The organism is Methanothermobacter sp. KEPCO 2 (assembly GCF_041228365.1).
GTDB lineage: Archaea > Methanobacteriota > Methanobacteria > Methanobacteriales > Methanothermobacteraceae > Methanothermobacter > Methanothermobacter marburgensis.
In genome coordinates this window covers 1,564,726-1,621,214 of the sequence record NZ_CP166185.1, presented here as the reverse complement: position 1 = coordinate 1,621,214, position 56,489 = coordinate 1,564,726, and the positions used below count along the sequence as shown (strand labels likewise).

The 56,489-nt window shown below is 49.1% G+C and carries 63 protein-coding genes, 1 tRNA gene and 1 pseudogene (1 of these 65 running past the window's edge); 41 read left to right on the top strand and 24 right to left on the bottom strand.

The features are described from left to right. Positions 1-1,104: the end of a dolichyl-diphosphooligosaccharide--protein glycosyltransferase subunit STT3 gene (locus tag AB9H23_RS08620; protein WP_370004842.1), read on the top strand. The gene continues 1,440 nt to the left of window position 1, outside the view; 1,104 of the gene's 2,544 nt are visible here — the last part of the coding sequence; the start codon falls outside the window, past its left edge; its stop codon occupies positions 1,102-1,104. A gap of 109 nt (positions 1,105-1,213) precedes the next feature. Here AB9H23_RS08620 and AB9H23_RS08615 read toward each other — a convergent pair whose 3' ends face one another. Further along, positions 1,214-1,591 carry a CBS domain-containing protein gene (locus tag AB9H23_RS08615; protein WP_013295044.1) on the bottom strand — a complete coding sequence of 126 codons (378 nt, stop codon included), beginning with the start codon at positions 1,589-1,591 and terminating at the stop codon, positions 1,214-1,216. A gap of 130 nt (positions 1,592-1,721) precedes the next feature. On the opposite strand from AB9H23_RS08615, the gene AB9H23_RS08610 reads away from it, so the two are divergent. The 15 genes from AB9H23_RS08610 to AB9H23_RS08540 all read left to right on the top strand — a co-directional run bounded on the left by AB9H23_RS08610 (position 1,722) and on the right by AB9H23_RS08540 (position 10,543). Continuing rightward, on the top strand, positions 1,722-2,816 hold the full coding sequence (locus tag AB9H23_RS08610; RefSeq protein ID WP_370004841.1) for an OBG GTPase family GTP-binding protein: 1,095 nt from the start codon (positions 1,722-1,724) through the stop codon (positions 2,814-2,816). A 61-nt stretch (positions 2,817-2,877) separates the two neighbouring features. Then, positions 2,878-3,654: a sulfide-dependent adenosine diphosphate thiazole synthase gene (locus tag AB9H23_RS08605; RefSeq protein ID WP_370004840.1), complete on the top strand. Its 777-nt coding sequence runs from the start codon at positions 2,878-2,880 to the stop codon at positions 3,652-3,654. After that, positions 3,654-4,178 carry an adenylate kinase family protein gene (locus tag AB9H23_RS08600; RefSeq protein WP_370004839.1) on the top strand — a complete coding sequence of 175 codons (525 nt, stop codon included), beginning with the start codon at positions 3,654-3,656 and terminating at the stop codon, positions 4,176-4,178. Before AB9H23_RS08605 ends, AB9H23_RS08600 begins: the two co-directional genes overlap by 1 nt. 122 nt (positions 4,179-4,300) lie before the next feature. Beyond that, on the top strand, positions 4,301-4,720 hold the full coding sequence (gene rnp4 / locus AB9H23_RS08595) for a ribonuclease P protein component 4 (RefSeq protein WP_370004838.1): 420 nt from the start codon (positions 4,301-4,303) through the stop codon (positions 4,718-4,720). Continuing rightward, positions 4,665-4,898 carry a YhbY family RNA-binding protein gene (locus AB9H23_RS08590; RefSeq protein WP_300477545.1) on the top strand — a complete coding sequence of 78 codons (234 nt, stop codon included), beginning with the start codon at positions 4,665-4,667 and terminating at the stop codon, positions 4,896-4,898. Before rnp4 ends, AB9H23_RS08590 begins: the two co-directional genes overlap by 56 nt. A gap of 10 nt (positions 4,899-4,908) precedes the next feature. After that, positions 4,909-5,346 carry a 30S ribosomal protein S19e gene (locus AB9H23_RS08585; protein ID WP_300477543.1) on the top strand — a complete coding sequence of 146 codons (438 nt, stop codon included), beginning with the start codon at positions 4,909-4,911 and terminating at the stop codon, positions 5,344-5,346. Positions 5,347-5,377: 31 nt separating this feature from the next. Next, positions 5,378-5,713, top strand: coding sequence for a DNA-binding protein (locus tag AB9H23_RS08580; RefSeq protein WP_321211464.1), 336 nt, complete (start codon positions 5,378-5,380; stop codon positions 5,711-5,713). Further along, positions 5,710-6,312, top strand: a complete 603-nt coding sequence (locus AB9H23_RS08575; protein WP_370004837.1) for an asparagine synthase-related protein — start codon at positions 5,710-5,712, stop codon at positions 6,310-6,312. The genes AB9H23_RS08580 and AB9H23_RS08575 overlap by 4 nt, the downstream gene beginning before the upstream one ends. After that, entirely contained in the window at positions 6,313-6,468 is a 156-nt protein-coding gene (locus AB9H23_RS08570; protein WP_010877221.1) for a 50S ribosomal protein L39e, read from the top strand. Positions 6,469-6,481: 13 nt separating this feature from the next. Continuing rightward, on the top strand, positions 6,482-6,727 hold the full coding sequence (locus tag AB9H23_RS08565; protein WP_013295035.1) for a 50S ribosomal protein L31e: 246 nt from the start codon (positions 6,482-6,484) through the stop codon (positions 6,725-6,727). 14 nt (positions 6,728-6,741) lie between these two features. Then, entirely contained in the window at positions 6,742-7,410 is a 669-nt protein-coding gene (locus tag AB9H23_RS08560; protein WP_321211462.1) for a translation initiation factor IF-6, read from the top strand. Positions 7,411-7,413: 3 nt separating this feature from the next. Next, positions 7,414-7,644, top strand: coding sequence for a 50S ribosomal protein L18Ae (gene rpl18a / locus AB9H23_RS08555; RefSeq protein WP_013295033.1), 231 nt, complete (start codon positions 7,414-7,416; stop codon positions 7,642-7,644). A 4-nt stretch (positions 7,645-7,648) separates the two neighbouring features. Next, positions 7,649-8,074, top strand: a complete 426-nt coding sequence (gene pfdA / locus AB9H23_RS08550; RefSeq protein ID WP_370004836.1) for a prefoldin subunit alpha — start codon at positions 7,649-7,651, stop codon at positions 8,072-8,074. Beyond that, the gene (ftsY, locus tag AB9H23_RS08545) at positions 8,075-9,157 is read left to right on the top strand and encodes a signal recognition particle-docking protein FtsY (RefSeq protein WP_370004835.1); all 1,083 of its coding nucleotides are present in this window, start codon (positions 8,075-8,077) and stop codon (positions 9,155-9,157) included. Positions 9,158-9,268: 111 nt separating this feature from the next. Beyond that, positions 9,269-10,543, top strand: a complete 1,275-nt coding sequence (locus AB9H23_RS08540; protein ID WP_370004834.1) for a GAF domain-containing protein — start codon at positions 9,269-9,271, stop codon at positions 10,541-10,543. A 48-nt stretch (positions 10,544-10,591) separates the two neighbouring features. Here AB9H23_RS08540 and dmpI read toward each other — a convergent pair whose 3' ends face one another. Beyond that, a complete protein-coding gene (dmpI, locus tag AB9H23_RS08535; RefSeq protein WP_237778936.1) occupies positions 10,592-10,777 on the bottom strand; it encodes a 4-oxalocrotonate tautomerase DmpI in 186 nt (61 codons plus the stop codon). 90 nt (positions 10,778-10,867) lie between these two features. Here dmpI and AB9H23_RS08530 point away from each other — a divergent pair, with 90 nt between their 5' ends. Next, entirely contained in the window at positions 10,868-11,320 is a 453-nt protein-coding gene (locus AB9H23_RS08530; protein WP_370004833.1) for a deoxyuridine 5'-triphosphate nucleotidohydrolase, read from the top strand. Positions 11,321-11,325: 5 nt separating this feature from the next. Here the strand turns inward: AB9H23_RS08530 and acs are convergent, their stop codons facing one another. Then, positions 11,326-13,287 (bottom strand): acetate--CoA ligase, encoded by a 1,962-nt coding sequence (gene acs / locus AB9H23_RS08525; protein WP_370004832.1) that lies wholly within the window; start codon positions 13,285-13,287, stop codon positions 11,326-11,328. Positions 13,288-13,355: 68 nt separating this feature from the next. Between acs and AB9H23_RS08520 the strand changes: the two genes are divergently transcribed. Beyond that, complete coding sequence (locus AB9H23_RS08520; protein ID WP_370004830.1) at positions 13,356-14,924, top strand: thiamine pyrophosphate-binding protein; 1,569 nt, start codon at positions 13,356-13,358, stop codon at positions 14,922-14,924. A gap of 65 nt (positions 14,925-14,989) precedes the next feature. Here AB9H23_RS08520 and AB9H23_RS08515 read toward each other — a convergent pair whose 3' ends face one another. Continuing rightward, a complete protein-coding gene (locus AB9H23_RS08515; protein WP_370004828.1) occupies positions 14,990-16,147 on the bottom strand; it encodes an alanine--glyoxylate aminotransferase family protein in 1,158 nt (385 codons plus the stop codon). Between the two features lie 189 nt (positions 16,148-16,336). Here AB9H23_RS08515 and AB9H23_RS08510 point away from each other — a divergent pair, with 189 nt between their 5' ends. Continuing rightward, the gene (locus AB9H23_RS08510) at positions 16,337-17,035 is read left to right on the top strand and encodes a 6-hydroxymethylpterin diphosphokinase MptE-like protein (RefSeq protein WP_370004826.1); all 699 of its coding nucleotides are present in this window, start codon (positions 16,337-16,339) and stop codon (positions 17,033-17,035) included. A 328-nt stretch (positions 17,036-17,363) separates the two neighbouring features. After that, a complete protein-coding gene (locus AB9H23_RS08505; RefSeq protein ID WP_370004825.1) occupies positions 17,364-18,488 on the top strand; it encodes an ORC1-type DNA replication protein in 1,125 nt (374 codons plus the stop codon). On the opposite strand, the gene AB9H23_RS08500 is transcribed toward AB9H23_RS08505, so the two are convergent. Next, positions 18,489-18,659: a hypothetical protein gene (locus AB9H23_RS08500; RefSeq protein ID WP_321211452.1), complete on the bottom strand. Its 171-nt coding sequence runs from the start codon at positions 18,657-18,659 to the stop codon at positions 18,489-18,491. Positions 18,660-18,782: 123 nt separating this feature from the next. On the opposite strand from AB9H23_RS08500, the gene AB9H23_RS08495 reads away from it, so the two are divergent. The 14 genes from AB9H23_RS08495 to AB9H23_RS08430 all read left to right on the top strand — a co-directional run bounded on the left by AB9H23_RS08495 (position 18,783) and on the right by AB9H23_RS08430 (position 31,259). Further along, positions 18,783-19,205 carry an archease gene (locus AB9H23_RS08495; RefSeq protein WP_370004824.1) on the top strand — a complete coding sequence of 141 codons (423 nt, stop codon included), beginning with the start codon at positions 18,783-18,785 and terminating at the stop codon, positions 19,203-19,205. 25 nt (positions 19,206-19,230) lie between these two features. Further along, the gene (locus AB9H23_RS08490) at positions 19,231-20,679 is read left to right on the top strand and encodes an RtcB family protein (protein WP_370004823.1); all 1,449 of its coding nucleotides are present in this window, start codon (positions 19,231-19,233) and stop codon (positions 20,677-20,679) included. A 15-nt stretch (positions 20,680-20,694) separates the two neighbouring features. Continuing rightward, positions 20,695-21,480 (top strand): S-methyl-5'-thioadenosine phosphorylase, encoded by a 786-nt coding sequence (gene mtnP, locus AB9H23_RS08485; RefSeq protein ID WP_370004821.1) that lies wholly within the window; start codon positions 20,695-20,697, stop codon positions 21,478-21,480. Between the two features lie 8 nt (positions 21,481-21,488). Beyond that, on the top strand, positions 21,489-22,049 hold the full coding sequence (locus tag AB9H23_RS08480; RefSeq protein ID WP_370005992.1) for a flavodoxin family protein: 561 nt from the start codon (positions 21,489-21,491) through the stop codon (positions 22,047-22,049). A gap of 1 nt (position 22,050) precedes the next feature. Then, on the top strand, positions 22,051-22,380 hold the full coding sequence (locus AB9H23_RS08475; RefSeq protein ID WP_370004820.1) for a NifB/NifX family molybdenum-iron cluster-binding protein: 330 nt from the start codon (positions 22,051-22,053) through the stop codon (positions 22,378-22,380). Positions 22,381-22,613: 233 nt separating this feature from the next. Further along, positions 22,614-23,201, top strand: coding sequence for a 30S ribosomal protein S3ae (locus AB9H23_RS08470; RefSeq protein WP_370004819.1), 588 nt, complete (start codon positions 22,614-22,616; stop codon positions 23,199-23,201). A gap of 19 nt (positions 23,202-23,220) precedes the next feature. Continuing rightward, complete coding sequence (locus AB9H23_RS08465) at positions 23,221-23,904, top strand: TIGR00297 family protein (protein WP_370004818.1); 684 nt, start codon at positions 23,221-23,223, stop codon at positions 23,902-23,904. Positions 23,905-23,935: 31 nt separating this feature from the next. Beyond that, positions 23,936-25,165 carry a 2,3-bisphosphoglycerate-independent phosphoglycerate mutase gene (locus AB9H23_RS08460; protein ID WP_370004817.1) on the top strand — a complete coding sequence of 410 codons (1,230 nt, stop codon included), beginning with the start codon at positions 23,936-23,938 and terminating at the stop codon, positions 25,163-25,165. Position 25,166: 1 nt separating this feature from the next. Further along, complete coding sequence (gene glmM / locus AB9H23_RS08455; protein WP_370004816.1) at positions 25,167-26,510, top strand: phosphoglucosamine mutase; 1,344 nt, start codon at positions 25,167-25,169, stop codon at positions 26,508-26,510. 4 nt (positions 26,511-26,514) lie between these two features. Further along, complete coding sequence (gene glmU, locus AB9H23_RS08450) at positions 26,515-27,780, top strand: bifunctional sugar-1-phosphate nucleotidylyltransferase/acetyltransferase (protein WP_370004815.1); 1,266 nt, start codon at positions 26,515-26,517, stop codon at positions 27,778-27,780. Positions 27,781-27,793: 13 nt separating this feature from the next. Continuing rightward, a complete protein-coding gene (locus AB9H23_RS08445; protein WP_370004814.1) occupies positions 27,794-28,258 on the top strand; it encodes a gamma carbonic anhydrase family protein in 465 nt (154 codons plus the stop codon). Between the two features lie 48 nt (positions 28,259-28,306). Next, complete coding sequence (gene hisC, locus AB9H23_RS08440; RefSeq protein WP_370004813.1) at positions 28,307-29,407, top strand: histidinol-phosphate transaminase; 1,101 nt, start codon at positions 28,307-28,309, stop codon at positions 29,405-29,407. Positions 29,408-29,412: 5 nt separating this feature from the next. Next, positions 29,413-30,108, top strand: coding sequence for an anaerobic ribonucleoside-triphosphate reductase activating protein (locus AB9H23_RS08435; protein WP_370005990.1), 696 nt, complete (start codon positions 29,413-29,415; stop codon positions 30,106-30,108). A gap of 17 nt (positions 30,109-30,125) precedes the next feature. Beyond that, on the top strand, positions 30,126-31,259 hold the full coding sequence (locus tag AB9H23_RS08430) for a tetratricopeptide repeat protein (protein WP_370004812.1): 1,134 nt from the start codon (positions 30,126-30,128) through the stop codon (positions 31,257-31,259). Here the strand turns inward: AB9H23_RS08430 and glmM (AB9H23_RS08425) are convergent. Together glmM (AB9H23_RS08425) and AB9H23_RS08420 are read right to left on the bottom strand one after the other, a co-directional pair. Next, a pseudogene (gene glmM, locus AB9H23_RS08425) lies at positions 31,256-32,628 on the bottom strand (phosphoglucosamine mutase). The gene AB9H23_RS08430 and the pseudogene glmM (AB9H23_RS08425) overlap by 4 nt on opposite strands. A gap of 71 nt (positions 32,629-32,699) precedes the next feature. Further along, positions 32,700-33,956: a hypothetical protein gene (locus AB9H23_RS08420; protein WP_370004811.1), complete on the bottom strand. Its 1,257-nt coding sequence runs from the start codon at positions 33,954-33,956 to the stop codon at positions 32,700-32,702. A 195-nt stretch (positions 33,957-34,151) separates the two neighbouring features. Between AB9H23_RS08420 and AB9H23_RS08415 the strand changes: the two genes are divergently transcribed. Next, positions 34,152-34,670: a beta-class carbonic anhydrase gene (locus tag AB9H23_RS08415; RefSeq protein WP_370004809.1), complete on the top strand. Its 519-nt coding sequence runs from the start codon at positions 34,152-34,154 to the stop codon at positions 34,668-34,670. A gap of 1 nt (position 34,671) precedes the next feature. On the opposite strand, the gene AB9H23_RS08410 is transcribed toward AB9H23_RS08415, so the two are convergent. The 6 genes from AB9H23_RS08410 to thiC form a co-directional block, all read right to left on the bottom strand. Continuing rightward, positions 34,672-35,073: an exodeoxyribonuclease VII large subunit gene (locus AB9H23_RS08410; RefSeq protein WP_370004807.1), complete on the bottom strand. Its 402-nt coding sequence runs from the start codon at positions 35,071-35,073 to the stop codon at positions 34,672-34,674. Between the two features lie 48 nt (positions 35,074-35,121). Next, positions 35,122-36,777, bottom strand: coding sequence for an ATP-dependent DNA ligase (locus AB9H23_RS08405; protein ID WP_370004805.1), 1,656 nt, complete (start codon positions 36,775-36,777; stop codon positions 35,122-35,124). Between the two features lies 1 nt (position 36,778). After that, positions 36,779-37,531 (bottom strand): helix-turn-helix transcriptional regulator, encoded by a 753-nt coding sequence (locus AB9H23_RS08400; RefSeq protein WP_370004804.1) that lies wholly within the window; start codon positions 37,529-37,531, stop codon positions 36,779-36,781. A 19-nt stretch (positions 37,532-37,550) separates the two neighbouring features. Beyond that, positions 37,551-38,003 carry a ferredoxin-thioredoxin reductase catalytic domain-containing protein gene (locus AB9H23_RS08395; RefSeq protein ID WP_321211440.1) on the bottom strand — a complete coding sequence of 151 codons (453 nt, stop codon included), beginning with the start codon at positions 38,001-38,003 and terminating at the stop codon, positions 37,551-37,553. Between the two features lie 9 nt (positions 38,004-38,012). Further along, on the bottom strand, positions 38,013-38,291 hold the full coding sequence (locus tag AB9H23_RS08390; protein ID WP_321211439.1) for a glutaredoxin family protein: 279 nt from the start codon (positions 38,289-38,291) through the stop codon (positions 38,013-38,015). A gap of 139 nt (positions 38,292-38,430) precedes the next feature. Further along, the gene (thiC, locus tag AB9H23_RS08385; RefSeq protein WP_321211438.1) at positions 38,431-39,702 is read right to left on the bottom strand and encodes a phosphomethylpyrimidine synthase; all 1,272 of its coding nucleotides are present in this window, start codon (positions 39,700-39,702) and stop codon (positions 38,431-38,433) included. A gap of 46 nt (positions 39,703-39,748) precedes the next feature. On the opposite strand from thiC, the gene AB9H23_RS08380 reads away from it, so the two are divergent. After that, positions 39,749-40,126 (top strand): CBS domain-containing protein, encoded by a 378-nt coding sequence (locus AB9H23_RS08380; RefSeq protein WP_321211437.1) that lies wholly within the window; start codon positions 39,749-39,751, stop codon positions 40,124-40,126. Between the two features lie 2 nt (positions 40,127-40,128). Here AB9H23_RS08380 and AB9H23_RS08375 read toward each other — a convergent pair whose 3' ends face one another. Both AB9H23_RS08375 and AB9H23_RS08370 read right to left on the bottom strand, forming a co-directional pair. Next, positions 40,129-40,956 (bottom strand): methanogenesis marker 8 protein, encoded by an 828-nt coding sequence (locus AB9H23_RS08375; RefSeq protein WP_321211436.1) that lies wholly within the window; start codon positions 40,954-40,956, stop codon positions 40,129-40,131. 10 nt (positions 40,957-40,966) lie between these two features. Beyond that, positions 40,967-41,965 (bottom strand): hypothetical protein, encoded by a 999-nt coding sequence (locus tag AB9H23_RS08370; RefSeq protein WP_370004802.1) that lies wholly within the window; start codon positions 41,963-41,965, stop codon positions 40,967-40,969. 138 nt (positions 41,966-42,103) lie between these two features. On the opposite strand from AB9H23_RS08370, the gene AB9H23_RS08365 reads away from it, so the two are divergent. From AB9H23_RS08365 to AB9H23_RS08345, 5 genes are all read left to right on the top strand, one after another. Next, positions 42,104-42,212 (top strand) — tRNA-Met (locus AB9H23_RS08365). 288 nt (positions 42,213-42,500) lie between these two features. Continuing rightward, positions 42,501-43,253: a HesA/MoeB/ThiF family protein gene (locus AB9H23_RS08360; RefSeq protein ID WP_370004800.1), complete on the top strand. Its 753-nt coding sequence runs from the start codon at positions 42,501-42,503 to the stop codon at positions 43,251-43,253. A 78-nt stretch (positions 43,254-43,331) separates the two neighbouring features. After that, a complete protein-coding gene (gene glnA / locus AB9H23_RS08355) occupies positions 43,332-44,660 on the top strand; it encodes a type I glutamate--ammonia ligase (protein WP_321211433.1) in 1,329 nt (442 codons plus the stop codon). Between the two features lie 62 nt (positions 44,661-44,722). Beyond that, complete coding sequence (locus AB9H23_RS08350; RefSeq protein ID WP_370004799.1) at positions 44,723-46,405, top strand: NrpR regulatory domain-containing protein; 1,683 nt, start codon at positions 44,723-44,725, stop codon at positions 46,403-46,405. 102 nt (positions 46,406-46,507) lie between these two features. Then, entirely contained in the window at positions 46,508-46,792 is a 285-nt protein-coding gene (locus AB9H23_RS08345) for a DUF2097 domain-containing protein (RefSeq protein WP_370004797.1), read from the top strand. Between the two features lie 160 nt (positions 46,793-46,952). Here the strand turns inward: AB9H23_RS08345 and AB9H23_RS08340 are convergent, their stop codons facing one another. The 9 genes from AB9H23_RS08340 to nifH form a co-directional block, all read right to left on the bottom strand. Further along, positions 46,953-48,869 (bottom strand): molybdopterin-dependent oxidoreductase, encoded by a 1,917-nt coding sequence (locus AB9H23_RS08340; protein ID WP_370004796.1) that lies wholly within the window; start codon positions 48,867-48,869, stop codon positions 46,953-46,955. A gap of 10 nt (positions 48,870-48,879) precedes the next feature. Then, entirely contained in the window at positions 48,880-49,215 is a 336-nt protein-coding gene (locus AB9H23_RS08335; RefSeq protein WP_370004794.1) for a NifB/NifX family molybdenum-iron cluster-binding protein, read from the bottom strand. Beyond that, positions 49,187-50,530, bottom strand: coding sequence for a nitrogenase component 1 (locus tag AB9H23_RS08330; RefSeq protein ID WP_370004793.1), 1,344 nt, complete (start codon positions 50,528-50,530; stop codon positions 49,187-49,189). The genes AB9H23_RS08335 and AB9H23_RS08330 overlap by 29 nt, the downstream gene beginning before the upstream one ends. Beyond that, entirely contained in the window at positions 50,520-51,962 is a 1,443-nt protein-coding gene (gene nifE / locus AB9H23_RS08325; RefSeq protein WP_370004792.1) for a nitrogenase iron-molybdenum cofactor biosynthesis protein NifE, read from the bottom strand. Before nifE ends, AB9H23_RS08330 begins: the two co-directional genes overlap by 11 nt. Further along, entirely contained in the window at positions 51,931-53,310 is a 1,380-nt protein-coding gene (locus AB9H23_RS08320; RefSeq protein WP_370004791.1) for a nitrogenase component 1, read from the bottom strand. The genes nifE and AB9H23_RS08320 overlap by 32 nt, the downstream gene beginning before the upstream one ends. Next, complete coding sequence (locus tag AB9H23_RS08315; RefSeq protein ID WP_370004790.1) at positions 53,310-54,722, bottom strand: nitrogenase subunit alpha; 1,413 nt, start codon at positions 54,720-54,722, stop codon at positions 53,310-53,312. Before AB9H23_RS08315 ends, AB9H23_RS08320 begins: the two co-directional genes overlap by 1 nt. Before the next feature lie 70 nt (positions 54,723-54,792). Beyond that, positions 54,793-55,158, bottom strand: a complete 366-nt coding sequence (locus tag AB9H23_RS08310) for a P-II family nitrogen regulator (RefSeq protein ID WP_370004789.1) — start codon at positions 55,156-55,158, stop codon at positions 54,793-54,795. 8 nt (positions 55,159-55,166) lie between these two features. Next, positions 55,167-55,484 carry a P-II family nitrogen regulator gene (locus tag AB9H23_RS08305; RefSeq protein WP_370004788.1) on the bottom strand — a complete coding sequence of 106 codons (318 nt, stop codon included), beginning with the start codon at positions 55,482-55,484 and terminating at the stop codon, positions 55,167-55,169. Between the two features lie 9 nt (positions 55,485-55,493). Further along, positions 55,494-56,321, bottom strand: coding sequence for a nitrogenase iron protein (gene nifH, locus AB9H23_RS08300; RefSeq protein WP_370004787.1), 828 nt, complete (start codon positions 56,319-56,321; stop codon positions 55,494-55,496). Positions 56,322-56,489: the final 168 nt, after the last annotated feature.

The following is a 56,489-nucleotide window of genomic DNA, read 5'->3' as shown; positions in this document are numbered from 1 at the left end:
CCCTTCGGTGTCTCAGTTGCTGTTAAACTCCTTGCAGGGGTGATTGCAGCTGGATTCATATACCTGGTCAGAAAGCCAGAGGTTAGGGCCCCTGTCATGATGGCCCTTGTTGTCCTGGCAGTGGTGGCCCCATCTGTAAGCGGAGCACATTCACTGACATCAGCTGTTGCCCCGGGCACAGATGATGGGATGTGGAAATCAATGGAGTGGATCAAGAAGAACACCAGCAAGGACACCGTGGTCATGTCCTGGTGGGACTTCGGCCACCTCTTTGCTGTTGCAGCCGACAGGCCCGTGACATTCGACGGTGGTTCACAGAACACCCCCAGGGCTTACTGGATCGGTAAGGCCCTGACAACCAGTAACGAGACACTCTCAAGGGGCATACTCACAATGCTATCATCCAGCGGGGACCTTGCCTATGAAACCCTCGACAACTACACAAACGACAGTGGTAAAACCGCCGAGATACTCACATCCACCCTGGGACTTTCAAGGGATGATGCCAGGGCAGTTATGACGGGACGCTACGGCCTCACAGAGAAGGAGGCTGACAGTGTACTCAGATACTCACACCCATCAAAACCAAAGCCCTTCGTGCTTGTACTCAGCTCTGACATGCTCGGAAAGGCACCATGGTGGACATACTTCGGAACCTGGGACTTCAAGAAGAAAACAGGGTCAAGGTACGGCTACTATCCATCAATGGGAAGCTCAAAACCGCAAATTGTGAACAACACAACCGTGATCCAGACCGTCAACACAATGGTGGAGGACAACCTGGTTGGAACCATCATAGAGAAGAAAGGCAATACAACAAATGCAACGATAGCCATCGGTAACAACAGGACCGTTCAGAGGATAAACCCCCACAAACTCATAATAATAGAGGGTAACCTCCTTGTCAGAAATGAGATTGTGGACAGCAACGCCCAGCTCAGCCTCATTGTCATCGGAAGCGGAAACCAGTACACAACTGTGATAATGAACAGGGAACTGGAAGACGCGGTGTTCACGAAACTGTTCCTGCTGGGCGGATTCAACCAGACATCCTTTAAGTTCCTTCATCAGGAACCAGGTGTGCTGCTGTGGACAGCAGCATAACTTATTTTTTTATCTATAAAATCAGCAAATAGAAAAAATCAATTCAAACAGCAGCATAGCCCTAGTTCTTATGCATAAAATCAATTTAATCATGCAAAAAATTAATTTTTCAGTAGCGTTTGGCCATCTTGGCCCTGAGTATGTCTGTTGCACTGACCACGCCAATTATCTCGTCATCATCCTCAACCAGGAGGCGCCAGACAACGTTCTTGACCATCCTCTCAGCGGCCTCCTTCAGGGTTGCCCCTGGCGGGACTGTCACAAGGTCCCTCTCCATGACCTCCCATACCTTGACCTCTCCAAGATCATCCCCCTCGGCAATTGCCTCAAGCACGTCCCAGGTGGTTACAATTCCAACCTTGACACCATCCTTGACAACAACCGAGCTCCCCTTGCCGTTCTCAACATAGTTTCTGAGAACATCCTCAAGGCTGGCCGATATGTCAATGGTGTCAACGTCTGTAACCATAACGTCCTCAACCCTCATAAAATCACCGTGGTATATTATGAATCTTATGATATAAAATTATAAGGGAAAATATTTAATAATGTGGATTAGAGAACATTGAATGATTACACTGATTTTGCCCCGCTTCAACAATGTTCATGTGAGTATTATGGATATCGAGGAGAAGATCAAAAAGATAGAAGAGGAGATACAGAGGACCCCATACAACAAGGCCACAGCACACCATATAGGGAAACTGAAGGCAAAGATCTCCCGCCTGAAGGAGGAGGCCCTCCAGAGAAGGTCGTCCTCAGGGAAGGGGAAGGGTTTCCATATAAAAAAGTCAGGGGACTCCACCGTTGTCCTCATAGGTTTTCCCTCTGTAGGTAAATCCACCCTCCTCAACGAACTCACCAATGCGGAGTCAAAGGTTGGGGAGTACCAGTTCACAACCCTTGAGATAGTGCCTGGTGTGATGGAGTACCGGGGGGCCCAGATACAGATCTTCGACATACCCGGGATAATCACAGGTGCCTCCCGAGGTAAGGGCCGTGGAAGGGAGATACTTTCGGTTGCAAGGAGCGCTGACCTCATAGTCATAGTCCTTGATGTCTTCAACACGGACCACATGGACGTGATTCTACGTGAACTTCGTGATGTTGGCATAAGGCCCAACGAGACGCCCCCTGATGTGACCGTGAAGAGGAGAAAGCTGGGTGGGGTGAAGCTATCATCAACAGTTGAACTGACCCACCTGGATGAGAGGATCATACGCTCTGTGCTCAATGAGTATGGCATCCACAATGCCGATGTGCTCATAAGGGAGGACATAACCGTTGACCAGTTCATAGATGTTATGGAGGCAAACCGCGCCTACATACCGGCCATCACCGTTATAAACAAGATAGACCTTGTGGATGAATCCTATCTGAACCATATAAAGCAGAAATTCCCTGAAGCCCTGCTGATATCTGCAGACAGGAACCTGAACATTGATGAGCTCAGGGAGGAAATATTTAACCGCCTTGGGCTTATAAGGATATACATGAAGCCACAGGGACAGAAGGCAGACTACAGTGAGCCTCTAATAATTAAAGAGGGTTCAACCGTTGGTGACGTGTGTCAGAAACTCCACAGAGACTTTGTTCGTAAATTCAGACACGCCAGGGTCTGGGGCAGCTCGGTTAAATTTGACGGCCAGAAGGTCGGGATCGACCATGTCCTCAACGATGAGGATGTGCTGAGGATCATCATAAAGAAGTGAACACCCGTTAGGGAACAATTAAAATGTGTATCACAAACACATATCATTTGAAGGTGTGAAGATGAAACTTGATGATATAAAAATTTCAAGAGCCATTGTTGAAGGATACATGGAGGAACTCCTGGACTACATGGAAATGGATGTTGCAATTGGTGGAGGGGGACCCTCCGGACTTACAGCAGGTTACTACCTTGCAAGGGCGGGCCTGAAGGTTGCCCTGTTTGAGAGAAAGCTCTCCATAGGTGGGGGTATGTGGGGCGGCGGTATGATGTTCAACAAGATCGTTGTCCAGGATGAGGGTAAGGAGATCCTGGATGAGTTCGGTGTAAGATCAAGGCCCTATGATGAAGGATACCACGTTGCAGACTCTGTTGAGGCAACATCAACCCTCTGCTCAAGGGCATGCCAGGCAGGACTCAAGATATTCAACCTCATGAGCATAGAGGATGTCATGATACGTGATGAGGGCATAACAGGTCTTGTGCTTAACTGGAGCTCGGTTGAGATGGCCGGACTCCACGTTGACCCCCTCACCGTGAGGGCAGGGGCGGTTATAGATGCAACCGGCCATGACTGTGAGATAGTGAAGGTGGTGGAGAGGAAAATAGGCCCTGAACTCAACACACCTGATGGGAGGATACAGGGTGAGAGGTCAATGTGGGCCGATGTGGGTGAGGCAGCCCTCATAGAGAACACCCGTGAGGTCTACCCCAACCTCTATGTGGCCGGTATGGCGAGCAACGCAGTTTACGGCGCCCCACGTATGGGCCCCATATTCGGGGGTATGCTGGTCTCAGGTCGAAGGGTTGCAGAGATGATAATTGAAAAGCTGAAATAATGAGGCCCATCTGCATAACAGGCACCCCCGGTGTTGGTAAGAGTACCGTGGCTGAAATTCTCAGGGATTCCGGTTTCAGAGTCCTTTCTGTGGGTGAAATTGCGCTGGAGGAGGGTTTCATCCTTGGAAGGAACCCCTCCCGTGGTTACCTTGAGGTGGACATTGAATCCCTCTGCAGCCACGTTGAGGGACTTGAGGGTGACGGTGCCATCCTTGAGGGTCACCTCTCCCACCTCTGCGGCTGCTGCAGTAGGGTGATAGTGCTGAGGCTCCACCCCCGAATCCTTGAGGGGCGCCTTAGGGCAAGGGGTTACCCTGAGGAGAAGATCGCTGAGAACCTTGAGGCCGAGGCCCTGGACGTCTGCCTGGTGGAGGCGGTTGAGATCCATGGTGATAGGGTCCATGAGGTTGATACAACCGGCAGATCAGCCAGCGCGGTTACAGAGATCATCATGGATATTATAAGTGGTTCCAGGGTGTGCCCGTCAGGTGGGGTTGACTTCTCAGGATGGCTCCTGGAGTAATGGAAAAGCTTTTTAAATATGGAAACACAAACCACTTATAATATTCTTCTTGTGCTTAAGTTACAACACCATCTTAATGTGCAAGATCAGGGATGTTCTATTCCGTTGTGAGAGGTTAAACCTTGAGGAGAGGAAAGAGACCCGGATGGATGCTGAAGATTGCCCGTGAGAGAATAGACATCCTCTTCAGAATGGCTGACCGTGAATTTGCAGCCAACCCGGGGAGATCGCACAGGTACACCGAACTTGCAAGAAACATATCCATGAAGTACCGTGTAAGAATTCCCAGAGAGTGGAGAAGGCGGTTCTGCAGGAGGTGTTACAGCTTCCTCAAACCAGGTTCAAACTGCACCGTCAGGATATCCGGTGGGAAGGTTAATTTTAGGTGTCATGAGTGCGGTCACATCATGAGATTCCCCTACATTCAGGAAAAAAAGGAGAAAAGGAGAAATAAAATTGAGTCTCACACCATCAAAAAAGGAACTGATGAGCCGGTCACTTTCGGCGCTCACAATAAACGTGGGGAAGGCCGGGGTGACTGAAAGTCTCATTGAAGAGGTCAGGAGGCAGTTAAAGGCAAATGAACTTATAAAGGTAAGATTTGCCAGGACAGTGGCCTCAGAAAAAGAAAGCTATATTACCGAGATAGTTGAAAAAACAAATTCTAAGCTCATAGATTTAAGAGGAAATGTGGCAATAATTTTCAAAAAAAGATCTTAGGAGGATAAATATGACTACAGTTTATGATGTGCCAGCAGATCTGCTTATAAATAAGGTTGCCGAGGACCTTAAGAAGGATGGTAAGGTTAAATCCCCTGAGTGGGTTAACTTTGTCAAGACAGGTGTCCACAAGGAAAGAAGGCCCGAGAACCCTGACTGGTGGTATGTGAGGGCAGCTGCCCTTCTGAGGAGGGTCTACATCGACGGGCCTGTGGGTGTTAACAGCCTCAGAACCCACTACGGCGGTAAAAAGGATAGGGGTTCACGGCCAGAAAGGTTCAGAAGGGGAAGCGGTGCGATAATAAGGAGAGCCCTTCAGCAGCTTGAGGAATCAGGCCTCATAACAAAGGAGGATGGTGGGAGAGTCATAACACCTGAAGGCCGATCATTCCTGGATAAGGCTGCTGCTGAAGTAAAAAAAGAAGTTGAAGGCCTTGAAAATTACTGAAAAACCTGAAGGGGCCTGGGAGGTTTTCTAATTGACAGACCTCGAAGAAATACGTCGCAAAAAGATGCTGGAACTCCAGCAGAGGGCGCAGCAGCAGGCAATGGAAACTGAAGCCCAGGAGCAGATGCGTCAGCAGCTTGAAATGCAGAAGAAACAGATAATGATGCAGATACTCACCCCTGAAGCCCGCAGCCGTCTTGCGAATCTGAGGCTTACAAGGCCAGAATTCGTTGATCAGATAGAACTCCAGCTGATACAGCTGGCCCAGATGGGTCGTGTGAGGTCAAAGATAACAGACGAACAGCTCAAGGAGTTGCTCAAGAGAGTTTCTGGCAAAAAAAGGGAGATAAAGATCAGTAGAAAATGAATGCATGCGTACTCTACAGTGGCGGTAAGGACAGCTCACTGATGGCTGTGATGCTCCAGAGGATGGGGATCCAGGCTGAACTTGTAACTGTGAACTTTGGTGTCTATGATTCCTGGAGGCCCGCATCCATGGCGGCGGATGCCCTGGGCTTTAAACACAGGGTCCTTGAACTCAGTGGGGATGTGCTCAGGGAAGCCACTGAAATGATAATAAATGATGGGTTCCCCAATAACGGTATAATGCATATACACAGAAGCGCCGTTGAGGCCGCTGCAGGTGAGTACGATCTGGTTGCTGATGGAACGCGACGTGACGACAGGACCCCCAAGCTTACAAGAAATGAAATACAGAGCCTTGAAGACCGCAGGGATGTTGAATACGTGAACCTTGATGGTTTTGGTCACAGGACCATCAACAGATTCGCTTCAGAGTTATTCACGCTTAAAAGGGAGAAGAGTAATCCTGAAAACAGCTCCGACTATGAGGTTGAGGTTCGCCTCCTCATGGAAAAGATGGGCTGCAGATCAGAGACATTCTTCCCCGTTCACTTCCAGACCAGGGTGACTGGCTGGAAAGATTCACAGCAAGGAGGATGCTGAATGAGTAGAAACAAACATGTTGCCAGAAAACTTAGAATGGCAAAGGCTAACAGACAGAACAGAAGGGTGCCCGCATGGGTGATGGTTAAAACCAATTACAGGGTCAGAAGCCATCCAAAGATGAGGCACTGGAGAAGGACCAAACTCAAGGTGTAGGAGGGATCTTAACATGGAGAGAATTTACGTTATACCCCTTAGGAAGGCAAAGGAAGTTCCAAGAACCATAAGAGCACCGAAGGCTGTTAAGATTGTCAGGGAATTTCTCATGAAACACATGAAGACAGACACTGTTAAGATTGATGAATCCATCAACGAAAAAATCTGGGAGAGGGGTATCCAGAAGATTCCCCCCAGGATAAAGGTCAGAGCCGTCAAGGATGAGGACGGCGTGGTGGAAGCCATTCTCGAAGAATAAAAAAATGGTGGATTATGATCAGAAGGATCAACCTCGGCGGAAACCCCAACCTTGGAGTCTACATCTCTGTAACTGACAGTGTGGCCCTCATACCTGTGAATGCATCCCCAAAATTTGAGGATGCGCTGAGGGAGGCCCTTGAAGTTGAAGTCCTGAGGACATCCCTCAGTGGCAGCAGCCTCAACGGGGCGCTTTCAGCCGGAAATTCAAACGGTTTCGTGGTTTCAAACCAGGCCATGGATCGTGAAGTTGAGGCGCTTATGGCTGCAGGTCTTGAGGTTACCCGCATCCCCGACAGGTTCACAGCAGTTGGCAACCTTGTTCTGGCCAATGATAATGGTGCTGTCGCAAGTCCACTGCTATCAGAGGATGCCCTGAATGTTATAGGGGATGTTCTTGAGGTTGATGTTAAGGTATCCACAGTTGCAGGCCTCAACATCATAGGATCCCTGGGGGCTGTGACCAACCGCGGAGCACTCCTGCACCCCCACACCTCAGAGGATGAGATGAGGGTTATTGAGGGGGCGTTGGGAGTGGAGGCGGATGTTGGCACCGTCAACCACGGGGTAGCACTGGTAGGTGCCTGCTCGGCAGCCAACTCAAATGGTGTCCTTGTGGGTGAAGAAACCACAGGACCCGAACTTGCAAGGATAGAAGAAGCTTTAGGTTTTCTTGAGGGATGAAAAATGAAAACGAAGATATTTAGGGTTAAAGGAAAGTTCCAGATGGGTGATAAACTTCAGCCATTCACAAAGGAACTCAAGGCAATAAAGGAAGAGGAGATCTACGAAAGACTCTACTCAGAATTCGGAAGTAAACACAGGGTTCCAAGAAGCAAGGTTATGATTGAGGAGATAGAGGAGATATCACCCGAGGAGGTAGAGGACCCGGTGGTCAGGGCGCTGGTCCAGAGGTGATCCCATGGAAGACCAGCAGAAACTTGAGGAGATAGTTAACCAGCTCAACATTTACCAGAGCCAGGCAGAACTCATCCAGCAGCAGATGGAGGCTGTCCGGGCAACAATCAGCGAACTGGAGATACTTGAAAACACACTGAAGGACATCCAGGGAAAGGAAGGCTCTGAAACCCTTGTACCTGTTGGTGCAGGTTCCTTCATAAAGGCAGAACTCAAGGAGACAAGCGAGGTCATAATGAGTGTCGGTGCTGGTGTTGCCATAAAGAAGAACTTTGAGGACGCCATGAAAACCATTGACTCGCAGAAGAAGGAACTTGAGGCAACACTCCAGAAGATGGGTGAAAACCTCCGCAAGATAACCGACATCATCCTTAAGCTATCTCCTCAGGCAGAGGAACTCCTTAAAAGGGTAAGGGGAAGTGAGGAGTAAGTGTTTGAATCTCTGAAGAAAAAATTCACTGAAACAGTGGGGAAGATCACCGAGAAGGTCTCTTCAGGTGCTGAAGCCCCATCTGAGGATGAGAAGGTTTCCCCAGAAGAGGGCGGCCCTGAGCCTGTGGCAGTTGATGAAACCGAGAGGACAGAATCTGAGACTCCCATTCCAGAATCAGAGGATGATAAAACCGACGACCGGGGCGATGAAGAGGGCTCAGGTTTCCTTTCATTTTTCAGGGAAAAGAAGATATCAGAGAAGGACGTTGAGGACGTCCTCTGGGAACTGGAAATGGCCCTCCTTGAAAGTGACGTGGCCCTTGAAGTGGCTGAAAGAATCGTTGAGGAACTCAGGGAGGAGCTGGTTGGTAAGAAGGTTAAGAGGAGTACTGAGATCTCAGACTACACAAGGGAAGCCCTTAAAAAGGCCGTCATGGATGTTCTAAGTGTTGATGGCGTTAAAATCAGAGAACTTGCAGAAAAAAGGAAGCCCCTTGTTATAATGTTTGTGGGTATAAACGGTACAGGTAAGACAACCACCATCGCCAAGGTGGCCAGGTACTTCATGAGGATGGGTCTTGAACCTGTTATGGCTGCAGCAGATACATTCCGTGCAGGGGCGATAGAGCAGATACATGAACACGCAGATAAACTTGGTGTTAAAATTATAAGCCACCGTAAGGGGGCTGACCCTGCTGCAGTGGCCTTCGATGCAGTATCCCATGCGAAGGCCCAGGGAAAGGATGTTGTCCTCATAGATACTGCAGGTCGAATGCAGACAAACGTCAACCTCATGGATGAGATGGCCAAGATAAAGAGGGTTGTGAAGCCTGACCTCATAGTATTTGTTGGTGATGCCCTCACAGGTAACGATGCCATTGAACAGGCAACCAAATTTGATGAAGCCGTGGGCATAGATGCCGTTATCCTCACCAAGGCCGATGCCGATGCCCGTGGCGGTGCAGCATTATCCATTGGTTACATGATCCGTAAGCCCATAATATTCCTTGGTACGGGGCAGGGCTACGATGACATCATGGAATTCCAGCCCGAATGGATGGTCAATCAGCTGTTTACCTGACCTGATTTTCATTTTATTAGCAGTCATCCCTCCACATTATCCAAAAATTTTTATACAATGTGATCTATTTTTATACAATGCGATCTCCATTTCCCATGAGGGGGTTTCCAGATGACTGCAAGGATACTGCTGGTTGAGGATGAGGCAATAACTGCAATGGACCTCCAGAGGAAACTGGAATTCCAGGGTTACGATGTAATCGGAATTGCCCACAGCGGGGAGGCTGCAGTTGAACTTGCAGAGAAACACCGTCCAGACCTTATTCTCATGGACATAATCCTCAGGGGTCCCATGAGTGGCGTTGAGGCTGCAGAGAGGATAAAGGATCTTGATATACCTGTTGTTTTTCTATCGGCACACTCCGAGGAATCCACCATGGAGAGTGCCAGGGAGGTTGAGCCATACGGTTACCTCATAAAGCCATTTGATGAGAAGGAACTCTTTTTCACAATAGAACTGGCCATCCAGAGGCACAGAAGTGAAAGGAAGATAAGGAAACTCAACCGTTCCCTCAGGATGCTCAGTGACTGCAACCAGGCCATAGTCAGGATCAAGGATACTGAAGAACTCTTAAGGGAAATATGTAGAATCATGGTTGATGTGGGTGGCTACAGGATGGCCTGGATAGGATTTAAGGAGAATGATGAATTCAGATCCGTCCGTCCGGTTGCAGAGTACGGTTTCCATGAGGGATACCTTGACTCCATAAGGGTGAGCTGGGGTGAGGGCAGGTACAGTGAGGGACCCACAGGAAGGTCCATAAAGGAGGGGAAACCCGTAATTATAAGGGATACAGAGAATGATCCATCATTCGCGCCGTGGAGGGATGAGGCTATTGGCAGGGGGTACATGTCTGTTATGGGACTTCCCATCAGGTTTAGGGACGATAACATTGGGGCACTCACCGTTTACTCCTCAGAGAAGGATTCATTCGACCCTGATGAGGTGGAACTCCTGGGTGAACTTGCAGGTGACATATCCTTCCGCCTTGAATCTGAAATCGTCCTTGGTGAAATGGAGAAAAGGATAACTGAACTTGAAAGAAGGGAGGAATTATTCAGGAAAATTTTTGAATCAACCCCTCTGGCCATACTCAACTTCAGGGTTGGGGATGGTATCCAGCTTGCTGAACTCAATAGAGCAGCCTCAATCTTAACCGGCCTGGAAACTGCAGGTGGTGAGAGTATTGAGGATGTGCTCAGCGGTCTTCATGAGGATGATCTAAAAGAGGTGATCAGGGCAGCTGAGAGGGGTGATGATTCCCGATGGGAACGTATTCAGTACCGTAACGGGGATTCTGTGAGGTTTCTGGAATTGAGAACCATTAAAACCTCGGAAGACACTGTAACAGTATTTTTAATTGATCTTCCTCCAGCTAAAAATTAAAAAATCTGAATTTCCTATCTATCCCATCATCTGAGAATTAAAACCTGATCAATCCCTGTCACAGAGGAGTATCCCCCCAACACCAACATCCTCAGGTGGGACCTCCCTTATGAGCACTGTTATGGTCGACTCAGGAAGGCCCATCACCTCACTTGAGACCTCTGTTATGCGTTTTACAAGTTCCCTCTTCTTTTCCCTTGTCAGCTTGTTGCAGCTTATCTGAATAACAGGCATGGTACCACCAGATATAACTATGGAGTCACATCTAATAAGTCTTAAACTGGATAAGCTTATATCACAGTATCAAACAGAGAGGAATGAGATATGATCGGAGAAAAGGAGTTAATAAGACTTTTTCCTGATTTTAAGGAACTGGTACAGCCGGCTGGGATTGACCTCCGTGTTGATGAGGTTTACCGGCAGGCTGGTCCAGGTTCACTGATTGATGATGAGAAGAATCTGCCACCCCTTGAAAGGCTGGATCCCCCTGTATACACACTGGAACCAGGGAAATCCTATCTTGTGAGTGTGGATAGAAGAATAGAGATACCTGAGGGTTATGCCATGCTTTACCTTCCAAGATCAACTCTGCTGCGATCCTTTGTATCGGTCCACACCGCAGTTGGGGACCCTGGATTCAGGGGGACGCTCCAGTTCCTTGTCCAGAACTGTGGTGAATATGAGTACAGAATCAGGAGGGGTGAAAGGATAGCGCAGGGAGTTGTATTCCCTGTTAGGGGTTCTGGGAGGTACAGTGGGAGCTACCAGGAGGACTGAGTGAATTAAAATGTCTGAAGCCTCTCCTCAAGCATCTTCACAGACTCCGGGTTTGAGAGTGTGCTCAGATCACCAGTGTCTTCACCCCTTATAAGGGCCTTTATAACCCTCCTCATTATTTTACCTGAACGTGTTTTTGGCAGATCCTCAACGAATTCAATGTAACTCGGACTTGCTATTGGCCCTATTTCCCTCCTGACGTGCTCCCTCAGAACGCCCTTGAGGCGTGGTGCCGGCTTCACGGTGTCCCTGAGTGTCACGAATGCCGCTATCTCCTCACCCTTCAGTATATCAGGTTTTCCGACCACCGCTGCCTCAACAACGTCAGGGTGGCTTACAAGGGCCGATTCAACCTCTGCGGTGCTTATCCTGTGACCTGCGACATTGAGGACATCATCCTCCCTTCCCTGTATCCAGAAGTAGCCATCCTCGTCTATCCTTGCAACATCCCCGCTGAGGTAAACCCCCGGGAAGGTGCTCCAGTATGCCTCCACATACCTCTCAGGTTCCCTGAACAGTGTCCTGAACATTGCAGGCCATGGTGTCCTTATAACCAGGTGCCCCCCGCTTCCACGTATGCTCTCACCGTTATCATCGACCACATCAGCCACCACTGTGGGGAAGGGCTTCCCTGCAGACCCCGGCTTGAGTGGTGTTACAGGAAGGGGTGTTATCATGTGCATCCCGGTCTCTGTCTGCCACCAGGTATCCATCACCGGGCATCTGCCACCACCCACGGTCCTGTGGTACCACATCCATGCCTCAGGGTTTATGGGTTCACCCACGGATCCAAGGAGCCTGAGGGTACTGAGGTCATACTTTTCAGGCCACTTGTTCCCGTACTTCATGAAGAGCCTGATGGTTGTGGGGGCGGTGTAGAATATGGTCACACCATACCTTTCAATCATGCTCCATATCCTTCCAGGGTCAGGGTAATCAGGGGCCCCCTCATACATAACCGATGTTGAACCCTCAATGAGGGGGGCGTAGACTATGTAGCTGTGACCTGTTATCCACCCTATATCCGCTGCACACCACCAGATGTCCCTTTCCTTCACATCAAAGACAAACCGGTAGGTGGAACTCACACCAACTGCATATCCCCCATGTGTGTGCACCACCCCCTTGGGTTTTCCTGTGGTGCCAGAGGTGTAGAGTATGAAGAGGGGGTCCTCAGGGTCGAGCTCCTCACAGGGGCATTCATCACTCATCCCATCAAGCGCATCCTCCCAGCGCACATCCCGCCCCTCAACCATGTTCACGTCCTCCCCGAGCCTGTCAACGACTATGACCCTCTCAAGTGATGGTATGTCATCTGCCACCATGTCCAGGGTCTCCTTGAGCCTTATTACCTTACCCCTACGGTAGAATGCATCTGCAGTTATTGCAACCTTTGCCTCTGCATCTGCAGCCCTCTCACGGAACGCCTTGGCCCAGAAACCGCTGAATACGACGCTGTGAACGGCCCCTATCCTTGCGCATGCCAGCATCGCAACCGGAAGCTCCGGTACCATGGGAAGGTAGATGCTCACACGGTCCCCCCTCCTGACACCCATACCCTTCAGTGCATTGGCAAGACGGTTAACCTCACGGTAGAGGTCATAGTAGGTGAGCTTTCTGACGCTACCATCCTCACCCTCCCATATATAGGCGACCCTGTTCTTTTCAGGGCCAGCTACGTGCCTGTCAAGTGCATTGTAGGTTATATTGAACCTTCCGCCTGTGAACCATCTGGCATGGGGTGGTTCCCATTCAAGGACCCTCTCGTATGGACTGAACCATTCAAGTTCAGATGCCATTTCATCCCAGAACCATTCAGGATCTGACCTGGCCCTCTCAAGGAGCTCATCATAATCCCCTATGCCATGTTGATCCATCCAGATCCTTATATTGCTGTTTTTAACTGTTTCGTCATCTGGATTGAAAATTCGTTCCTCCTTAAGGAGATAATCTAGCTGCCCGCTCATAATAAACCCCCACTTACAGTAATTTTCTATTTCATGATTTAAATAGTTGGCAGAATATACTTGAAGTCATGAAGGTGTGTGCAGAGATCCTCACGGAGATACTTGAGGAGGCAGGTTTCACCCATATATTCGGGCATCCCGGTGAACAGATACTCCCCCTCTACGAGGCCCTCAGAAAATCGGAGATCCAGCATGTTCTCATGAGGCACGAACAGGGGGCTGTCCATGCTGCAGATGGCTATGCCCGGGCCTCTGGAAGGCCAGGTTTATGCGTGGCCACCGGTGGCCCTGGGGCCCTGAACCTTGTGATGGGCGTGGCTGCTGCAAACACCGATTCTGTGCCCCTCATAGCCCTGACAGGGGACCTGCCCCGGGGTGAAGGTGGGGGCAGGTTCCAGGAGGCAGACATAGAGGGTGTCTTCAGTCCAGTTGTGAAGAAAAGTAGAACCGCCCGTAATGGGGAGGATGCTGCCCTCGCACTCCTTGATGCCCTCGATGCATTTGATAGGGGAGTCACCGGGGTGATGCACATCAACCTCCCCAAGGATGTGCTTGAGGAGGGGGTGGGGACCATTGAAAAACCCACCAGCACACCCTTTAAAACACCAGACCTTAGTGATGCCATTGAAGTTCTGAGGTCAGCGGAAAAGCCCCTGGTCCTGGCAGGCGCGGGCATAATCTGGGCCGGAGCCGTTGAGGGGTTCAGGAAGTTTATCACTGAGAACCAGTTTCCAGTTGTGACGACCTACAGTGGGAGGGGTGTTCTCCCGGAGGACCACCCCCTCTGCCTTGGAATGGCGGGGACAAGGGGGACTCCCACAGGAAACTATGCTGCAAGGGAATGTGACGTTCTCCTGGTGCTCGGCTCAAGGCTCTCGGACAGGACCTCTGCGGCGATTGGTAACCCCCGGATTATACACGTGAATACAGACCCCAATGTCCTGAGGGGAGATTTCAGGTTAAATATGAATGTAAGGGACTTCCTGATGCATGGTATTCATGTTAAACATCCTGTGAGATGGTTAAGGGAACTTCATGACTTCAGGGTCAAAAATCCTCCCCTCTATGATTTACCTCTCGGTGAAGAGAAAACCCTTAAGACCTCCTCAGCCGTCCGCAGCATCCTAGATGCGGCCCCAGATGCAGTTGTGGTCAGTGACGCGGGAAGCCACACAACCTGGGTCACCCTCCACCGGAGGGTTCTAAGGGAACGCAGCCTCATCTTCTCCGGGGGCTTTGGACCCATGGGGTATGGCCTGCCTGCTGCAGTGGGTGCCAAAATTGCGAGGCCAGATGATGATGTTCTGCTGGTGGCAGGGGACGGGGGTTTCCAGATGACCATGCAGGAACTCGGGACCGTGGCTGAACTGGACCTTGGAATCACCATGTGCATACTGAACAACGGGCAGCTTGATGTTATAAGGCAGTGGCAGGAGATGAAATACGGTGAAAGCTACTCTGTTAAGATGAGGAACCCTGATTTTGTTAAACTTGCAGGTGCATATGGTATAGGTGCAGAGAGGGTTTATGAAATTGGTGAAGTTGCAGGGGCCGTTGAGAGGGGCCTTGATTCAGGAGAACCCTATCTCGTGGAGTTAATGGTTGAAGAGGAGAACATACCGCTTCCAGATCTGTAGATCCTTAACTGAAGAAAAAAAGGAATTTTTGGCCTGAAAAAAGAATTAAAGAAAAATAATCCAGTTCAGACATCCTCAGGGAGGTAGGTGTCAGCAACCGCGGCCACTGCCTCTCCCATTTCAACTTCAAAGCCCAGCTCCCTTAGGGTCATCTCCAGGGCTGAGAATGTTGTTATAAGTTCCCTGTGGGTTATGTTACCCATGTGGCCTATCCTGAATATCTTGCCCTTGAGGTGGTCCTGGCCCCCTGCGAGTTCAACGTGGTACTTGTTCCTCATTGTCCCCCTGAGTTCTCCATCGGTGACGCCCTCAGGGAGATTAACGGCCGTCACTGTGGTGGATGACACCGATTCATCAGGGAAGAGTTCAAGGTTGAGGGCCTTTACAGCATTCCTGGTTGCCTCAGCTGCCAGTTTATGCCTCTTTATCCTGTTACTGAGTCCCTCCTCCATTATCACCTGAAGTGCCTCGTGCATGGCGTATATAAGTGAGACTGCTGGTGTGTAGGGGGTTTCAGGTGGTTCGGCATCCCCGCTCTTCCTGTACTTCTTGAGGTTCAGGTAGTATGTCCTGGGGTTATCCACTGATTCAACAACCCTCCAGGCGTCGTCACTGAGTGTTATGGCTGCCATGCCAGGCGGGGCTGCAAGGCACTTCTGGGAGCCGGTCACGCAGATGTCTATGCCGTAGCCGTCAACATCAACCTCGTCCCCACCCAGGGATGAGACCGTGTCAACTATGTAGAGGGCGTCGTAATCCGCCATTATCTTACCTATCTCCTTTATTGGGTTTGCAACACCGGTTGATGTCTCATTGTGGACAACGGTGACTGCCTTTATATCGTCATTCTCCTCAAGAATATATCCTATCTCATCGGGGTTGACGGCTCTGCCCCACTCCACATCTATTCTGATTGATTCCCCGCCAAAGGCCTCAACTATCTGTGCAAACCGCTGGCCGAATTTGCCTCCAACAACGCTCAGGATTTTGTCACCTGGTTCGATGATGTTTGCAACCGCCGCCTCCATGGCAGCTGTCCCCGACCCTGTTAGCAGGTAAGATTTATTGTTTGTCCTGAAGACATCTGACATCATCTCAGTTGTTTCAGTGAGTATTTTACCGAACAGTGCGCTCCTGTGGTTAACAATGTTCTCTGACATTGCCTTAAGGACTCTCTGGGCCACCCGTGTTGGCCCGGGGATCATAAGCAGTGTTTCATCCATTTCCAAAAAACCTCCAGATTCAATTGGATTCTGTAACCTGTACTTATTTTTAATCCGTGCATTTAAAAAGATTTACACATGTGATGATGCCATAAAGTTCAAGTTGGAGGAACACATGGACGGGCTCTGCCACTGGATGGAACCAGACTGATCAAAAGAATCATATACCCCCCCTGATAGATTCGTCCCATGGAAATGGAAGTCTGGCTCGAATGGTATGGTCGAATACTTGATGACTTTGGATTCAGCAGGAAGGCCGATGAGGAGTCTGCATCCTACCTGGAATCCTTCCTTAGGGAGCATGGCTGCCCGGGACCCCAAATCCTGAAGGTTCCCTCCATGGACTTCATCGTATTCGGTGCTGGACCATCACTCAGGAAACACGTTAAAAGATTCAAAATGCTTGGAAGGAATATTACCATAGTGGCGGCAGATGGCGCGACAACAGCGCTTCTTGAGGAGGGTTTAATCCCCCATATAATCGTGACAGACCTTGACGGTAGAATGGAGGATATAATTGAAGCCAACAGGAGGGGGGCCTCCCTGGTGGTTCATGCCCACGGCAACAACCTTGAGGCGCTCAGGAAGTATCTGCCACGCCTCAAGAACCTTATAGGGACAACCCAGAGTGTCCCCTATGGATGCATATACAATTTTGGGGGCTTCACGGATGGTGACCGGGCCGTTTTCCTTGCAGAGGCCCTCGGTGCAGAAACCGTGATACTTGCCGGGATGGATTTCGGTGAGGTTGTAACCAGGTACTCAAGGCCTGATATGGGTTCTGAAACAGGAAGGGCGGATCCAGTTAAGAGGCTCAAACTTGAATATGCTGAGAGACTGATAGAGTGGATTGAAAGGAATGGAAGGATTCAGATAGAGAAATGGTAGCTGCTTTATGGAAGCCACACAGGTACCCATGTCAATTGAAATATGAAAGAAAGGGCCAGATACCATGTCTGCCAGCATTCTCGGTTATAAATCATGCGTTTATGAGGGTCTGAATTCATGCTGCTGTGAGGGCTTGCAGTTCATGTAACAACAAGTTCAATCAATAAAGGTGAGTCCAATTATTGATTTTAAATGATCCAGCATATCTTCTTATACGGGCTGATCCAGATAAAACCTTATTAGGTCGTTACCAGATAAATCATTCTGGGGATCCTGATGTGCTCCTGCAAAAAATCTACACGCCCATTTAAAATAAGCTGTGAAGGATATGAAGGATATAAGGGATATACTGCTTCATGATGAAACCATCTTCAGGGATATGAATGCCTTTGACCCGGACTATGTCCCTGAAAACTACAGGTACAGGGAATCCCAGATGGAGGCCCTTGCAGTCTGCATAAGGCCTGCCCTGAGGAATGGGAGGCCCGTGAATGCCGTTATACTGGGGTCCTGTGCAACAGGTAAGACCACCGCCATCAAGAAGATCTTTGAGATGGTTGAGTCAACATCCGAAAACGTTGTCTGCTGCTATATAAACTGTCAGCTTCACACCACAAGATTCGGTATCTTTTCACAGATCTACAGCAAAATATTCGGGCATCAGCCCCCTGAAACCGGTGTGCCGTTCTCCAGGATCTACCAGGCGATAATGCAGCACCTGGCCAGTGAAAACAGGGCGCTGGTGGTGGCCCTGGATGATATAAACCATCTCTTTTACAGTAAAAACGCCAACAAGGTCCTTTACGACATACTGAGGGCCCATGAGGTGTTTGAGGGTGTTAGAACCGGTGTATTTGCGGTTCTATCTGACATTGAATTCAGGTACGCCCTTGATAAAAACGTCAACTCCATATTCATACCCCAGGAGATCATATTCCCACCGTACACCCGGGAGGAGATATTCAATATCCTCAGAGATCGTGTGAGGGTTGGTTTCTATCCCGGCGTGATCTCAGATGAACTCATAGAGAGAATAACCGATCACACCGTGGATACCGGGGACCTGCGCTACGGCATAGACCTCCTGAGGGTATGCGGCAACCTTGCAGAGGCCGATGCCTCACCTGTAATAACAGAGGAACACCTTGAAAGGGCTGTGAGGAGCGCCGGGCCGGTTAACCTCATGCACACGGTGAGGACGCTCAACAGCCAGGAAAGGGAGTTTCTCATTAGTATGATTGAGGCCAAGGATGACGACATAACCGCCGGCAGGCTCTATGAGCTCTTCCATGAGAGGACCGGGGCGAGTTACTCGTCATTCAACCGGACAATTGAGAAGCTGGAATTTCTGAGGCTCATTGACACAAGACTGACAGGTAAGGGTGTCCGTGGTAATTCGAGGATTGTGATCCCCAGATTCAGCAGGGAGGAACTTAAGAGGTGCCTTGACTGATCAGACCCCCGCAGGGCAGTTGGAGTTGGCCCCTGCCGCCACCATGAGAAGGCCCCACACTACGACAGAGATCACAACTGAAATCAAGATGAATGACCTTGGATCAACACCGGCCACCGTCAGCAGCCAGAACCTTCTCCTGATACTGTTTGGTTTCCTGAGACTGTGCATACTACCACTCCACTATCATCTTCGCCGGAGATTTATTTAAAAAAAGAGATAGAGAGCATCTGAAAACTAACCAGTGGATGAAATAATCATTGCCCTCTGAATCAGATAAATGGAGAGTCTCCAATGAAAAGGTTTGAATTCTTTGATGTTACTGCAGATGCAGGATACTGGGCCTATGGCCGTACACCCGAGGAGGTGTTTGAAAACGCCGCCCTTGCAATGTTCGAGATAATGACAGACACATCACTTGTCAAAGCAGAGGAAAGCAGGAGGGTGGAAATAAAATCCGAGGATATGGTTTCGCTACTCTATGACTGGCTTGATGAACTCCTCTTTATACATGACACTGAATTTATTTTATTCAGTAAGTTCAAAGTTAAGATAACTGAAGATGATGATGGTCTTCGGCTTAACGGTACAGCCTCAGGAGAGGTGATCAAGGACCACCATGAGAGGCGTGATGAGGTTAAGGCCGTGACCTTTCACATGATGGATATCCTTGAAGAGGATGGCTTGATGAAGGCAAGAGTTATTCTGGACCTGTGATTTATAAGTAGAGAGGATGATGCGTATGGATATAAGGGAAGATCTGGTTAAGGTAAGAGAATCCGTCTGGGAAGTTCCAACATCATACAAGAAGGGAATGAGGGTTCCTGGAAGAATATTCCTGAAGGATGAGGCCCTCAGGGACCTTGAGAAGGGGGCTGTTGATCAGGTTGCAAACGTTGCATGCCTCCCCGGGATCCAGAAGTTCTCAATTGGACTTCCAGACATACACTTCGGATACGGGTTCAGCATAGGGGGTGTTGGGGCATTCAGCGCCCGCACAGGAGTCATAAGCCCTGGGGGTGTTGGATTCGACATAAACTGTGGTGTCCGCATGGTCAGGACCAATCTGGACCATGAGGATGTGAGGCCAAAGATAAGGGAACTCATAAACACCCTCTTCACCAATGTACCATCCGGTGTTGGGAGCAAGGGAAAGATAAGGCTCAGGCCCGGTGAAATCGATGAGGTTCTTGAAAATGGGGCCGAATGGGCCGTTGAAAATGGATACGGATGGGACCAGGACCTCAAATTCCTGGAGGAGAACGGCAAAATGGAGGATGCCAGTGCAGATAAGGTCAGCGATAAGGCCAAGAAGAGGGGTATACCCCAGCTTGGATCCCTTGGATCAGGTAACCACTTCCTAGAGGTCCAGATGATAGATGAGATATTCGACGAGGAGGCAGCCGCCGCCTACGGTGTGAGCCCCGGCAAGGTCGCCGTTATGATACACTCAGGTTCAAGGGGATGCGGCCACCAGGTATGCTCAGACTACCTGAGGCTCATGGACAAGGCATACCGGAGGTACAAGATAAACATACCTGACAGGCAGCTTGCCTGCGCCCCCGTGGACTCGGATGAGGCCATGGATTACTTCCAGGCCATGGCAGCCGCAGCCAACTATGCCTGGGCCAACCGTCAGATGATAGTCCACTGGGTGAGGGAGTCCTTTGAAAGTGTCTTCGGAATGAGCGCAGAGGACATGGAGATGGAGATCGTCTATGACGTGGCACATAACATAGCAAAGAGGGAGGTCCACACTGTAAAGGGACGTGATACAGAGCTCTTCGTCCACCGTAAGGGAGCCACAAGGGCCTTTGGACCGGGCAGAAAGGAGATTCCCGTTGAATACAGAAAGATCGGTCAGCCAGTCATAATTCCAGGTACCATGGGGACATCATCCTACCTGCTCCACGGAACAGAGGTTGCAATGGAGGAAACCTTTGGTTCGACCGCCCACGGGGCCGGGAGAAAGATGAGCCGTGCCGGTGCAAAGAAAACCTACCGCGGAGAGGAGGTTCAGAGAAAACTTGAAAGTGAGGGCATCTATGTGAGGGCAACATCCATGCCTGTGGTTGCAGAGGAGGCCCCCGGTGCCTACAAGGATGTTGACCTGGTGGTCAGGACAGCCCATGAAACCGGCATATCCAGGCTTGTTGCAAGGATGCTTCCACTGGGAGTTGCAAAGGGATAGTCTGGCGGTGAATCAATGATAGGGCTCATCGGAGGCACAGGGGTATACGAGATAGTGGAGCATGGAAAGACAATCGGAAGGGAATCTCTGGAGACACCATACGGCAGAACACCTGAAATATCAGTTTTCAGGCTTCATGACAGGGATGTGGCATTCATGCCAAGGCACTCCAGGGGCCATGAGAGCCCGCCCCACATGGTCAACTACAGGGCAAACATCTGGGGCCTGAAGAAGCTGGGTGTCAGGCAGATACTGGCAACAAACGCTGTGGGTTCCCTTGAAGAATCCATAGGGCCCGGTGAATTTGTAGTCCCGGACGACTTCCTGGACTTCACCAAAAACAGGCCCTCAACATTCTATGATGAGAGGACAGTCCACGTGGATATGACAGAGCCCTACTGCAGGGACCTACGCTCTGCACTGGTGGAGTCCTCTGGTGCAGTTGATGGGGGGGTATACGTCTGCACCGAGGGGCCGAGGTTTGAAACAGCCGCCGAGATAAGGATGTTCCGGTCACTGGGGGGCACAGTTGTTGGGATGACCGGAATCCCCGAAGCTGTGCTTGCAAGGGAACTCGAGATGTGCTATGCAAGCATATGCCTGGTCTCAAACTACGCTGCATCCATATCCCCCTCAAAGCTCACCATCAAAGAGGTATTTGAGGTTATGGAGGAGAGGAGGGAGGACCTTATAGAAACACTTGAGGGGGCGATTTTGAGGCTTCCCAGCGCCCCTGCCTGTAGCTGTCAGAGTGCCCTGAGCGGCGCTGATGTTAATGAAAATATGGAGGAATGCCCTTGAAGGTTTTAATGATATCTGCAAGTCCAAGGAAGAAGAGTAACACCATGATGGTCCTTGAGCACTGCAGGGATGCGGTGGAGAGTCGTGGTGTTGAATGTGAGATAGTATCCCTCAGGGGGATGAATATAGAGTCCTGCCGTGCCTGCCTCAGCTGTGCAAAGAAGCACCGCTGCAAGATCGATGATGGCCTCAACGGGATAATCGACAGGATAAGGGATGCCGAGGGGTTGATAGTTGCAACCCCAGTCTACTTTGGCACAGCCAGGGGCGACCTCATGTCAGCCCTCCAGCGTATCGGAATGGTTTCAAGGGTATCAGGCGGATTCCTGAGCTGGAAGGTGGGGGGCCCCATTGCTGTTGCAAGGCGGGGAGGCCACACAGCAACGATACAGGAACTCCTCATGTTCTACTTCATAAATGACATGATAGTCCCAGGTTCAACCTACTGGAACATGGTATTTGGATGGGCTCCAGGCGAGGTTGAAGATGATGATGAGGGAATCGAAACCATAAGGCGCTTCGGGGAGAACGTGGCCGAACTCATAAAGAGGATTCACAGCGGGGAGTAATATGAGGGTAGCAGTCGCCTCCTCAAACGGGGAGGAGGTGGACCTCCACTTTGGAAGGGCATCAAAACTTTTAATATACGACTACAGCGATGGAAAAATGGAATTCGTGGAGGAGAGAGCAATTGATGTCACCGAAGGTGATAAGCATCAGTGGAGAAAGGTTCTCGATTCCATAATGGACTGTGATGTTGTAATAGCCGTCCAGGCGGGCCTGAAAGGGAAGATAGGAATCGAGAATGCTGGTTTGAAATTTGTGGCCGACGAGGGGCCGGTGGATGAGGTCCTGGAAAGGTGGGTGAGGCACTTCAAGTTCATGAACTCTGCCATCTGAAGATCCCGGACGCACCCTCACAAAAGTGGAGCCCCCTCAGTTGAGGGGAATCCCCTTCCAAGCAAACCATATACCTCCATGATGTCAAGGTTTAAATACTGCCTCATCATAATTATAGACTATTCATAACTGGCGGTGTAGAAACTTCCTATCATGGCTTAACCAGTTAAGATGAATTTTTTGAATTAATATTAAACCAGCTGTTTTTACGGTGTTAAATTTAAGGTGATATAATGGCAAAGGCTCGAAGAAGGAGAGTACGTGATACATGGAAAGAGAAGAAATGGTATGTGATAAAGAGTCCTAAAATGTTTGGAGAAAACGAAATAGGAACAACACCATCAAGGGACCCTGATTTCCTCCTCAAGAGGAGGGTTGAGGCAACAATGAGGGAACTGACAGGCGACTTTTCAAAGCAGTACGTCAAGCTGAAGTTCCAGATAAACAACGTTGCCGGAAGTGAGGCGAGCACCAAATTCATAGGCCACCAGGTCACAACAGACTACGTCAGGAGCATGATAAGGAGGGGTACAAGCAGGGTCGATGCCCCGGTTATAGTTGAAACAAAGGATGGTTACAAGCTTAAGGTCCATCCACTGGCCATAACAATCAGGAGGGCCAAGTCCTCACAGCAGAAATACATGAGGCAGAGCATAGAGGAACACGTGAAGGAGATAGCCTCTGAAAAGACCTTCGAGGAATTCGTTGAGGGCATTGTAACAGGAAAGATCGCCTCAGAGATATACCACCAGGCAAAGAAGATATACCCCCTCAAGAGGGTTGAGATAATAAAAACAAGGGTTCTAGAGGAACCAGCCTGAAACATGGACCGGGACCCCCATGACAGACCTTAACATTGGATACGTGCTTCTGTGCGTATTCATTGGATTTTTAACATACCAGAGAGGTGCGCTTGATGTATGGGGATCCCTCTTCATGGTCCTTATGGGCTTGCTCATAATATTATCTGCCGGTTTTAACTGGTTGATCCTCATTTTTATTTTTCTGATCCTTGGCCTTCTCTCAACAAAGTACAGGCATGAATACAAGAAATCCATTGGAGTTTTTGAGGGAACAAGAAGTGCCAAGAATGTTATATCCAACGGAATAGTGCCCTTTGTAATGGCTGCCTTTGGATACTATGATGGGTTCTTCGGCGGGTTCATAGGATCCGTTGCAACAGCGACCGCTGATACCATGGCAAGTGAAATCGGTGTTCTGCAGACACCACGCCTCATAACAACACTTCAAAGGGTGGAACCCGGAACAGATGGGGGTATATCCGTTGCCGGAACCGCCGCCGGGATAGCAGGGGCAGGTATAATTGGTTTATCAGCGTTTCTGCTTGGTGTATGTCCAGATCCATTTAAATCAATGAAAATAGCCGTGATTGCAGGTACTGTGGGCTGCTTCATGGACAGCCTCCTTGGGGCAGTCCTGGAGAGAAGGAAGTACCTCAACAATGAACATGTTAACCTCCTTGCAACGGTAACAGGGGCAGTTATAGGAATTTTATTAGCATAGAGATCCATAAATCTAGGAAGGTGGGTGAATCATGAAAGGGGTAATAATGATAATAGATGGAATGGCCGACCGCCCCATTGAAAGCCTTGGAGGTAAAACACCTCTTGAGGCCGCAGAAACCCCTAATATGGACAGGCTGGCCAGTTCAGGTATCAATGGTATAATGGATCCCATAAGACCAGGGGTCCGCGCAGGAAGCGACACATCACACCTCTCCATACTGGGATATGACCCCTACAGTGTATACACTGGAAGGGGCCCATTTGAGGCCGCGGGTGTGGGGCTGGATGTGAGGCCAGGGGATATCGCATTCAGATGCAACTTTGCAACCGCAGACGATGACCTTGTGATAACCGACAGGAGGGCAGGGCGAATAAGGTCAGGGACATCCCAGATAGCAGAGGCCATCAACTCAATGACCCTGGATGGATTTGAGGACGTTGAAATAATCTTCAGGGAGTCAACAGGACACAGGGCCGTCCTGGTCCTCAGGGGCCCCGGGCTGGGTGATAATGTATCAGATGCAGACCCCAAGACTGAAGGAAAACCCCCTAAGAAGGTGAAGGCCCTTGATGGATCCCCTGAATCACAGAAAACCGCCGATATACTTAACAGACTTGTGAGGGAGTCCTATGAAATCCTCAGGGACCATCCGGTGAACACCGAAAGAATCAAAAACGGAGAGGCACCTGCAAACATAATACTGCCAAGGGGTGCGGGTGCTGTTCCTGACGTTGAAAAATTTGAGGACCGCTACGGTCTTAAAGCGGCCTGTATCGCTGAAACGGGCCTCATAAGGGGTATTGGTTACATCACAGGAATGGATGTGATAGACGTTGAAGGGGCCACCGGGGGTACAGACACCGACCTGGAAAGTATAAAGAATGCGATAAAGGATGCCCTTGATGATGAATACGAGTTCCTGCTCATAAACATAGATGGTGCAGACGAGGCTGGTCATGATGGGGACCTTGAGGGTAAGGTTGAGTTCATAGAGAGGGTTGACTCCATCCTCGGTGACCTTATACGCGATGACATCTACTTCATACTCACTGCGGATCATTCAACACCGGTATCCATAATGGACCACACAGGGGACCCTGTCCCCATCACAATAAACGGGCCAGAGGTCAGGGCTGATGATGTGAATGTATTCGGTGAGAGGGCCGCGGCGGCTGGCGGCCTCTGCAGGATAAGGGGATCGGATGTCATGGACATACTCCTTGACCTCATGAACAGAAAGGAAAAATTCGGGGCTTAAAATGAAAGAGAAAAGGCGATTATTCGGTACATCTGGCATAAGGGGTCGCTTCGGGGAAAAGGTAACGCTTGAACTTGCGGTGGATGTTGGAAGGGCCCTTGCAACCCACCTGGGAGGGGGTAAGGTCGTAGTTGGCTACGACACGAGAACATCCAGCCAGCTCCTTGAAAGTGCCCTGATTGCAGGGATAATCGAGTGTGGCTGTGACGTCATCAGACTCGGAATGGTGCCAACACCCCTTGTTGGTTACGCGACTTCACGGCTGGGTGCTGACGCCGGTGTGATGATAACCGCTTCCCACAACCCCGCACCCTACAATGGCATAAAGCTCTGGAACCCTGATGGAATGGCCTACAGCCCATCACAGGAGCGCGCCATAGAATCAATAATTCATTCCAGAGAATTTAATAGGAGGGGGTGGGATGGTCTCGGCTCAGTGAAGGAAGCTGACCTCAGGGATGACTATGCTGATGCCGTCGCTGGAATGGTCAGCATTGAAAGACCCCTCAAGGTTGTAATTGACTGTGGCTGCGGTGCAGCCTCCCACCTATCACCACTCATATTCAGGATGGCAGGATGCAGTGTTGTGACCCTTAATTCCCAGCCTGACGGGTTTTTCCCTGGCCGTGACCCTGAACCTGTCCCTGAGAACCTCTCTGAGCTCATGGAGACCGTCAGATCAACCGGGGCTGATCTGGGGATAGCCCATGATGGCGACGCCGACAGGATGGTCGCGGTGGATGACAGGGGAAGGTTCGCAAGTTTCGATAAACTCCTGGCCCTCATGGCAAGGGAGATAGGGGGCAAGATCATCACAACCGTGGATGCATCCCTCTGTGTGGATGAATGCCTTGGAGACTGCGGCCAGGTCATAAGGACACGGGTGGGTGATGTCCATGTGGCAAACTCCATCGCAGAGGAGGGTGCTGATTTCGGAGGAGAGCCATCAGGGACCTGGTTACACCCTGACTTCTGCATGTGCCCCGATGGGATACTATCGGCGCTCAGGGTGGCCGAGCTCATCTCACGGAAGGGCCCCCTTTCGGTGCTCCTGGATGAGGTGCCATCCTACCCCAATATAAGGGATAAGGTTCCCTGCCCCGATGATAGGAAGGGAGCTGTGATGGAGAGGGTGGCCTCTGAACTCAGCAGTGAGTTCACCGACGCCGCAGAGATCAACACGATAGATGGAGTCCGTATATCAATGGAGGATGGAAGCTGGGTTCTTGTGAGGCCCTCAGGGACAGAACCCTATATAAGGATAACCCTTGAGGGTAAGACCGAAGAGGAGGCCCGCCAGATCCATGAAAAGACCCGTGCTTACCTTGAAAATATGATAGGGTGATGATATGGAGGCTGTCGTCCTGACTGCTGGTGAGGGTACAAGAATGCGGCCGCTCACACTTACAAGGCCCAAGACCATGTTGCCGGTTGCAGGCAAACCCATGGTGGAGTACAGTGTGGATGCCCTCAGAGATAACGGTGTAAGTGAGATAATCATGATAACCGGTTACCGTGAGGAGGTGGTGAGGTCCCACTTCGGCGACGGATCCGAATTTGGGGTTGACATAAGCTACGTGAAACAGGGTGAACGCCTTGGAACAGCCCATGCAATAGGCCAGGCCGCGGGTATGGTGAGTGACGAGTTCATAGTCCTGAACGGTGACATAATAACCGACCCGCAGCTTGTGGGTGATCTGATATCCGCCTACAGTGATATGAAACCCGAAACCCTGATGGTTCTCCGTGAGGTTCCCGACCCGAGTTCATTTGGGGCTGTCAGGCTTGAGGGTGACCGTGTACGGGAGATAATCGAAAAACCGTCCCCTGATGTCGATGCCGGGAACCTCATAAATACCGGTATATATGTGTTCAGTCCAGCTGTCTTTGATTACATAGAGCAGACCCCCCTATCCCGGAGGGGAGAGTACGAGATAACAGATACCATAATGATGCAGGTGAGGGATGACCTCCCTGTAAGGGCCATAGTATCAGAGAGGGAGTGGATAGATGTTGGAAGGCCATGGGAGCTCCTGGATGCCAGTGAAAAGCTCATGAAGGGCCTTGAGAGGTCCATCCATGGTGAAGTGGAGGATGGTGTGACCATCCACGGTCCGGTGGTGGTGGGTGATGGAAGCATTATAAGGTCAGGTACCTACATCCAGGGCCCCGTTTACATAGGTAGAGACTGTGACATAGGACCCAACTGTTACCTCCGTGCCCATACATGTATAGGTAATAATGTGAGCATCGGTAATGCTGTTGAGATCAAGAACTCCATCATAATGGATGGTACCAACGTCAACCACCTCAGCTATGTGGGTGACTCTGTCATAGGTGCAGACTGCAACATAGCCGCAGGTACCAGTATAGCCAATCTGCGTTTTGATGATGGACCGGTACGTATGAGGGTCAAGGAGGAGTCTGTGGACACGGGCCGCAGGAAGCTTGGAGCAGTTTTCGGGGATGGTGTGAAGACCGGTATAAACTCAAGCTTCAATCCCGGTGTCAAGGTTGGGAAGGGTTCCCGTATCGGTGCCGGCTGCGTCATATACGAGGATGTACCCTCTGATAAACTTGTGATACTCAAACAGGAGTACATTATAAGGGATTGATGGTGGTTTTACTGTGTCTTACCGTGTATTTGAAGGCGCCAGAATAATCGGGGACGTGGAGATAGGTGATGGCTCATCTGTATGGTACAACGCTGTTTTGAGGGGTGATATAGAACCCATAAGGATAGGATACCGTTCCAATATCCAGGATAACTGTGTTGTCCATGCAAGCAGCGGCTACCCTGTGAAGGTGGGGGATTACGTCTCTGTGGGTCACGCTGCGGTTCTCCATGGGTGCACCATACAGAATAATGTGCTGGTGGGTATGAACTCAACCATCCTCAACGGAGCCCTTGTGGCTGAAAATTCAATTGTCGGTGCAGGTGCAGTTGTTACTTCAGGTAAAAGTTTCCCACCTGGAAGTCTCATCATGGGTGTTCCTGCAAGGGCTGTCAGGGAACTCAATGAGGAGGAGATAGAGTCCATAAGGGAGAATGCCGAGAGGTACTTCCGCCTGGCGCAGGAATATGAAGACTGAAAACCGAACAGGGTCTATAAATGTAAATATAAACTGAAGAGTGATTCTATGGTCAGATTTCGTCCACTAATTCATAAAATGGAGCCATATGTACCTGGAAGATCCATAAAGGAGATAGCAGAGAATTATGGTCTCAAAGAGAGTGATATAATCAAGCTGGGGTCCAATGAGAACCCCCTGGGTCCATCGCCAGCCGCGGTTAAAGCGATGGCGGGGGAACTTGAATCCGCCCACAGGTACCCTGAATCAAACCTTGAAGATCTTTATGAGGCCATAGCAGATTATGCTGGCGTGGATGGAGACCAGGTCATAGTGGGTGGTGACGGTGCAGATGAGATCATCGATGTCCTGGGTAAAACATTCATTGACCCCGGCGACGCCTTCGTTGTGCCTATGCCCTCATACATGTACTATGAATACACCCTCCAGGCACATGACGCAAGACCAGTCCATGCGCGGTGGGATGTTGAGGAGAACCGTCTTGACCTTGAATCGGTCCTTGATTCGATTGATGACTCAACCCGCCTGGTCTTTCTCTGCACACCCAACAACCCCACAGGCGGCCTTATAGATAAGAAGGATATAAAGGCTGTTGCAGAGTCCACAGACGCTCTTGTGGTTGTTGACGAAGCCTACTTTGAATTTGCAGGTGTCAGCAACGTGGACCTCTTATCTGACCATGAGAACATCTTCATAATGAGGACCTTTTCGAAGGTCATGGGACTTGCCGGCATGAGGATAGGTTACGGCCTTGGAAGCCCTAGGGTTATAGATTACATGCACCGGGTTAAACCGGTATTCAGCCTCACAAGGCTATCCCATGCAGCGGCCCTTGCAACCCTCAAGGACAGGGATTACATAGAAAAATCTGCAGAGTATTCCATAAAGAGCAGGGAATACCTTTATGAGAAACTCAAGAAGTTTGAAAGCCTCAGGGTCTTTGAATCATATGCAAACTACATCCTCCTTGATGTGAGGGGTACAGGTAAAACCGCCGCTGAACTCTCAGAGGAGCTCCTAAGGAGGGGGATCATCGTGAGGGACTGTACATCCTTTTCAGGTCTCGATGAGTACTGGATAAGGGTGAGTGTTGGAACCCTTGAGGAGGATAACAGGTTCCTTGAGGTTCTCGCCGAGATCATTTCGTGATTTCAATGAAAATAGGTTCAATGGCAGTTTCAACCCTCGAATATCCAGGTAAACTCTCCCTTGTGATATTCACAGCAGGATGTAACTTCAGGTGCCCCTACTGCCATAACCCCGAACTCATAGACGGTGGTGTGGAGGCTGATCTCTCAGATATCCTGAAGGAGATGGAAAAATACGCCGCCTTTGTTGATGCCGTCGTGGTGAGTGGTGGTGAGCCTCTCCTCCAGGTGGACGATGTTGAGGTAGTACTAAGGCACGCACGTTCCCTGGGGCTCCATACAAAACTTGACACCAATGGTTACTCCCCTGGGGCCCTCAGGAGGTTGCTGCCCCTACTTGATTATGTTGCAGTGGATGTGAAGGCCCCCTTCCACCGTTACAGAAAACTTACCGGTGCGAGATGTGATGGTGTGAGGGAAAGCCTCCGTCTTCTTGCACGCTCAGATGTTACGGTTGAATGCCGGACAACCTTTGTACCTGGCCTCATGGACGAGGAGGACCTTAAGATTATCGCAGAGTCCATAGACTGTGACATCTACGTTATCCAGCAGTTCAGAAACAGGGTTGTGCTGGATGAAAAACTGAAGAACCTTAAGCCCCCATCACCACGCATGCTCAGGGAACTTGCCCTGAAGATTAAAAAATATTTCCGAAAGGTTAAGATACGTACCGAGGAGTTCGGAGAGGAAAAAATTCAATAATCGGGGGAGATACCAAATTGCCCATACTATCATTCAGCAGCAGGGACATTGACCTTGTAACAGGAAAAAGGACCATGACCATACGCCGGAAATGGAAGAGACCCCTCAGGGTGGGTGATCGCCTTCACTGTTACTGGAACCTTGTCTCCAAGGACCGAGAGAAGGTATTCGAGGCAGTGGTCACAGACGTTGAAACCGTCAGGTTCGGTGAGCTCAGGAAAAACGATGAACTGGCAAGGGAGGATGGTTTCAGGGATGCCAGGGAACTGGAAGAAGAATTCAAAAGGATTTATCAGGGTGAAGTGGATGATGAAACCGAATTCCAGGTTATAAGGTTCAGGAAGCTTCCAGTAGAGGAATGGGAGGGCAAAAAGATCGATGAAAAGGCCATGATAACCAGGAGGGCTGACATACTCTTTGATTCAGGAAAATTCAATAAATCCCGCCTGTGTTATACTGCAGCCCTACGCATTGACCCTGACGATGTTTACGTGCTCAACAGACTGGCAGACAATCTCACAAGGCTTGGGAGATTCGATGAAGCCCTTGAAAACTACAGGAGAGCCATAAGAATAGATCCCGAAAATCCGTATATATGGAACAACATGGCCATAACCCTCCTGAATGCGGGTGAAGTGGATGAGGCCCTCGAAGCCAGTTCAAGGGCCCTGAAGATAAGGCCCCATGACCCTGCCCTGCTTTACTGGAGGGGTGTTATGCTCGAGGTGGCTGAAAAACCGGTTGAAGCCCTTGAATTCTATGAGAAGGCAATTGAGAGGGACCCCAGGAATGCTGAGTTATGGACAGCAAGGGGAAACCTGCTCTCAGAACTTGGAAGGATGGAGGATGCCCTTGAATCCTACAACAATGCCCTTGAACTGGCCCTTGAAGATGAACAGGACCCCAATCTCTGGAACCGTAAGGGCAACGCCCTTCTTGAGCTTGAAAGATTTGAAGAGGCTGTTGAATGCTACAGAAGGGCCATTGAAATGGATCCAGAGAATGATGTCTACTGGACCAACCTAGGTGTTGCGCTGCTGGAACTTGAAAGATTTGAGGAGGCCCTGGATTCATTCAGCAGGGCCCTCCAGTTAAACCCTGAAAATGAGGATGCAGAGATACTCCGGGAGGAGTGCCTTGAAAACCTCTAGGCATTTTCAAGTTTATCAATAGCTTTTCTCACAAGGGATATTCCCCATTCAGCCATTTCAGTGGCATTTTCCTGGGTGTCTGACTCTGCAAAACATCTGAATATTGGTTCTGTACCTGACGGCCTTATTATAACCCAACCATTGTCCCTGAAGATTTTAACGCCATCGGTTGTATCTATATCCCTCACACCCGGTTCACTGCTCACCATTTCAGCCACCAGTTTCATGACATCCCCCTTGATTTCATCGGGACATTTTACCTTCTTTTTCTCGGAGTAATATGATGGAAGCTCTGACACAAGTTCAGAGAGGGGCCTTCCTTCATGTGCCATTATCTCAAGGATTTTTGCGGCTGTAAGGGCAGCGTCCCTTCCATATACAAAGTCAGGGAATATCAGACCGCCGTTCTCCTCGCCTCCAAACAGACCCCCTGTCTCTTTAAGTTTTCTGGCCACAAGGAGGTCCCCCACAGCGGTCGCAATCACCTCACCGTTGTTCTCCTCTGCCACATCGTATATTGCTGAGGATGTCGCGACTGTCGTAACTATTATTCCGCCGCCGTTCTCCTGGAGCATCCTCTTTTCAACAAGGGCAAAGGTCCTATCACCGAGGACGAATTCGCCCTTCTCATCTATACATATTGTTCTATCGGCGTCGCCATCATGGGCTATCCCCAGATCAGCCCCGGTTGACCTGACAGTCTCCATGAGCTCAGAGAGATTCTCAGGGACAGGTTCAGGGTCACGACCAGGGAAAAACCCATCAGGCTGGGAATTAAGGGTCACAACACTGCACCCCAGTTTCCTTAGGATGTATGGCATTGTGTAGGATCCGGCGCCGCAGCCACAGTCAACCACAACCCTGAATTTTCTCTTTCTGATGGCCTCTGCATCGACCCTCCTTATAACCTCCTCCTGATACTCATCTATTATGCCCTGATTGACTGTTAGATGGCCTATCTCATTCCATGAAGCCCTCTTAAATTTTTTCTGGAAGAATATATCCTCTATTTCCTCCTCCATATCATCAGAGATCCCTATACCGTCACTGTCAACGAATTTTATCCCATTGTACTCTGGGGGTTGTGGGAAGCGGTTACGATAACACCCCCATCATAGTAATTCCTCACCGCATACTGGACCGCTGGTGTCGGCAGTATCCCAAGGTCAACAACATCACATCCACTTGATAGAAGGCCGGATATAACAGCATTTTTTATCATGACAGTGGATGTCCTTGTATCCCCCCCAACAGCAATTTTTCCATCTACAATGGAACCATATGCTGCTGCAAGTTTAGATGCGAATTCAGGGGTTAAAACCTCATTTGCAAGTCTCCTAACACCAAATGTACCGAAGAGCCTCTTCATTTTTATAACCTCATATGATTATTGATCGCAAGGAGCCTGATAGACTTCCGCCACATAAACCACAAAATATCCTAAACTTCCACTCTATAAACCACAAAATCCATGTTTCTGTAGACCTTCCGTGAATACGGGGGCGTTTTCCTGTTTTTAGTGTCAAGAATTATATAACCTACCCTATCTATTCTGATGTCATCCTCTGTATACTCAAGGGTGACTGTGTATTTCCTGGCATCAATCGTGCCTCTAGATCCGGGGGCATAGCCACCTGCAGATACCGGTTGCCCTGCAATAGAAACGATTAAGGGCTGAATATGGTAATCAGACACAACAACGGTTTTATGATCCCCGTTATACTTGAACCACTGGGCGACTTCCAGTTCAGATTCAGAAACCTCCGGCTTCACGGTACTTGCAATTCCGTAGCCGCTGAAGAGGGAGTAAACTGAGATGAAAAGAACCAGAACATAAACAGGCCACCTGCTATCAGCCACCTTCATTGAATTGAATATGCTGGCCCCCATTGCTGCTGCAGGAAAGAGTGCGAAGTACAGTATTCTATCCGATAGGACCTTCAATCCAACAGTGTAACCGGCACTCAGAGCCAGAACAAATATGAACCATGTGGCCATAAGGATATCCCTCCTGTCTCTTCTTTTAAGTGCGCAGATTAATCCTGTCAGTGCAAGCACTGTGAGCAACGCCCCTAAATGGTTCAGGTACCCCACAATGGAAAGTGGATCTGCTGGTGGTGGCCTGAAGAAAAACCCATATTTAATTAGAAGAGGAGCGTACCAGATCATCGCCAGCATGAAACCAGTTAGGATAATCAACAGGAGATTTCCAGGTTTTATACCGTGCTTGCTGATTCGAAAAGCCAGTGCTGAGATTAACACCACTGCAAGGGCCATTGCGGAGGATAGGATGTGTGTTAACATCAGCACACCAAGGAGGATACCGGTGAAGACTGGATAAAATTTAGAATCATTTTCCATTGAAATACAATAACCATAAACAAAAAAGGGCAAGAATATCATGGCCAGGGCTTCTGGAATGGGCATGATTATCCTTAAGAAGAATAGGCTTGAAATTGAAAGCATTCCGGTCAAAAATCCTGCGAGAGATCCATAGAACCTTCCTGCAATATAAGAAAATGACAGAATAATCAGGAATGCCATCACAGGCTGTATGAACCTTGCCACAGTTAAAAAGCCAAGACCGGTGATTTTAACAAGGAGAGTCAGCATTATATGGAAGAGTGGGGGATAACAGATGGGCCTCCCGTAAGGGGCACATGTAAGTGGATCCCAGAACACGATGCCCCTATCCATGTAAAGCATAGCGTTATGTATATGGTAGTAGATATCCCATGTAAGTGGGGTGCCGTACCTCAGGGATGGTAAGAGTGCGAGGAGGAATGCAAAGAGTGGAGGTAGAAGGGTCAATATCACACTGGCGTTCCTCTTGACAATCTCTATCGGTATTCCCGCTATGCTTTTCATGGGCATAGAATGAGGTTGGTTATCATGGTTATTAAGGATATCCTCTCCGAAAACAGGAAATTTGTTAAGGAAGAAAGACCCCTTCTGAGCGCAAAACCAGCCAAGGGCCTCTGCATCATCACCTGCATGGACTCAAGGCTCACAGGATTCCTCGAGGAGTCCCTCGGCATAGGCAGGGGTGATGCAAAGATAATAAGGAACGCAGGTAACATCGTGGATGATGGTGCTGTGAGGTCAGCCGCAGTGGCCATATATGCCCTTGGTGTGCGGGAGATAATCATAGTGGGACACACAGACTGTGGTATGACCCGCCTTGATAGGGACCGCATAGTATCAGAGATGAGGAAACTTGGTGTTGATGAGGATGTCATTGAAAATTTCAGCCTCAGCACACTGAACCCAATAGCCGATGAGGAGGAAAACGTGATTGAGGGTATCAGGAGGCTGCGGTCATCGCCACTTATACCTGAATCAGTAAAGGTCCATGGCCTTATAATTGACATAGCCACAGGTGAACTGAAACCATTGCACATCGATGAGTGAACTAGCTCCCAAAGGATTTTGACCTGATGGCCGATGGTTTCTCAACAACGATCTCCAGTGATCCATGATACTCCTTAACCCTTCCTGTTACCTGAATCCTCATTCCACTTAAGATTTCAGGGCTGATTTCCATGCCCTTCGAGACTGATTTAAATGCCACAGCGGTTACTGTCCCTGTTCCATCATTTATTTTTAAAAGTAAAGTCCCAGATTCGAGTTCATGAACCGCCTCCACTGTACCCTCAACTGTAATCTCCCTGTCCACCATGGACCTGTCCACATCCGACACTCTAACGACGGGAGGTGTGAGGGATGCTGAGGATACTATCATTCCAATAAACCCGGCGATTCCGAGTAAAACTGAGATGATGAGCAGTGCCCTGTCATTCAGTATGAAACCCATGAAATTATGTAATACATGTGAATATTTAAATATTGCTGAAGTTCCGCATCAGGACCTGAACATTGACTCTATACGTGAAACCGTATCAATGTCCTCAGGGCTCAGATCATCCCTTATGCGTTTTACAACGGGAAAACGAAGGGAGTAGCCGCTCTCATACTCAGGGCTGCGGACTATTTCACTGTAGGCCACCTCAAGTATTATCTCAGGTCTGACCCTCAGTTTCCTTCCCTTCCTCTCAATAGCAAGGGTCTCCATCCTCTCTGAGAGTTGCTGGAGGGTTTCATCGTCCAGTCCCGTTGCAACATGCGCAACCGTCACAAGTTCCCCTGTATCATCATCCCTTGCAGCCAGAAGGTATGAGCCAATGAGGTGGGCCCTTTTTCCACGGCCATATGTGCCGCCGACCACAATGAGGTCCAGCGTTTCAGGTTCGGCCTTGAATTTAAGCATCTTTTTGCCCCTTATGCCGGGTATATATGGTGACTCTGTGTCCTTTATCATTATACCCTCATGACCCTCCCTTATTGATTCCCTGAAGAGCCAGAGGGCTTCATCAACGTTATCCGGACATACATCAACCATCCGGCTCGCCTCAATCTCCCCCGGAATCTCAGAGATGATCGATTCAAGAACCCTCCTCCTCTCCCTGAGGGGTTCGTCGATAAGGGGTCTTTCATAATAGAGGACGTCAAAGAGGAAGAGGGAAAGGGGAACCTTCCTCCTCAATCGTTCTATATCATACTTTCTCCTGACCCTCTGGAGTATGTACTGGAAGGAAGCGGGTCTGCCCTCAATTGTAACGATTATCTCGCCCTCAACTATGTAGTCTTCATCCGGGAGCGCCCTTTCAACGCCCTCAAGGATGTCGGGGACCGCCGCAGTTATGTTTTCAAGTCTCCGTGTGAAAATGGATATCTCGTCTCCCTTTCGGTGTATCTGGACCCTTATCCCATCATACTTTGTCTCACAGAATGCCCTTCCAAGCTCCTCTATCGCAGATTCTATGCTTTCAGCAAGCTGTGCAAGCATTGGCTTTACAGGCCTTCCAGGTTCAAGGTTCATCTTTTCAAGGCCCGGATTACCATCCTCCATTGCAACGGCAGCCACCATACCCAGGTCATTGGTGAGCATGTGGGCCCTCTCAACAAGCGCAGGGTCGGCTCCTGAGGCCCTGGAGATGGCATCCCTTATAATTCCCTCTGCAACCCCCACCCGGAGTTCCTCAAGGACCGTCCTGGTGATGTAACGTGCCTCAAGGGGCTTTGCCTGGGATAGGACCTCAACAAGTATGCCTATCTTCCTTGCCTGAGCCCTTTCACCTGTTACAGATGCCAGTGAGCGCAGTTTATCATAAACAAATTCAACCGTGAGTGGTTGCGAAAAGAAGGTAGTCTGGGTTTTCTTTGAGAAGAGTTTCTCGCTCGCAAGTCCGATATCCCCCTCCTCCCTCATTGCATCTTCTATTTCATCAACCGAAACCCCCACGACAGTTGATATTGCCCTCATGAGAAGTTTTATGCCAACCCCGAGTTCCTCCTCACTCCAGATTGGGAAAACCCTTCCAAGCATGAGGATAGTTATCGCAGGTAAAAGGTCCCTTTCAACGCTGCTGAAGAGTTTTGCAAGGATATCTGTCTTTTCGAGGCGCTTTGTTGTTGATTCCAGTTTTCTGTAGACCTCTGCAAGTTCAATATAGAGCAATCTATCCAACTCCATCGTCTGTAAAGTGTCTGAAGAGGCTCCATGCCCATTCAATTGCCTCATCATTCCTTGAAAAAAGGAACCTTGATGGATCATAGAGGCCATCTGACAGAAAAAGAGATAGGGCCATTGAACCCTCCGTTATTATGAGGCTGAACTTAAGCTTTGCCTGTATGGAATGAATACCGGTATTCTGAGGCAAATCATCTTCAACGGAGGCTATAAGATCCTCTGAAAGTATTATCTCAGTCTCCGCCCCTGACCTCAGGAGATCCTCATAGAAGGGGTGATATACCCCTGATAGGATCCAGACCCTCTCTGAATTCAGGGCGTTCTTTGCCACCACCTCATATGGTTCTGTAAGGTTCTCTGGCTTTGATTCAAGAAGAGTGGCCCCTGCAAGGGCTTCTATGCTTGAGAGGAGGTGATCTGGTATTGATGACAGGTCATGGTCAAGGAAGAATTCTGAAAGATTTCCAAGGGCAAGAAGTGACCCTATGATACCCTGCACCTTGAGGGATATTATCCTCCCTGTTGCTGAAAGTTCATACCGGCGGTTGGTCCTTGAGACCATTCTCTTCTCTTCCAGCTGGTATATTGCATGTAGAATCGTTGATGAGCTTGATCTTATAACTGACCTCATCTCAGATAGCTCCATGGGACCATCCATGAGAGCAAGCAGGACCTTCAGTCTCACCTCAGAGCCAAAAATGAACCTGAGATCCTCTTTGACTTCACTGTAGCCTTCCAGCAAGGATTCACCTCACCATCTTCTATTCAAGGAAAACATCAAATTTCCCGCTGACCCCACATATGGGGCACGGTTCAGGTGGTGCCTTCCTTGCGCAGAGATAACCGCATACACGACACCGGAGTACCGGGATCTTTAGGTCAAGTTTTCCCTCAGGGATTTTTTCCATATTTCTTCTCTCAGGGATTGATTTAAACTCCACATCATCATCCGCAACGTAAAGGCCGCAGTAGCAGGTCCCATACTCCTCAAGATCCTCGTCCCTGTAATCACAGGGGCATACTATATCACTGTCCTCCTCCGGATTGCCGGATGCGAGCCTGCAGGGGCATGAATCATATCCATACCTCTCACGGTTGGTGAGGATCCCCCGCAGGAGGTCCATGACAAATTCCCTGTCAGGGTTGATTTTATAGCCGGACCTCTCTGCAGATTCCCTGATCTCTCTGTAGAGTGCTTCAAGTTCATCAGCCATGATGATCCCCTACCTGAGGGCTGATTTTATTGAGAGTGCATCAAATCCCACAATAACATCCCCATCGTCTATCACAAGTGTGGGAAATGAGAGGGATGGGTTCCACTTCCGGAGCTCACTGAGGGCTTTTTCTCGTTCATCACCCTGGAGGAGGTCGACGTATATGTAATCATAGGCCACCCCTAGTTCCTCCAGCAGTTCACGGGTTTTTTTGCACCAGCCACACGTGCTCAGGGCAAAAAGCCGGATCTTTGCCTTTTCGGTCCCGTCGACATGTTCAAATTTCATTGGACCACCACTGTAATTTCTGTTGCTGAAGCATATTAAGTATTGGGGAATGGAAGGCACCTCTCGATGCAACTGTTCCCGTCCCCTGCCTCAGACCTGGGGTAGCACAGACATTCCAGAGGCCATGTTCAACAGTGCTTCAATCGCCTCTGAGGATCCTTAGGGCGCAGTATTCCCCGCACATGGTGCACATCTCTGAATCATCGATCGGGCACTGCATCCTGTACTCTGCAGGTTTTCTTGAGTCAAATGCCATTTCAAACTGTTTATCCCAGTCAAAGGATTTCCTTGCATTTGCCATTTCAAGTTCAGATTTCCAGGCCCCCGGCAATTTGCTTGCGGCGTCCGCGGCCTGTGCAGCTATCCTGGAAGCCACCACCCCCTCAATAACATCCTCCACGCCGGGTATGGCGAGGTGTTCCGCGGGTGTTACATAGCAGAGGAAGTCAGCCCCATTCATTGCAGCAACCGCACCACCTATGGCCGCGCTGATATGGTCATACCCAGGGGCCATATCGGTGACTATTGGACCTAGGACATAGAATGGTGCGCCGTCACAGACAGACTTCTGTATCTTCATGTTTGCTGCGATCTGGTCGAGTGGCATGTGGCCGGGACCCTCAACCATGCACTGTACATCTGCATCACGGGCCCTTGCAACGAGATCCCCCAGGATGAGGAGTTCCTGAATCTGGGGTATATCCGATGCATCTGCAAGACACCCTGGTCTCAGGCCATCCCCAAGGCTCAGTGTTACATCGTATTCATATGCCAGTTCAAGGAGGTAGTCATAGTTGCTGTAGAGGGGGTTTTCCTCCTCGTTGTGAATTATCCATGCCGCCAGGAATGCTCCGCCCCTGCTCACTATACCCATTATCCTGTCTGATCGCTGGACCTTCTCAACTGTCTCAAGGGTTATACCTGAGTGCACTGTCATGAAGTCAACGCCATCCCTGGCCTGGTTCTCTATTGCCCTGAACATGTCGTCCTCATCCATGCCCACAACCGAGCCGCTGGATCTGAAGACCTCAACGCCCGCCTCATAGATGGGTACTGTTCCAACGGGTACGTCTACGGCTTCGAGTACGGCCCTTCTGACTTCCCGGAGCATTGGACCCGTGCTGAGGTCCATGACCGCATCTGCACCATATTCCACGGCCGCCATTGCCTTTTCAACTTCAAGGTCAATGTCCTCCATCTTTGAGGATGAACCAATATTGGCATTTATCTTCGTTGAAAGGCCCTCCCCTATGCCGCATGGTGATGAACTTCTATTAACATTGGATGGTATGACAGTTCTACCATCTGCAATGCTTTTTATGAGAATCTGAATATCAATGTTCTCCTTTCGGGCTACCTCCTCCATTTCAGGGGTTATATTGCCCTTTCTTGCATCTTCCATCTGAGTCACTTTGATCCCTCAATCTTAATATATGGACATCAATAAAAATAATTTCATGATGAGAAAGCTCCGTGCAAGGGACATAATGCTGCGTGATGTTATTGTGGCTAATCCAGAAGACCTTGTGGCAGCTGCAAATCTCAAGATGGTCCGTGCAAATGTTGGCGGCGTCCCTGTTGTGGAGGACGGCAGGCTTGTTGGTCTCATAACCCACAGGGATATTCTGCTTGCCGGTGGTGAGGCCCTGAAACTGCGGGTGAAGGATATCATGAGCAAGGACCTTGTTGTTGTCCATGAGGATACTCCAATAAGCAGGATAAGCAGGATAATGGCAGATACCGGTTATCAGAGGTTGCCTGTTGTAAAAGATGATATGCTCGTGGGGCTCATAACTCAGAGCTGCATCATAAAGGCTGTTGCGGACCACCTTTAGAGTTATACAAGGGGTTCAGGTGACAGTGGATTTCTTTCTGAATTTTTCTTCCCCGAAGTCCCCATCATCTCCAATCTGAGTTCAATGAACCTCTTACCCTTTTTTGTGCACGCATATATGGGTATTGAGGAGCCCACCTTCAGCAGCGCCCTTCTATCTGCTATTCGCCTTATGTACTTTGATGCACAGGCTGTTACAACATCACATGTATTGATTATTCTCTCTGCGCCCCTGTAATCTATTCCCGTGAGGTGAACCGCAAAGAGGTATATTTCTCCATCACCGATTTCCCTTAACTGCTCTGCCTCATCTGGATCCTTGACTGTGACTGCAACCCTTCTGTAACCCATTTCAAGAGCCCTTTCAACGCCCTTAAGCTGGTCTATCGTTGCCCTTTGAGGGTCAAGGACATTTTTGGGGCCAATTTTTTCTATAACATCCTTTTCAGGAGAGGTGCTGATGAAACCTGATATCCTTCCGCCTATACCCTGTGCAAGTTCTGGTTCTGTTACAATGACAGTTCCTGCCCCATCGCAGACCATCACGGCTGCGTCCACATCCCCCCCGGCAAGGAGTGTTGAGATAATCTCTGAGATGCCAAATGATAGAAAATCCCTCATCCTTAATTCACGGTTGGCTGTGCACATGCCAAAATCCTTGATGCGAAATTCAATATTCTGGCGGACCGCCTCAGATGTGATCTTTTCAATGCCACGATACTTATGGAACAGGGGGCAGTAGTGGATCAGTGGCTCTGATACATGGACCACCTTACCGTCCCTCACTGTAACCCTGGTTTTGCCCAGGGCCTCTATTACATGTTCACCCACAGAGAACACCTCAACGCTGGGGATATGGAAATCCTTCGGCAGGATCAGGTTTCAGGATCAGTGAAGCATCTGACCTAAGAAGCGCATTTACAGTTGCACTGAATGAGCATAGCGTCCCTATACCACATGCAACCCTCTCATCACCAGATATGATATCCACAGTTATATAATCTTCCATTCTTACATTTTCCCTTACACCCACCCTGCCCATCCTGTGGAGGATCCTGTTGCCCAGGGCCCCCATGGACCTGTCAAGCCAGAAATGTTTGAGTGGGCAGAGGTCACAGTAATTCCTGAAGAGCCTGTTCCACTTACTGCTTCCAAATCCTGCATCGATTTCGGCCCTTATGGTAGCATATGCTATGCAGCACCCCCAGTTCCTTCCGATAACCCTTCCATCCTCAATGAGGTATGAGTGAACCCTCCTCCCCCTCCATTCAAGTCTTCCGGTGATTCCCCTCTCATATTTCTCCATTCCGGTGTTCCTGGACCTTCCTGAGGCAATTTCCTTTCTCAGGGACTCCACCCTTGAAGCCGCTATGTTGATTGCGCAGACCGGGCAGAACCCTGAGGCTGCGGATACAATTTCTTCACCGCTTTTGGAATAGAGAACAACCTTTATACCTGCCCCTTCCCTTTTAACCTCAACGGACCCCCCTTCTGACCACATTCTGGAGATGACCATGGATGCTGTGTTAACAACCCTTCCATACCCTGCCATTTCTGCAACACGCTTCTGGTCCCTTTTATCTGTAAGAAATGGTTTCAGGGCACCTGCAAGGTCACCATCAATAAAACCCGCGTTTATCTCTGCGTCGAGAACCGCCGGGGCCCACGTTATGTCCGAGCCCTTTCCAGCCAGCTCTCCCGAGGGATCCAGTATACGTGCCCTGACGCCCTCAGGGTACTCTGAGGTTTCAACGATGAATCCCTCCTCTGAGAGATGCCTGAGTACCAGGTGGCATGCTCCACATGCACCCTCTGAAAGATCAAGACCCCTGATCTGCATGGACCTCCCCACTGCAAGTGACTGATTGTATCTATGTTACCACACAGTAATAATGGTTGCATCGTGGGGGCTTCAATGCATCCTAGGTGTTTAACAGAAAAGTTTAAATTAGATGAAAACTGATTTTTTATAAGCTACGCCGGGGTGGCTCAGCTGGTTAGAGCGCACGGCTCATAGGGTATTAAGCAGTGCTCTGACTTTTTCCTGGGATACCGTGAGGTCGCGGGTTCGAATCCCGCCCCCGGCATCTTGAAACCACTTTTTTTATTATACGCTGATGATCATCTGTTTTATGGTAGCAATATATCACCAGTCATTTACAGAGTCCAGTTAATTATGCTATTCAGTGTCCTCAGGGCCACATCACCGGTCATTTATCGAATCCACTTAATCTCCTATTCTTATGCGGCAAGCCATACTGAATCCCAACGCTTCAATGCAGTGCCGGGTCATGAGGTGACCGTTAAAACCTGTGAAATCATTAATATAATTCAGTGACATACCTATACTGCGATAGGATTTAAAGAGGGTTGGAATGCCTAGAAGATATGAGGGTATGGCCTACTGGGAAATGGTCAGCCGGCAGATGGGCTTCATTTCAAAGGCCGAACAGTTAAGGCTAAGGGATTCAACTGTTTCTGTAATTGGATGTGGTGGTATAGGTGGGGCTGCAGTTGAGATGCTTGCAAGAATGGGCATAGGCAGGATCAGGATAATAGACAGCGACGTATTTGATGTCTCAAACATCAACAGGCAGCTCATGAGCAGTTTCAGCGCCCTTAAACTCCCCAAGGTTGAAGTTGCAGCAGAACGCATCAGGACCGTGAACCCCTTCGCTGATGTTGAGGTATTTCATGAGTGTTTCACAGAAAAAAATGCCTCAACCATAATTGATGGGAGTGACGCCGTGGTGGACGCCCTTGATAACATAACCTCCAGGGTCATGGCATCAAGAAGATGCAGCAAGGAGGGCATACCCTTCATACACGGAGCCATACATGGATCCATGGGTCAGGTGAGCGTCTTCACACCCGATTCCCCATCCTATGAGGAACTTTTCAATCTACCATCCAGGGGCCTTGAACTTACAGGGGATGTTAAGGCTAAGCTTAAAGAACTATCCTCTGAAACTCCACCGGTCATAGGACCCGTGGCCAATCTTACCGGGTGTTTGCAGGCAGTTGAGGTTTTTAAACTGATAACCGGGAGGGGTGATCCAATAGTCGCGCCGAGGATGCTGAAATTTGATCTGCTCCTGGGCGAACCATTCAAAATTGTTGAACTATAATGGCCAAAAAATATATAAACCAGTAGAAGGAAAGTTACTTCCGGTGACAGTTAAGCTCATGCCACGGAGGCATAACCCATGTCAGATAAGATTGGAAAAATAATAGCTAAAATGGATGAATGCGGAGTAAAATTCGTCCGCCTTCAGTTTGTGGACATACACGGAAAACCAAAAAACATGGCAATACCCCTGGTAAGGCCAGACCAGATAGAGGACATAATAAAGGACGGTCTCCTCTTTGATGGGTCATCAATTGAGGGATTCGTCGACATAAACGAAAGTGACCTGGTCCTCAAACCAGACCCGGACACCTTCTCAACGCTCCCATGGAGGCCAGAGGAAAAGGGTGTCTGCAGATTCATCTGTGACGTATACTGGCCAGAGGGAAAACCATTCGAGGGGGACCCAAGATACGTCCTGAAAAAAGCCCTTGACAAATACGCCCACCTGGGCTACGAATACAACGTCGGACCGGAACCCGAATTCTTCATCCTGGACCAGGATGAGGATGGGAACATAATACCCCACGACTGTGGCGCATACTTCGATGTGGAACCAGTGGACCAGGGTACAGACTTCAGGAGAAAACTAGTGATGGACCTTGAGGCCCTTGACTTCGATGTTGAGGTAAGTCACCATGAGGTCGCCCCAGGGCAGCATGAAATAGACTTCAAATTTGACAAGGCACTTAAAACAGCAGACGCCGTCATAACCTTCAAGCAGGCAATAAAGGCTATAGTGGACAAGATGGGTTACATGGTAACCTTCATGCCAAAACCATTCTTCGGTGAAAACGGTAGCGGTATGCACTGCCACCAGTCACTCTTCAAGGACGGTGAAAACGTATTCTATGACCCTGACACCGAGACCCAGCTATCAGAGGAGGCCATGTACTTCATAGGAGGGCTCCTCAAGCATGCCCCGGCACTATCAGCTGTATGTGCACCGACAGTCAACTCCTACAAGAGGCTCGTGCCAGGCTATGAGGCCCCTGTGTACATCGCATACGGCCTCAAAAACAGGTCAACCCTCGTGAGGATCCCTGCATCCCGTGGTAAGGGAACACGTGTGGAACTGAGGATGCCTGACCCCTCATGCAACCCTTACCTTGCATTTGCAGCCATGCTGGAAGCAGGTATGAACGGTATACAGAACAGGATTGACCCCGGCGAACCAACTGAAATCGATGTATTCGAAAAATCCATCCCTGAACTCAGGGAAATGGGAATCGAAACCCTCCCATCAAGTCTGTGGGAGGCATACCATGCCCTTGAGGAGGACGACGTCATCAAGGGAGCCCTCGGGGACCATGTCTATGAGAAGTTCATGGAGATAAAGCACAAGGAATGGGACGACTACCGGGTGAGGGTCTTCAAGTACGAACTTGAAAGATACCTGGACATCTAACCCTCCTTTTTTTATTAAACTTTAAATAACTCCCCTCCCTATTTTTTATATGGTGTTTGCTGATGGCTGAAGAGACCAACCAGAAGATGATGGAGATTCTGAGGATCCTTGCAGAGCACGACGACGTCCTTGGAGCAAAGATAATAGCGTCAGAACTTAAAAAGAAGGGCTACGATCTTGGAGAGCGTGCTGTCAGATACCACATGCGCATACTTGATGAAAAGGGCCTTACAGAAAGGGTTGGTTACGCCGGAAGAAGGATAACAGAGAAGGGGCTGCAGGAGATAAACCGTGGCCTCGTCTACGACCAGGTGGACTTCATATTCTCAAAGTTCGAGAGTATGATCTACCGTACAAGTTTCAACCCTGATACCCTTGAGGGAAAGGTGGTTGTAAACACATCAAGGATATCCCCTGAATCCATTGAAACCCTGAAATATGTCATGAAAAACGGTTTCTGTTTGAGCCCCCGTGTCAGGCTCGAAGAACACGATGGGGAATTTGTAATAAGTACCATATGCGGGACAACTGTTGATGGCCTTCTGCTCATGAATGGAATCCCTGTAATACCCCAGTTTGGTGGACTTGTGAGGTTCGAGGGGAACAGGCCCGTGAACTTCAGGGAACTCATAGCATACAAGAAGACATCTATGACCCCACTGGAGGCATTCACATCCGAGAACATGACCTCAGTTCTGGATGTCATTGAAAACGGAGAGGGGACCGTACCTGCAAACCTGCGCCTTATACCTGGAACCGCACGGGAGGAGGCCATTAAACTCTTCAGAAAACTTGAGGGAGCCGATATATCAGGAGTCCTCAAGGTGGGTGAACCAGGGGAGGATGTCCTTGGAGTCCCTGTGGCTGATGGAATGGTTGGGGTTGCCATCATAGGCGGGATAACCCCACTCTGCGCAATACAGGAGGCAGGTTACAGGGCCGAGATTAAGCTTGCAGAGAACCTCATTGACTTCAGAAACCTGAAGCCCATCGCAAAACCTGAGGGGAGTTTGATGGCATCTGCACCTGAAAGGGGTGTCAGGGTCAGATTCCTGCTTTCAAAGGCCTGGAACCTCATAAACAGGGTTGATTTCAACCACAGGGATTTTTCTGGAAGGGTAATTGCAAACATATCCCTTGTTAAAAGAGAGGATCTTGATGAAGCCCTCGAGATCATACGTGACGTCCTGGGGAAGCGCCCCGAATTTTCAACCCTGCCACTTATAGGAATCACAGACGAAGGGAAAATGGCTGGAATTGCAACTGTCTGCAGCCTCACCCTGGACGGGATACTCATAAAGAACGGAATCATGTCCACACCAAGGTACGGGGGCCTCCTTGAGGTTGGAGTTAGGGATCCCCGCTTTGTTGAGCTAACAGCCTACAGCGGCTCATCCCTGGACCCCCATGAGATCTACGTTTCAAAGAATATGACAGCAGTTCTTGAAGCCCTTGATGGCCCAGGAAGGGTGCTTGCAAGTCTCCGTGAGGTGCCCTACCTTGCAAGGGATCACGCCACAGACCTCATTGAGGATCTATCAGAAGCAGGTTTCAGCATACTGAAAATCGGAAAACCCAGTGAGATAGTCTACAACGCCCGTGTGGAGAAGTACCATGCGGGGATAGTGACCCCTGGAGGCCTGAACCCCCTTGCGGCTGTCCGTGAGGCAGGTGTCGATATAAGGATGAAGGCCGTTGAGGGGCTCATGGAGCTCAAGGAATTCATGTATGTTGACGAGGTGTAAACCGCCTTTTATAAAGAACTATGGCACCAGATACTCGTGTATGTTGACGGGGTGTAAAACTTATTTTTATAATGATCATAAGATTATATAATCAGAGACAAGGTGATTTATTTGAAAAAGGAAAATAGAATAGCAACCTGCGATGAACTCTGCAGGTACATAAGGGAAGAGGTTAAGCCAGGGGATACGGTGAGATTATCCCTCGGCCGCGTATACATTCCTGGAAAGGTTGTCACCAACAACTCAGGTGTCATACAGATAAAGATAGACAGTGACCTAATAAAGGGTCTTACAACGATTGACGTTGAGAAGCTGAAGGAATACCTCATCGAACTGGAGCACGAATGTGAGGGTGGGGTATGCGTAATTGAGGCTGTTGATGAATGAGGTGATTGGATGTTGGCTGTGGTAGAGATAGTTTCACTCATAGTGGCCGGATTTATAATTGTGAGTCTGATGGCCCATCTCCTCAACAGAAAACCTGCATGAGATCTCCTTTTTAATTTTAGTTCTCTCTGTTGAACTCTATTATTCAGTGAGTTCACCCTCAATGACGCTTTTTAATTTTTATTCTGGTCTCATGGTAGGGTGTTCCATGGCCCCCCTCTGTCCTTCCATCCTCAATCACGGTATTTATACAGCCGCCCCTTGAGAGCCAGGTACCCCTGAATGACAGGGCGCATCCAGGATACACATTATCAGAGGACCTTACAATCGCACATGTTCTGCCCGCACCTGATTCAAGGATCACAGTTTCACCATCTTTCAATCCTGTTTTTAATAGGGTCTCTGGATGTATAAAGACCTCCAGTAGCTTCTCTTCATCATATGGTTCTCTGGATCCTATCCATTCCGAGTTCATTACTGTTAAAAGTCTGAGAGATTTTTCATCCGAAATTCCGACCTCTGAGGGGATTTCTGATGGTAAGATGAACCTTCCACTCTCTGTATAGAATTTGGAATCCTCAAATGGAACCTCTGGAATTCCAGGCACCCGGTATGGTCTTTTTAGAAGATCATGGATTTCTATTCCATGGTAATCAAGGACTGGTGCTGCTATGATTTCAAGCCATTCCATGAGGGATCCTTCCAGGTTATCAAGGTCCATGAACTCTGATAGTCTCTTTAAAATCCAGAATTCTGACCGGCATTCCCCTGAGGGCCTGACTGCCGCATTTACAGGAGAGATATGGGGGTGACCGTAACTGCCCACCAGATCGGTTTCCTCAAGGAAGGTTGTTGCTGGAAGAAATATGTCGGCAGCATATGACGTGTCATTGAGGAAGTGGTCGACCATGACCACAAGATCCATTTTTCTTAGGGCCCTCAGGGTTTTCATTGAATTAGGGCCCAGGTTCACCGGGTTGCCTGCAGTTATAAAGACGCATTTTGCCTCTGGTGAATCCAGATTCTCAAGGTCCCTTCCAAAAAGCGGCATGGATATTTTTCTTCTGTCTTCAAGGCAGACCGATTCATCAAAACCGCCGTATTCATCAAAGCCGCTGCTAACGCCCCCTCCCCTGATCCCTATATTGCCTGATATGGCGGCGAGTGCATCTATGAACCTGCAGGTTATGTGGGAGTTGAAGTACCGCTGCAGTCCCCAGCCAATGATTATGCTGCTCGGGCCATCTGAATAGGTGAAGGCAAGGTCATACATCATCCCTTCAGGGACCCCTGTGATCCCTGATAGTTCAGAGAGGCTGAAGGCATCAAGGACGTTCAGGTAGGCATCTGAGTTCTCTGCATGGTCATCAATAAACCCCTGATAATGAAGTCCCTCATCCATGATGATCTTTGAAAGTGCAATTGCAAGGTACATATCGGTGCCGGGTCTAACCTGGCAGTGGATATCTGCTCTGGCGGCTGTCTCGGTCCTTAGAGGGTCAACTGTGACGATGGTTTTCCCGTTGCGCTGGGACCTCCTTATTATCCTCCAGAGGTTAAGGTCGGTAACTGCCGGGTTACGTCCCCATATGAATATGTTTCTGCTGTTGAGGTGGTCGCGTGGTTCATGGGATACCCTTTTCCCGAAATCCATTTTATGGGCCTCTATAGCCGTGCCTCCACAGAGAGTTCCCTCAAGGGTTGTTGCCCCCAGAGAATTGAAAAACCTCCTGTTAAGAAGTCTCAGGGCCGTTCTTGCCCCGAATCCCTGATAGTAGATTATGGATTCTGAACCGTATTCATCCATACATCTGTTCATCACATCAGCTACTGTTTGAAGAGCCTCATCCCAGGATACGGTTCTCCAATGATTGCCATCCTTCATGAGGGGTTTCAGGACCCTTTTATCTGAGTAGAGCCTCGTCCTGTGGTAGCTGGCTGTTTTTCTGCATAAAAATCCCCTGCTGTGGGGATGTCCTCTGTTCCCGCCTATGGACCTGACCACTCCCCCCTCAACCCTGACTGTGAGACCGCATGAGCCTGGACAGTCCCTTGTGCAGGTTGTGAAGACTCTCATGGGAGACCCATTATACTCTGCAGGATATGTTCAGTTCCGTGAGTGATTTCAGTATTGCCGCAGCTATTCCATCATCTGATTCGAAGACTATAACACCCCTCCTTTTAGCCTCCTCAAGGGGTTTTTCCCCTATCCTTCTGCATATTACGATTTCACAGTCGTCAATAAGGTCCAGGACCCGCCTCCATCTATCATCGTGCTTCTCTATTTTCCCTGCATCCACCTTTCTTATTTCAGAAAATTTGATTTCATTATCAATCCTCTCAAAAACTATGAAAGCATCTGCATCCGCAAAGTGTCTGTTAACGTATCTGCCATCATCCGAAGCAACAGCTATCCTTATCACATGCATCACCATCGATCTCATATCCATCATCATAGTGGCTCTCAAGTATCAGGTTGGTGAGGGAGTCAACAAAGGATATCCCCCCGCCATAGCCTGCTATTTTTATTCTCTGTGACCCCACCCTATCGTAAACCGGGAATCCCATCCTCAGGAGTGGTACTCCAAGTTCCCTGGAGACCCTTGCGCAGTGGGAGTTTCCTATAAGGATATCGATCTTTCTGCCTGCGAGGTTTTCCTTTAAGCCAGATATGTCCACTCCACTTTCTGCCGGGAATTGAAATCCCCATTTTCTCTGAAGCTGGCTGATTTTTTCATGGAAGTATCTGCTCCTGGAACCTGTGAAAACATATGGTTGCATTCCCATCTCAAGTACCAGTGATGTTACCGCAACAGCATAGGAGGGGTCGGCAAATATGGCCACCCTCCTTCCTGAGGTGTACTGATGGGAATCTATCATTGCATCCATCAGTCTCCCCCTCTCCCTCCTGATTGAGCGGGAGATATCTGAATTGAAAAGATCCAGGAGGACCCCTAAAAATTTATCCGTGCCTTCAAGGCCTGCAGGGATCTGGAGTTCAATGTTCTTAACCCCGTATTTCTTTTCGAGGAACTCGCCTCCAACGTACCCACCAAGGTTGAGGGTGGCCATGGAGTTACCTGCCGTAGCTATGTCATGAATGGATGTTCCATGACGTGTTATAAAGTAGGGGTCGCCATCGAAGGGTTCGTCAAGGGACTCGGAGTTATCTGTTATCATGAGGAAATCCACGCCGATTCCTTCAAGGATATTCTTTATCTCTGAGGTGTCTGCAGGGCTCATGATACCATTTATGATGTTTATTCTATCCACAGGTTCAGCATGCTCCCTAACAAGTGATCTGAGAATGGATTTAACAGCGGCCTCATATCCATCCACGTGTGAACCCCTGAAACCAGGTGATGAGACAGTTATAATCTCAGATCCCCCACTTTCCCTGTGTTTATCCACTATTCTATCAATGTCATCTCCTATGGTCTCTGAGAGGCAGCCTGAAATTACACCTATAACTTCAGGGCTGTACTGTTCTTCAACTGTCTTCAGGGCTCTTAAGAGGTTTTCTTCTCCACCATATACGACTGTGGCTTCACTCAGAGAACTTGAGGCTATATTCACCGGTTCTCTGAAGTGTCTTGTGAGCTGAAACCTCATATATGTGCTGCAGCCCTGTGAACCATGTATGAGTGGCATTGATCCCCTGATACCCAGGAATGCCATGACAGCGCCCAGGGGCTGGCAGATAATTCCAGGGTTTATTATGGTGTTTCTATGCTTCACCGGACATGCCTCCTGGTCCTGATAACCTTTTTTTGCTGGCCAGGGTCCATATGGGACTTTCCAGAGTCCTTTTAACTTCCTCTGCAAAATTCAGGAATCCTCCAAACCCTGAGAATGGTTTTATCCTGTCATGGTTAAATTCACAGAAGGGTATTCCAAGCTTATAGGAGAGGTACTTTTCCTTGGCCCCTGAAACAACCAGATCAGGCCTGTATTTCCGCAGGAGTTCTGAAAGTTCAACTGGATTTGCATCATCAAAGAGTATCAGTTCCCTTCCTGACTTCTCCATTATCTTCAGGTAATCCTCAGGGAGCCCGTTCTGGGTTCCGCTCATTATCACCTCCATTCCAAGGTCCCCGAATGCCCTTATAAGGGACCATGCCTTGTTACCACCCACATATATTGCCACCTTTTTACCCTCAAGGACTCTCCTGTAGCCCCTGATGATTCTATATGTTTTTTCTGCCATTGAGCTGATCCATTTTTCAGCGCTGAGACCAAAGAAATCTGAAATTGATAGGAGAGAATCCATGGTCTCTTTTATGCCAAAAAAATTGACATTTATGTAGGGTATCCCGTATTTCCTCTTCATCTCCTCTGCAATGTAACCTGATGATTTGCTGCACTGTACAATGTTAAGCTGCGCTGTGTGGGCTTCTGAGATTTCAGCCACCGTTGAATCGCCGGTTATGGATGAAACCACGTGAATACCCATTTTCTCAAGTAGACCCTTTATCTTCCAGAGGTCACCTGCAACATTGAACTCGCCCACAAGGTTAACCGAGTTTTCCCTGACTTCAGCATCTCCACGTCCTATTATGTGTCTGAGAATAACATCGCAGGCTAGCTGGTGGCCGAGTGACTTGTTGAAGCTTCTGAATCCCTCAGACTGCACTGGTATTACCCATTTTCCTGTTTTGTTTTCTGCTGTTCTGCATACAGCCGCTATGTCGTCCCCTATGACACCTGAAACACATGTGGAGTAGACGAATATGGCTGAGGGAGAGTGGATTTCATTTATCTCCAGTATACATTCAAGGAGTTTGTCCTCCCCACCAAACACCACATCCTTTTCCTCAAGGCCGGTTGAGAATCCCGTCCTGTAGAGTTCAGACCTTGAGCTTCTGCTTCCCCTGATGTCCCAGGTGCATGCCGCGCATCCCACGGGTCCATGCACAAGGTGGGCTGCATCTGTTATGGGCATGAGGACAACCCTCGCACCCCCATAGACGCACGATCTCTGGGTTACCATGCCTGGAAGGGACTCTCTGTTACAGCGGGGCCCTCCCCCGCTGCAGCTCCTTGTGAAGTGTTCTCTTCTGGGGGAGAGCGTGTCTATCACCGCTTCAGGGACATTCTCAACCTTTAAATCCCCTGCGGTGGCCGCTGAAAAATTCTCTTTACTGCTGCAGTTTCCAGTGCTGTGGTTCATAGTATTCCCTGAGTACCGTGTTTGTTATTCTGTTGAGGAGATTCACAGCCCCCCTGTAACCTGTGATGGGCACCCTCTGATAGCCCACCCTGTCATATACCGGGTAGCCGACCCTCACGAGGGGTATCCCAAGGTCCCGGGCTATGAGTCTACCATCTGAGTTTCCTATCATGAGATCAACTGGTTCCTCTGAGAGTCTCTCTTCAAGTGCCCTGAGATCTGATTTTACCATGACATTTATCCGTTCATCTGCCTCTGCTGCCACTGTCTTCATTCTGTCAATGAAGAGTTCATTATCTGCGCCGGTGCATGTGTGGAGTGGTGTTATTCCAAGTTCGCAAAGGAACCTTGATATTCCTGCCACCATGTCCGGGTCCCCGTAGACCGCGGCTGTTCTTCCAAAGAGGTACCTTGAACTGAGGTCTGCCATGGAGTCAATCAATATGCCTCTCTCATCAAGCAGTTCATCGCTCACATCCTTTTCTGAAATCCTGGCTGCCCTGCGGACAAAGTCATCTGTATTGCGGACCCCGATTGGCATAGAGTATTCCCCTGGAACCCTGAATCTTTTTTCAAGGGTGTTCAAGGCTTCATCCCCGTACATCGTCAGGCTCAGTGTTCCCATACTGTTTGATGAGTCCTCTATTTCAGAAACCGCTGTCCCTCCCGGGGGATAGAATGGCATCTGCTCTGTTTTTGATGGTCTGAGGGGTGAATCAAAGGGGTCTGAGGTATCGGTGAGTATTATGGGAGTTATGTCCATGAGGCCAAGCATGTGCCCTATCTCCCTTATGTCGCCGGGGTTGACTATGCCTGGTATTATGTTGAGTTTGTGGTTGCAGTCTCCATCCTCCCTGGCCAGGGTCTCTATGAATGATTTTATGGCGTTTCCATATCCTCTGAAGTGGTTTTCAACGAAACTGGGTGTTGATATGTGGACCAGTTTTGTCTGGAACCTGTCCCCAAGTTCCTCGCGCAGTTCGGTTTCAGCGACCCTCATGAACCCATCCACGTCATCCCCTATTATTTCACTCGAGCAGGTGGTTACAATTCCCACAAGGTCTGGCCTGAATCTCTTCACAAGGTTTTTAACACCATTTATAATGTTACTTCTACCCCCAAACACAGCAGCGTCCTCATGGAGCGATGTGACGGCTATCTCTGCGGGTTCTCTGAAGTGTCTGTTGAGCCCGTATCTCACAAAGGTGCTGCAGCCCTGGGAACCATGAACGAGAGGCAGACCCCTCCTTATACCCAGGGTTGCGAACATTGCACCGAATGGCTGGCATGTCACGAGGGGGTTTACCACAAGCTCCCTTCCCCTCTCCATCACGTTTATTTCTGACATCAGTTAACATCCTCCTCGAATTCAAGCAGGTCCCATACAGGATTGTATATTGCCGCGTACATGTCCCTCGCCAGATTAAGGAACCCCTCAAAGCCTATGTATGGCCCGTTTTCATATGAGTGGATGAGTATGCAGGGCACTCCAAGTTTATGGGCCAGGTATTTTTCCTTTATTCCAGACAGGATGATGTCTGGCCTGTATCTCTCGATGATCTCCTCGAGTTCCAGTGAGTTGGGGTCATCCACTATCACTGTACCCTCCCGGACCCTTTTCTTGATCTTCTCATAGCCGTCTTCGTGTTCGAACATTGTTGAAACTGCAACCACTTCCATTCCAAGTTCATCCTCCAGTGGTCTGGGTAGATGCCAGTTTTTCGGGCCCCCTGAGAAAACCCAGACCTTTTTACCCCTGAGTTTATCCCTGAGATACTGAATTTCTGGACCTATTTTTTCCATTCTATCCTCTATCACCCTCTCTGCCCTGTCGGGTATCCCGAAATATTCCCCTATTGCCATGAGGTTTTTTCTGCAGTATTCTATTCCAAAGAAGTCAACCTTCATGTAGGGGACGCCATATCTCTCCTCAAGGAGCTTTGCAATGTAGTTTGCTGATCTCTGACATCTGACCAGACTCAGCTTTGCCCTGTGCATCCACTTTATCTCGTCGTGACAGCAGTCGCCTGTGAATGTGCTCAGGACGTTTATCCCCATCTCCTCGAAGTATTTTTTCAGAACCCAGAGGTCCCCATCGATATTGTACTCCCCTATGAGGTTCACGTCATATTCTGTGGTTCTGGGGGGCTCTGCGGTTCCCACCAGGTCCTCGAAGAGTGTGTAGTTGGCAACCTGATGTCCCTTTGACTGTGTTGGACCTGCAAATCCTGGAGCGTTTATTGCAACAACATCCTTACCTATCTCCTCTGAGACCTCCCTTGAAATTGCATCAATATCGTCCCCTATGAGGCCTGTTGTACAGGTTGCGTAGGTGTAAACTGCATTTGCCTCAGGGAATTCCCTGACAGCCTCCAGGATGCACCTTTTGAGTTTGTCCATACCACCAAACACCACATCAGACTCACTCAGATCCGTTCCTGTTATGTATTTGAGGTTGAAGTTTTCTATGGGGAACATGCTTCCATCGGGCATTTCCTGTGATGTGGGGTACCTCTTTGTACCGTAACCATATGCTGTGCATCCAATAGGTGAATGGATAACGTGAAGCGCATCCTTTATTGCCCCTGTTATCACACCCTTCGCACCTGCAAATGCGCATCCCCTCTCTGTCATGCAGCCAGGGATCGTTGTTGTGTTGCATGCAGGTATGTCCCCCTCAGGATCCCCCTGCTTCTTTACATAGATGTGCTTTTTTCTATCGGGTATTTCAGCATCGACGTCAAACAGTTCAAATGGCATTTTGAATCATCCTTTGATTTATAGGATAACTGAAGCCGCCCTCTATCCATTTCACTCCACAGATAAAGGGTTAAAGCGCTTCAGTCCCTCTATCACCTGTCCTTATCCTCACTGCATCGTCCACCGGACATACAAAGATCTTTCCGTCTCCAATTTTTCCTGTGTGGTTGACCTTCATTATGGCCTCCACAACCAGCTGTACATCCGGATCCTCCACGGTTATCTGGATCATTCTCTTGGGAATGTACCTCATTGTTCCCCGCTCCTCCTGAATCTCAGCAGATGGTGAGGGGATGGCGACCTCATCAATTATGGCCCTCTGCTTACCCCTCCCGAGGACTCTGGTGGCGTTGAATGCAGGGAACCCCAGGGATTCGAGGACATCCCTGGTTTTCTTCATATTCTTTGGTCTTATTATGGCGATTACTTCCTTCATTCAGACACCTAAAGACCTTCCTCTCTTGTTCTGACGGTGTAGGCATTTTCCACGGGGCTTATGAATATTTTACCATCCCCAATTTTGCCTGTGTATCCGCTTTCACTGATAACCGAAACCACCCTCTCTGCATCAGCATCATCCACAACGATGAACAGCATGGTCTTGGGTATCTCATCATAGTAGATCTCATCAAACCGTATGCCCTTCTGCTTACCCCTCCCTATAACGTCCATCTTTGTGAGGGCAGGGAATCCTGCTTCATCCAGAGCGTCTGCCACCTCTTCAGACTTTTCTGGTCTTATTATCGCCCTTATCATCTTCATTTTTAGCACCTAGTCCAGAACCCCGTATTTTACAACGAGGTCCTCCATTTCATCCATTGTCATGGGTTCTGGTATTACGAAATCCTTGTTTTCAATTATTTTCCTTGCAAGTTCCCGGTATTCCTGTGACTGGTTGCATTCAGGGTCGAATTCTATGACAGATTTCTTGTTGAATTCCGCCTTCTGTACAATGTTATCCCTTGGCACGAAGTGTATCATCTGTGTCCCTATTCTGTCACAGAATTCTTCAAGGAGTTCCCTTTCGCCGTCAACGTTTCTGCTGTTGCATATTATTCCTCCAAGTCTGACTCCGCTCTGTCTGGCATATTTCACCATACCCTTGCAGATGTTGTTGGCTGCATAGAGTGCCATCATCTCACCTGATGCCACAATGTATATTTCCTCTGCCTTTCCGTCCCTCACCGGCATTGCGAAGCCCCCGCATACCACGTCCCCGAGCACGTCAAAGAATACAAAGTCCAGATCATTTTCGTAGACCCCGTGCCTCTCCATGAGGGTTATGGCGGTTATAACACCCCTGCCTGCGCATCCAACACCTGGTTCTGGACCTCCTGATTCAACACACCTTATACCTCCAAAACCTGTTTCTATAACCTTATCTGGTGTGCATGCACCCTCTCCAAGTTCACGCAGGGTGTCCATCATTGTTGTCTGCATTTTACCACCCAGTATCAGGCGTGTGCTGTCCGCCTTGGGGTCGCATCCATGGATCATGACGTTCTTTCCATGGAAGTAACTCATTGCCGCTGCAGTGTTCTGCTGTGTTGTGGATTTTCCTATTCCACCCTTACCATATATTGCAATTTTACGTACCATACACCAATCACCATCTCAGTCGGAAGTATGCTTCCTTCTTCCGACACTCTACTATTGGAAGATTCCATATTTAAATTTTTCGGTGCATGGCTGAAAATTATGCGCTCATCTATCCTTGAACATAAACAGAAACCAAATCAGAAACAGAACCGCTGAAATAATTAAATG

Coding starts and splice junctions, on each gene's coding strand:
- AB9H23_RS08340 (WP_370004796.1), bottom strand. CDS start 48,869: ATGAGAGTCTTCACAACCTGCACAAGGGACTGTCCAGGCTCATGCGGT.
- glnA (WP_321211433.1), top strand. CDS start 43,332: ATGTCAGATAAGATTGGAAAAATAATAGCTAAAATGGATGAATGCGGA.
- AB9H23_RS08370 (WP_370004802.1), bottom strand. CDS start 41,965: ATGCAGATCAGGGGTCTTGATCTTTCAGAGGGTGCATGTGGAGCATGC.
- pfdA (WP_370004836.1), top strand. CDS start 7,649: ATGGAAGACCAGCAGAAACTTGAGGAGATAGTTAACCAGCTCAACATT.
- AB9H23_RS08480 (WP_370005992.1), top strand. CDS start 21,489: ATGATATCTGCAAGTCCAAGGAAGAAGAGTAACACCATGATGGTCCTT.
- AB9H23_RS08600 (WP_370004839.1), top strand. CDS start 3,654: ATGAGGCCCATCTGCATAACAGGCACCCCCGGTGTTGGTAAGAGTACC.
- rpl18a (WP_013295033.1), top strand. CDS start 7,414: ATGAAAACGAAGATATTTAGGGTTAAAGGAAAGTTCCAGATGGGTGAT.
- AB9H23_RS08320 (WP_370004791.1), bottom strand. CDS start 53,310: ATGTCAGAAATAAACGTGATGGAGAGGGGAAGGGAGCTTGTGGTAAAC.
- AB9H23_RS08500 (WP_321211452.1), bottom strand. CDS start 18,659: ATGCACAGTCTCAGGAAACCAAACAGTATCAGGAGAAGGTTCTGGCTG.
- dmpI (WP_237778936.1), bottom strand. CDS start 10,777: ATGCCTGTTATTCAGATAAGCTGCAACAAGCTGACAAGGGAAAAGAAG.
- AB9H23_RS08530 (WP_370004833.1), top strand. CDS start 10,868: ATGATCGGAGAAAAGGAGTTAATAAGACTTTTTCCTGATTTTAAGGAA.
- AB9H23_RS08305 (WP_370004788.1), bottom strand. CDS start 55,484: ATGAAGATGATAAGGGCGATAATAAGACCAGAAAAGTCTGAAGAGGTG.
- AB9H23_RS08490 (WP_370004823.1), top strand. CDS start 19,231: ATGGATATAAGGGAAGATCTGGTTAAGGTAAGAGAATCCGTCTGGGAA.
- AB9H23_RS08590 (WP_300477545.1), top strand. CDS start 4,665: ATGAGCCGGTCACTTTCGGCGCTCACAATAAACGTGGGGAAGGCCGGG.
- AB9H23_RS08465 (WP_370004818.1), top strand. CDS start 23,221: ATGACAGACCTTAACATTGGATACGTGCTTCTGTGCGTATTCATTGGA.
- AB9H23_RS08415 (WP_370004809.1), top strand. CDS start 34,152: ATGGTTATTAAGGATATCCTCTCCGAAAACAGGAAATTTGTTAAGGAA.
- AB9H23_RS08585 (WP_300477543.1), top strand. CDS start 4,909: ATGACTACAGTTTATGATGTGCCAGCAGATCTGCTTATAAATAAGGTT.
- AB9H23_RS08565 (WP_013295035.1), top strand. CDS start 6,482: ATGGAGAGAATTTACGTTATACCCCTTAGGAAGGCAAAGGAAGTTCCA.
- nifE (WP_370004792.1), bottom strand. CDS start 51,962: ATGAACCACAGCACTGGAAACTGCAGCAGTAAAGAGAATTTTTCAGCG.
- AB9H23_RS08360 (WP_370004800.1), top strand. CDS start 42,501: ATGCCTAGAAGATATGAGGGTATGGCCTACTGGGAAATGGTCAGCCGG.
- hisC (WP_370004813.1), top strand. CDS start 28,307: ATGGTCAGATTTCGTCCACTAATTCATAAAATGGAGCCATATGTACCT.
- AB9H23_RS08395 (WP_321211440.1), bottom strand. CDS start 38,003: ATGGCTGATGAACTTGAAGCACTCTACAGAGAGATCAGGGAATCTGCA.
- AB9H23_RS08435 (WP_370005990.1), top strand. CDS start 29,413: ATGAAAATAGGTTCAATGGCAGTTTCAACCCTCGAATATCCAGGTAAA.
- AB9H23_RS08420 (WP_370004811.1), bottom strand. CDS start 33,956: ATGGATAGGGGCATCGTGTTCTGGGATCCACTTACATGTGCCCCTTAC.
- mtnP (WP_370004821.1), top strand. CDS start 20,695: ATGATAGGGCTCATCGGAGGCACAGGGGTATACGAGATAGTGGAGCAT.
- AB9H23_RS08470 (WP_370004819.1), top strand. CDS start 22,614: ATGGCAAAGGCTCGAAGAAGGAGAGTACGTGATACATGGAAAGAGAAG.
- AB9H23_RS08410 (WP_370004807.1), bottom strand. CDS start 35,073: ATGGGTTTCATACTGAATGACAGGGCACTGCTCATCATCTCAGTTTTA.
- AB9H23_RS08460 (WP_370004817.1), top strand. CDS start 23,936: ATGAAAGGGGTAATAATGATAATAGATGGAATGGCCGACCGCCCCATT.
- AB9H23_RS08515 (WP_370004828.1), bottom strand. CDS start 16,147: ATGGATGAAACACTGCTTATGATCCCCGGGCCAACACGGGTGGCCCAG.
- AB9H23_RS08315 (WP_370004790.1), bottom strand. CDS start 54,722: ATGCCATTTGAACTGTTTGACGTCGATGCTGAAATACCCGATAGAAAA.
- AB9H23_RS08510 (WP_370004826.1), top strand. CDS start 16,337: ATGGAAATGGAAGTCTGGCTCGAATGGTATGGTCGAATACTTGATGAC.
- AB9H23_RS08475 (WP_370004820.1), top strand. CDS start 22,051: ATGAGGGTAGCAGTCGCCTCCTCAAACGGGGAGGAGGTGGACCTCCAC.
- AB9H23_RS08495 (WP_370004824.1), top strand. CDS start 18,783: ATGAAAAGGTTTGAATTCTTTGATGTTACTGCAGATGCAGGATACTGG.
- AB9H23_RS08575 (WP_370004837.1), top strand. CDS start 5,710: ATGAATGCATGCGTACTCTACAGTGGCGGTAAGGACAGCTCACTGATG.
- glmU (WP_370004815.1), top strand. CDS start 26,515: ATGGAGGCTGTCGTCCTGACTGCTGGTGAGGGTACAAGAATGCGGCCG.
- AB9H23_RS08520 (WP_370004830.1), top strand. CDS start 13,356: ATGAAGGTGTGTGCAGAGATCCTCACGGAGATACTTGAGGAGGCAGGT.
- glmM (WP_370004816.1), top strand. CDS start 25,167: ATGAAAGAGAAAAGGCGATTATTCGGTACATCTGGCATAAGGGGTCGC.
- AB9H23_RS08310 (WP_370004789.1), bottom strand. CDS start 55,158: ATGAAGGAAGTAATCGCCATAATAAGACCAAAGAATATGAAGAAAACC.
- AB9H23_RS08350 (WP_370004799.1), top strand. CDS start 44,723: ATGGCTGAAGAGACCAACCAGAAGATGATGGAGATTCTGAGGATCCTT.
- acs (WP_370004832.1), bottom strand. CDS start 13,287: ATGAGCGGGCAGCTAGATTATCTCCTTAAGGAGGAACGAATTTTCAAT.
- AB9H23_RS08615 (WP_013295044.1), bottom strand. CDS start 1,591: ATGAGGGTTGAGGACGTTATGGTTACAGACGTTGACACCATTGACATA.
- AB9H23_RS08605 (WP_370004840.1), top strand. CDS start 2,878: ATGAAACTTGATGATATAAAAATTTCAAGAGCCATTGTTGAAGGATAC.
- AB9H23_RS08610 (WP_370004841.1), top strand. CDS start 1,722: ATGGATATCGAGGAGAAGATCAAAAAGATAGAAGAGGAGATACAGAGG.
- AB9H23_RS08505 (WP_370004825.1), top strand. CDS start 17,364: ATGAAGGATATAAGGGATATACTGCTTCATGATGAAACCATCTTCAGG.
- AB9H23_RS08540 (WP_370004834.1), top strand. CDS start 9,269: ATGACTGCAAGGATACTGCTGGTTGAGGATGAGGCAATAACTGCAATG.
- AB9H23_RS08560 (WP_321211462.1), top strand. CDS start 6,742: ATGATCAGAAGGATCAACCTCGGCGGAAACCCCAACCTTGGAGTCTAC.
- nifH (WP_370004787.1), bottom strand. CDS start 56,321: ATGGTACGTAAAATTGCAATATATGGTAAGGGTGGAATAGGAAAATCC.
- AB9H23_RS08390 (WP_321211439.1), bottom strand. CDS start 38,291: ATGAAATTTGAACATGTCGACGGGACCGAAAAGGCAAAGATCCGGCTT.
- AB9H23_RS08570 (WP_010877221.1), top strand. CDS start 6,313: ATGAGTAGAAACAAACATGTTGCCAGAAAACTTAGAATGGCAAAGGCT.
- AB9H23_RS08380 (WP_321211437.1), top strand. CDS start 39,749: ATGATGAGAAAGCTCCGTGCAAGGGACATAATGCTGCGTGATGTTATT.